26 protein-coding genes (1 of these 26 running past the window's edge) are annotated in these 49132 nt (G+C 43.8%); 15 read left to right on the top strand and 11 right to left on the bottom strand.

Annotation, left to right across the window (positions count from 1 at the left end):
* Positions 1 to 456 (top strand): cellulose binding domain-containing protein (locus tag ACM0OZ_RS07520; protein WP_414582169.1); only part of this gene is annotated, 456 nt, incomplete at its 5' end.
* Positions 457 to 778: 322 nt separating this feature from the next.
* Positions 779 to 6439, top strand: a complete 5661-nt coding sequence (locus ACM0OZ_RS07515) for an AAA family ATPase (protein WP_414582168.1) — start codon at positions 779 to 781, stop codon at positions 6437 to 6439.
* Between the two features lie 29 nt (positions 6440 to 6468).
* On the opposite strand, the gene ACM0OZ_RS07510 is transcribed toward ACM0OZ_RS07515, so the two are convergent.
* Entirely contained in the window at positions 6469 to 7863 is a 1395-nt protein-coding gene (locus ACM0OZ_RS07510; RefSeq protein WP_414582167.1) for an RNA-guided endonuclease InsQ/TnpB family protein, read from the bottom strand.
* Positions 7864 to 7926: 63 nt separating this feature from the next.
* On the opposite strand from ACM0OZ_RS07510, the gene ACM0OZ_RS07505 reads away from it, so the two are divergent.
* Positions 7927 to 8085 carry a hypothetical protein gene (locus ACM0OZ_RS07505; protein WP_414582166.1) on the top strand — a complete coding sequence of 53 codons (159 nt, stop codon included), beginning with the start codon at positions 7927 to 7929 and terminating at the stop codon, positions 8083 to 8085.
* A gap of 110 nt (positions 8086 to 8195) precedes the next feature.
* Here ACM0OZ_RS07505 and ACM0OZ_RS07500 read toward each other — a convergent pair whose 3' ends face one another.
* The 8 genes from ACM0OZ_RS07500 to ACM0OZ_RS07465 form a co-directional block, all read right to left on the bottom strand.
* Complete coding sequence (locus ACM0OZ_RS07500) at positions 8196 to 9011, bottom strand: class I SAM-dependent methyltransferase (protein WP_414582165.1); 816 nt, start codon at positions 9009 to 9011, stop codon at positions 8196 to 8198.
* A 584-nt stretch (positions 9012 to 9595) separates the two neighbouring features.
* On the bottom strand, positions 9596 to 10339 hold the full coding sequence (locus ACM0OZ_RS07495; RefSeq protein WP_414582164.1) for a hypothetical protein: 744 nt from the start codon (positions 10337 to 10339) through the stop codon (positions 9596 to 9598).
* A 932-nt stretch (positions 10340 to 11271) separates the two neighbouring features.
* Complete coding sequence (locus tag ACM0OZ_RS07490; protein WP_414582163.1) at positions 11272 to 15351, bottom strand: DNA-directed RNA polymerase subunit beta''; 4080 nt, start codon at positions 15349 to 15351, stop codon at positions 11272 to 11274.
* A 98-nt stretch (positions 15352 to 15449) separates the two neighbouring features.
* Positions 15450 to 17327, bottom strand: coding sequence for a DNA-directed RNA polymerase subunit gamma (locus ACM0OZ_RS07485; protein WP_414582162.1), 1878 nt, complete (start codon positions 17325 to 17327; stop codon positions 15450 to 15452).
* Between the two features lie 198 nt (positions 17328 to 17525).
* Positions 17526 to 20825, bottom strand: coding sequence for a DNA-directed RNA polymerase subunit beta (gene rpoB, locus ACM0OZ_RS07480; protein WP_414582161.1), 3300 nt, complete (start codon positions 20823 to 20825; stop codon positions 17526 to 17528).
* A 718-nt stretch (positions 20826 to 21543) separates the two neighbouring features.
* Positions 21544 to 22329: a TatD family hydrolase gene (locus ACM0OZ_RS07475; protein ID WP_414582160.1), complete on the bottom strand. Its 786-nt coding sequence runs from the start codon at positions 22327 to 22329 to the stop codon at positions 21544 to 21546.
* Between the two features lie 79 nt (positions 22330 to 22408).
* On the bottom strand, positions 22409 to 22714 hold the full coding sequence (gene rpsT / locus ACM0OZ_RS07470) for a 30S ribosomal protein S20 (protein ID WP_414582159.1): 306 nt from the start codon (positions 22712 to 22714) through the stop codon (positions 22409 to 22411).
* 1261 nt (positions 22715 to 23975) lie between these two features.
* On the bottom strand, positions 23976 to 24722 hold the full coding sequence (locus tag ACM0OZ_RS07465) for a hypothetical protein (protein WP_414582158.1): 747 nt from the start codon (positions 24720 to 24722) through the stop codon (positions 23976 to 23978).
* A 225-nt stretch (positions 24723 to 24947) separates the two neighbouring features.
* On the opposite strand from ACM0OZ_RS07465, the gene ACM0OZ_RS07460 reads away from it, so the two are divergent.
* From ACM0OZ_RS07460 to bcsA, 5 genes are all read left to right on the top strand, one after another.
* Positions 24948 to 27068, top strand: a complete 2121-nt coding sequence (locus ACM0OZ_RS07460; RefSeq protein ID WP_414582157.1) for a carbohydrate porin — start codon at positions 24948 to 24950, stop codon at positions 27066 to 27068.
* The gene (locus ACM0OZ_RS07455; protein ID WP_414582156.1) at positions 27065 to 29446 is read left to right on the top strand and encodes a tetratricopeptide repeat protein; all 2382 of its coding nucleotides are present in this window, start codon (positions 27065 to 27067) and stop codon (positions 29444 to 29446) included. The genes ACM0OZ_RS07460 and ACM0OZ_RS07455 overlap by 4 nt, the downstream gene beginning before the upstream one ends.
* A 192-nt stretch (positions 29447 to 29638) precedes the next feature.
* Positions 29639 to 30877: a glycosyl hydrolase family 8 gene (locus tag ACM0OZ_RS07450; RefSeq protein WP_414582155.1), complete on the top strand. Its 1239-nt coding sequence runs from the start codon at positions 29639 to 29641 to the stop codon at positions 30875 to 30877.
* A 140-nt stretch (positions 30878 to 31017) separates the two neighbouring features.
* Positions 31018 to 33396 carry a cellulose biosynthesis cyclic di-GMP-binding regulatory protein BcsB gene (locus tag ACM0OZ_RS07445; protein ID WP_414582154.1) on the top strand — a complete coding sequence of 793 codons (2379 nt, stop codon included), beginning with the start codon at positions 31018 to 31020 and terminating at the stop codon, positions 33394 to 33396.
* A gap of 105 nt (positions 33397 to 33501) precedes the next feature.
* Positions 33502 to 36099 carry a UDP-forming cellulose synthase catalytic subunit gene (gene bcsA / locus ACM0OZ_RS07440; protein WP_414582153.1) on the top strand — a complete coding sequence of 866 codons (2598 nt, stop codon included), beginning with the start codon at positions 33502 to 33504 and terminating at the stop codon, positions 36097 to 36099.
* A 433-nt stretch (positions 36100 to 36532) separates the two neighbouring features.
* Here bcsA and ACM0OZ_RS07435 read toward each other — a convergent pair whose 3' ends face one another.
* The gene (locus ACM0OZ_RS07435) at positions 36533 to 37627 is read right to left on the bottom strand and encodes a threonine aldolase family protein (protein WP_414582152.1); all 1095 of its coding nucleotides are present in this window, start codon (positions 37625 to 37627) and stop codon (positions 36533 to 36535) included.
* An 18-nt stretch (positions 37628 to 37645) separates the two neighbouring features.
* Complete coding sequence (locus ACM0OZ_RS07430; protein ID WP_414582151.1) at positions 37646 to 37795, bottom strand: hypothetical protein; 150 nt, start codon at positions 37793 to 37795, stop codon at positions 37646 to 37648.
* A 328-nt stretch (positions 37796 to 38123) separates the two neighbouring features.
* Here ACM0OZ_RS07430 and ACM0OZ_RS07425 point away from each other — a divergent pair, with 328 nt between their 5' ends.
* From ACM0OZ_RS07425 to ACM0OZ_RS07395, 7 genes are all read left to right on the top strand, one after another.
* Entirely contained in the window at positions 38124 to 38453 is a 330-nt protein-coding gene (locus ACM0OZ_RS07425) for a hypothetical protein (RefSeq protein ID WP_414582150.1), read from the top strand.
* 82 nt (positions 38454 to 38535) lie between these two features.
* Complete coding sequence (locus tag ACM0OZ_RS07420) at positions 38536 to 39081, top strand: GIY-YIG nuclease family protein (RefSeq protein ID WP_414582149.1); 546 nt, start codon at positions 38536 to 38538, stop codon at positions 39079 to 39081.
* Between the two features lie 390 nt (positions 39082 to 39471).
* Positions 39472 to 39885, top strand: coding sequence for a hypothetical protein (locus tag ACM0OZ_RS07415; protein ID WP_414582148.1), 414 nt, complete (start codon positions 39472 to 39474; stop codon positions 39883 to 39885).
* Between the two features lie 755 nt (positions 39886 to 40640).
* On the top strand, positions 40641 to 40829 hold the full coding sequence (locus ACM0OZ_RS07410) for a hypothetical protein (protein ID WP_414582147.1): 189 nt from the start codon (positions 40641 to 40643) through the stop codon (positions 40827 to 40829).
* 65 nt (positions 40830 to 40894) lie between these two features.
* The gene (locus tag ACM0OZ_RS07405) at positions 40895 to 43378 is read left to right on the top strand and encodes a GH116 family glycosyl hydrolase (protein ID WP_414582171.1); all 2484 of its coding nucleotides are present in this window, start codon (positions 40895 to 40897) and stop codon (positions 43376 to 43378) included.
* Positions 43379 to 43729: 351 nt separating this feature from the next.
* A complete protein-coding gene (locus ACM0OZ_RS07400) occupies positions 43730 to 46957 on the top strand; it encodes a cysteine peptidase family C39 domain-containing protein (protein ID WP_414582146.1) in 3228 nt (1075 codons plus the stop codon).
* Between the two features lie 1751 nt (positions 46958 to 48708).
* A protein-coding gene (locus ACM0OZ_RS07395) for a hypothetical protein (RefSeq protein ID WP_414582145.1) crosses the window boundary here: on the top strand, positions 48709 to 49132 show its 5' portion. It continues 476 nt past the right edge of the window; the window shows 424 of its 900 coding nt (coding positions 1–424); it begins with the start codon at positions 48709 to 48711; its stop codon lies off the right edge, out of view.

Below are 49132 nucleotides of genomic sequence, written 5' to 3'. Positions count from 1 at the left end.
TCCCCCTCATCCCCCTCATCCCCCTCATCTCCCTCACTCCCTCACTCCCTCACTCCCTCATCCCCCTCATCTCCCTCACTCCCTCACTCCCTCACTCCCTCATCCCCCTCATCCCCCTCATCTGCTCCCCGTATCTCTTCCTCTTCTTCCCAACTGACAGTCACTTCTGATATTTATACAAATTGGCAAACGGGATTTTGTGTCAGCTTCAAAATTATGAATCAGAGCAATGCTAAGGTTAAGGATTGGCTGCTGACATTTAATATGAAACAAGCTGCTATTAATAACTCTTGGAACGGTAACTTTAAACCACAGGGAGCGACGCAGTATGTTGTCACGCCTTTAGACTGGGGAAGGGTGGTTGAGCCAAATCAAGTACGCGACTTTGGTTTTTGTGCCAATAAACTTGGTTCAGACTACCAGCCGACCGAAGTAAGAGTCAACACTCAAAGGTAAAAAGAGTGAAGTAGCCGCAACCAAGCCTATTATGTGCGATTGGGCAAAGCGAGCGTGCCTTCGGCGATCGCTCAAATCTCCCATTTAATTTTAACCTCTGATAATTAATGCAACAGACCACTAATTTAGCGTCTCGGAACTGCGTAATGGCAACTTCAACCTATGACTGTTGCAGATGCTGCGGAAGTTAGCTTTACCTGATCACCAACTACAGAACTCTTATTTAACTACTGACATACCTTATGTGTGCGTGTTATCACTTACAATCGGCGAAGAATAACCTTAAATAAAGTTATCAATGACGTAGGGATATGAAGCAGCAATGCTGAAACTGACTGGTTATCAAATTATTGGGCAAATTTATGCAAGCGAGAAAACTTTGGTATATCGAGGAATAAAAGAACAAGACGAAAAACCAGTTGTCATTAAAGTCCTACGGCGTAGGTCTCCTAGCTTTCAAGAACTGTCAAAACTCCGCAATCAATATACGATTGCGGAAAAGCTCAACTTACAAGGTATCATCAAACCTTATAGTTTGGAACCGTACCAAAACAGTTATGCCTTAATTATGGAGGATTTTCCCGGGATCTCTCTTAAAGATTACATCAATCATATACAGTCGGCAAAATGCTTGCCTCTACAACAATTTTTCCACATCGCTGTTCAAATCGCCTCTATCTTACATGAGTTGTATCGTAACCGTGTCATTCACAAAGACATCAAACCTGCGAACATCCTAATTAATCCCACAACTCTTGAAATCAAACTTATTGACTTCGGTATTGCCTCTGTTCTGCCCAAAGAAGTTCAAATTCTTACTAATCCCAACGTTTTAGAAGGTACGCTGGCTTACATTTCTCCTGAACAAACAGGAAGAATGAACCGAGGTATCGACTACCGCACTGACTTTTATTCTCTTGGTGTCACATTCTTTGAACTTCTCACTGGACAGTTGCCTTTTACCACAACTGACCCAATGGAGTTAGTTTACTGCCATATTGCTAAACAACCACCAAATGTAAGCAGTATCAATCAGGGCGTTCCTTCAGTTGTGTCTGACATGATCAACTTACTCATGGCAAAAAACGCTGAAGATCGTTATCAGAGTGCTCAAGGACTAAAGTATGACTTAGAAGTGTGCTTGCAACAGTGGCAAGAAATAGGAAAAATCTTACCCTTCGAGTTAAAAAAACAGGATATTTGCGACCGTTTCTTAATTTCTCAAAAACTCTATGGTCGCAAATATGAAGTTGAAACCCTACTTGCTGCTTTTGAGAGAGTGATAAGCACGGGCATAACTGAAATGATACTAGTATCTGGTGTCCCTGGTGTGGGCAAGACAGCAGTGGTTAACGAAGTCCACAAAGCGATGGCACGGAGTGCCCGCTCCGCGAACGCCCAACAGCATAGTTACTTTATCCAAGGGAAATTTGACCAGTTGCAACGCGACATTCCCTTATCGGCATTGGTGCAAGCTTTTGAGGACTTAATCGGGCAACTCCTCAATGAAACTGATGCCGAAATGCAACAGTGGAAAGCCAAGATTTTATCAGCATTAGGTGAACAAGCTCAAGTCATTATTGATGTTATTCCCAAACTTGAACTTATTATTGGCAAACAACCAAACGTTGCTGAACTCTCTGGCACCGCTGCCCAAAATCGTTTCAATTTTTTATTCAAAAGATTTATCAAAATATTCACAACTGTTGAGCATCCCTTGGTTATCTTTCTGGATGACTTGCAATGGGCAGATGCAGCTTCTTTAAATTTTATTCAATTATTAATAACTCAGAACAATGTTAGTAACCAAAATATTACATTATCTTCTCACGATTTTGAAGAAACGAAAAGGGATGGCAAAACTAATGACGCTTTACTACTGATTGGTGCTTATCGAAATAACGAGGTTTCAAGAACACATCCGCTATATCTGACACTAAATGAGATTGAAAAAACAAAAGCAACGATAAATACTATTAACATAGAAGCTTTAAATCAGGCTGATTCAAACCGTCTCATTGCTGATACTTTCCGTTGCCCAGAAGCCGCGGCTATTCCTCTTAACCAAATGGTATTTGCCAAAACTAAAGGGAATCCCTTCTTTATTCATCAATTTCTTAAGTTTTTGGATGATGAAGAACTCATAAGTTTTAACCTTTATGTTGGTCATTTGCAGTGTGATATTGCTAAGGTAAAGGCATTAGCTTTAACGGATGATGTAGTCAACTTCATGGCTATTCAAATAGAGAAGTTGCCAAAACAGACTCAAGAAGTATTAAAAATTGCTGCCTGCATAGGAAACTCATTTGATTTACAAACTCTGAGTATTGTGCACCAAAAGTCTGTGGTAGATACAGCAGCTAACTTGTGGACTGCGTTAGTTGAAGGGCTAGTTTTACAAGAAATTGATAATTACAATTTATTTTTAAATAAGAAGAGTTCATTAAGAGTTATTTATAGTCAAGAACCTAAAAAAAATCAAAATCCTAATTTTAAATTACCCCAATACAAATTTGTACATGATCGAGTACAGCAAGCGGCTTATTCTCTGATTCCTGAATCTCAAAAACAATCAATCCACCTAAAAATTGGACGACTGCTGTTGAGTAAAATTCCAGTTGAAGAACGGGAAGAAAAGATTTTTGATTTGGTTAATCAGTTCAACATGGCGGTGGAATTAATCACCGAGCAAAGCGAGCGCGATGAGCTGGCAACGATGAATTTGATGGCTGGACGTAGAGCTTTGGCATCAACAGCGTATGCAACGGCAGCTAAATATTTAACAACTGGCATTCAATTTCTGTTTGGTGATAGTTGGGAGACGAACTATAACCTAACTTTAGCTTTGTATGAAAAAGCAGCAGAAGTGGCATACTTAGCTGGCAACTTTGAGCAGGCAGAGCAATTAACAAAGGTGGTATTGGCAACAGCGAAAACACTGCTGGAAAAAGTGAAAGTTTATGAAGTCAGGATTGAAACTTATAAAGCACAAAGTCGGGGTGCGGAAGCGATTACAACAGGGTTACAGGTGCTTAAATTACTTGGGATAGAATTTCCCGAACAACCAAACCAAAAAGATATTGAGATGGCGTTGCTAGAAACACACAGAAATTTGGCAGGAAGACAAATTGAGGACTTACTCGATTTGCCAAATATGACCGAGCCAACAAAACTGGCAGCAATGAAGCTCTTAGTGCGGCTCTTATCTATTACATATGTGAGTCATCCTCTACTTTTTATTTTAGTTGTGTTGAAACAGGTCAATACATCTCTTAATTATGGAAATTGTCCTGCTTCTGCTTTGTCTTATGCGACTTACGCAATTATTATTTGTAAGATTTCGGGAGATATTAGTTACAGCTATTGCTTGGGTCAACTGGCATTAAAATTGTTAGCATTATTCAATACGAAAGAGTTGAAACCAATTGTATTTTATGCAGTTAATAATTTTACAATACATTGGAAATTACATATACGAGAAAGTTTAAAAAACTTTTTAGAAGCTTATTCTATAGGTTTAGAAATTGGAGATTTGGAGCAAGCTGCCTACTCAGTAGCTGTATACTCGGAACATTTATTCTGGGGAGGAAAGGAGATAGCAGGGCTGGAATTGGAGATAGCAAGCTATCAGAAGGAAATTGCTAAACTCAACCAAGAAATACCACTTCAGACTAATGCAATCAACTGGCAGACAGTCTTAAATTTGCTAGGACGTTGTGAAAAGCCATGCAGTTTAAGTGGTGAAGCATACGAAGAAAAGATTATGCTCCCACTGCTTCAGCAGGTCAATAACAAAATCGCCATTTTCTACCTCCATCTAAACAAATTATTTCTCTGTTATTTGTTTCAGGATTACCAGCAAGCATGGCAATATGCGAGATTAGCGGAAGATGATTTAGATGTAGTTGCAGCCAAGTTTGTTTTTGCTATCTTCTATTTTTATAGTTCTCTAACAATGTTAGCTGTCTATCCTGAGGCTATTCAATGTGAACAAAAAGAAATTTTAGAGAAGGTATCAGCAAATCAAGAAAGGATGAAACAATGGGCAGAGCACGCCCCAATGAATTTTTTACATAAATATTACTTGGTAGAAGCAGAGCGACATCGAGTTCTAGCTAACAATTTAGAGGCAATGGAATTGTACGATCGCGCCATTGCCCTAGCCAAAGAACACGAGTACATTAATGAAGAAGCTCTTGCTAACGACCTTGCTGCTAAGTTCTACCTAGAATGGGGCAAACAGAAGATTGCTCAAACCTACCTTACTGATGCCTACACTGGCTACGTTCGCTGGGGAGCATCAGCCAAAGTTGACGACTTGGAAAAACGCTATCCCCAATTACTTGCCCCGATTCTCCAGCAAGAACAACCTACCCCTCATCCTAGAGAGAATAGCACGCCTGACAATACCACATCTCCATCTATTAATAGTACTAACGAAACTGTCATTGGCTGTAGTACGAGCATTTCAGACTCTCTGGATTTGGCATCTGCAATCAAAGTTTCTCAAGCATTGTCTGGGGAAATTGAGCTTGAGGAACTGCTTTCCACCTTAATGCAAGTCGTGATGGAAAACGCCGGTGCTTCTAAGTGCGCTGTGATTTTGAGCGATGGTGATCATTTACGCTTAAGCGTCACCGCAGTCAGTTCCAGTTCAGATAATGCTCGCACTTGCACGGCATTGCGATCAATTCCTCTAGAGTCAAGCGAAGATGTTCCGATAACTTTGATTAACTACGTCAAGCGCACGCAGGAAATCTTGGTCATTGATGATGCAACGGCTGTTACTTCTTTCGCAAGTGATGGGTATATTATCCGCGAGCAACCCAAGAGTCTCTTGTGTATCCCAATTATCAATAGGGGCAAATTCCTTGGCATTCTTTACTTAGAAAATAATTTAGCGACGGCAGCATTTACAGGCGATCGCCTCGAACTCCTCAAACTGATTACCACCCAAGCGGCAATTTCTCTAGAAAATGCAATACTTTACCAAAATTTGGCACAAGCAAATGAACGTTTGGAAGAATACAGCCGTACTCTGGAGGCGAAAGTTAACCAAAGAACGCAGGAATTTAACGAAAAAAATCAATGCTTGAAGCAAGCCCTAGAAGAGTTACAAAACGCCCAAATTCAATTGATTCAAACTGAAAAAATGTCGAGTTTGGGGCAAATGGTAGCGGGAATTGCTCATGAAATCAATAACCCTATTAACTTTATTCATGGCAATGTCATTTATGCTTATGAATATGTAAAGGGCTTGCTAGATTTGATTGCTATTTATCAGCAGGAATACCCCAATCCTTCTCCTCAAGTACAGAAAAAAGCTTTTGAAATTGACCTAGATTTCCTAGTAGAAGACTTGCCAAAGCTTTTGGATTCTATGAATGTTGGTACCACACGGATCCGCAATATTATTCTGGGCTTACGTAACTTCTCTCATTTGGATCAAGCAGAAATGAAATCTGTAGATATTCATGAGGGAATTGAGAATACCTTAATGATTTTGCAGCACCGACTCAAAAGCAAGGACGAGTATCCTGAGATTGAAATCATCAAAAAATACGGACAACTGCCTAAAATCACTTGTTACCCAGGTCAGCTTAATCAAGTGTTTATGAATATTCTAAGTAATGCAATTGATGCGCTGCAATTAAGGATTACGGACTGGGAACTAGGGACTGGGAATACCCAATCCCCAATCCCTACGATTTGCATTCGCACTGAAGTAGCAGATTGCAATACTGTGAGGATTCGGATTGCTGATAACGGTTCTGGGATGACTCAGGAAGTGCGGCAAAAAATATTTGACCCATTTTTTACCACTAAGCCGATAGGAAGTGGCATGGGATTGGGGTTGTCTATTAGCTACCAGATTGTGGTGGACAAACACAAGGGACAGCTCATTTGTGATTCTATTCCAGGACAGGGGACGGAGTTTATTATCCAGATACCTAATGTAGCAGCGATGAGAGTTGATTTTTGACACTCCCCGGTCTAAAGACGCGGGGATTCTTAAGACATCACTATCTTAATATCCTGATTACTCAGGTTCCCAGGCTCAACACGTTTGCCACGAGGGCGTGCTGATGTCTCCTTACGATTTTTCGGGCGTCTCAGTTCCGAGGAGTCCCCCCGTACTATAGAAAATGCTCTATCTCTAATAGTTTTAGCAGCGCCAATATCCGCATGAGTCATGTATCCACATTGAGAGCAAATGAATTTCTCACCGTCACGATTAGACTGATCAATATGTCCACAATTACGGCATTTTTGGCTAGAGTACTTAGGATTAACTTTAATTACAACTTTTCCTTGCTTTGCAGCCAGATACTCAATCTTTAAAATCAATTCACTCCAACTTGCATCAGAGATAGAACGGTTTAAACCTTTCTTTCTTGATTGTCCATTTTTTAGGAATCTTCCAGTCTTCTCATCCACCTTTGGCTTACATCGACACTTCATTCCAGAAACATTAAGGTTTTCCACCGCAATAGCATCAACGTTTCTAGAAACAATTTTATTAGCTGTTCTCCATTGGTAGCAGTAGCGCTTATCAGCGATTTTTTTGTGCAACAATCCTACTTTCTTAGCAGTTTTCTTGCGATTCTTGCTACCTTTCACCTTTTTACTAACACGTCTTTGTCTGATTTTTAAAGTACGTTTAGCCTTTTTATTGCTTGCAAACTTAGGATTTTCAATCTGGTAGTTGTCAGAAAGATGAACTAATTTTGTTATGCCTAAGTCACAACCAATTATTTTGTTAACGTTGGTTAAAGGTTTAACAACGTTATCTGGTACTGCTTTGTCTTCAATTCTAATAGAAACATACCAACCATCTTGACGCTCGCGAATGGTAGCAGCTTTAATCGTGAAGCCGCTAGGTATTGGGCGGGAATCGTAAAAACGCATCCATCCCAACTTTGGTAAATAGATTTTGCTACTTTGAACCTTCACACCCATTGCATACGTGAAAGATGTGAAGTTAGAACGACATTTGAATTTAGGGAATCCATGCCCGTCAAAAAAGTTTTTGTACGCAACATCAAGACGTTTTACGTTTTGCTGTAACACTGTAGAATCTATTTCAGCATACCAGGGTCTAGCTTTCTTCAATTCTGGTAGTGCTGTAATTTGGATATCGCCAGCGCCACGTCTAGGATTATTCTGCTTAGAATCTTTCCAAGGTTCGCCCGTTGCCCCATTCTTGCTAACAAAACACGTTAATGGACTGCGATACGCTTTAGTTCTGATATCACAATACTCACCCTGAATGTATTGTTGTGCGTATTGAGTTAACCTGTCATTTAAGCACCAGTTGTAATGACTTCTAAGCATATCAACCCAACCAGCCATTTTAGATTGTTGAGTAATATTAGGACGCAACTTGTACACATAGTTTGTTAGCAAGACTTTATCACCCCCTTTATTTATGTCGTGTACAATACGACTATAACACAAAAAGAGGTTGTGATGCCTAGAAAAAAGATTTATGGAGAAAAGAAAACTAAGTTAACCTTAACTTTAACTCAAACAGCTAAGGACTGGCTTGAAAGCAAGCAAACTGAATTAAAAGCTAATAGCTTATCAGATACCATTGAGAGAATGGCAAGAGAAAATATCACGCGTTAGCAAAGCCTACGTTGTGGCTTTCATCTCCGGTAAGACAGCACGGAATACAGCGCTGTGCGCCTGTTCCTCCGGAGTTTTCAGCCTACCCTTTATAAAAGTGCGATAAAAGGTCAAGGCTTGCGTCCGCTTACAATAAAAGCAGTCAGAGCGCTAAAGAAACGCCCAGCTCGGTCAGATGCCTCTAGGTCGCCCAACCACCTAACTGACTCTGCTTTTGATACTATGCCAGCCTCTTGCGCTAGTGCTACGGCTTGGGAAAAATGAAAGATTTCATTGGCTAAAGAATATTTTGTGAGTGTAAAGGTGTCAATATTGATCGCAATATCTATTAGCCCTAACTCGTTAAACAGAGCAGGTAATTGGCGTCCAATCCAGCCACTGTTAAGGGTATCGCACCAGAAGTTTAGAATTTTGCGGGTCAAGCTTCGGTCAGGTGCATCTAGTAATAGTGTTTCCCAATCAGGTTCTTGGACTACAATTCGCCCTCCCGGTCGAGTTACACGGATCATTTCAGCTAGTGCCTTTCGAGGATATGCTAAGTATTGAAAAATTCGTTCTGCTCGGCAAGCGTCGAAGGTATTGTTTGAGAAGCTAAGGTTATGAGCATCACCTAGAAGATATTCTACCGATAGATTCAATCCCTTAGTTCGATTGACAGCCTCAGCAATCATGGTCTGACTACTATCCACGCCCACAGCCTGACCTGTGTTCCCGACCACTTGCGCCAGTGTCCGGATATCATCACCAGTTCCACAGCCGACATCCAAAATGCGATCGCCTGGTTGTAATTCTAGACGAGCAAAGGCTCGGCTTTTGTAAGCCTTAATCCATTCCATCTCGTTGAGAGTGTCTAGATAACTTACAAAGTATGTTGGCTTGTTGCTGCGATCAACTTGAGTAAAATCAATCAGGCTTTGCTTGACCATATTATTCACACACTAATAATCTATTCCAAATAATTTTCTTTTGCAGCTTTGGGAAGAAGAAAATTTCAATTGACTGCACTCTAGGAAAGGCGCATAATTTCTCATTAGAACTCTTGCACTCATTCTGGTTGAAAGATATTTGGAACCACTCATGGAACACAGATGCACACAGATCAATCATCTGTAGTTTTTTTCATAAGAGGATGTCTGAGAAGTCAAAAATGTCATGCTGTCGCTGCGTGCCTCCTCGCTCTGCGAGGCACGCAGCGCCAGCGCAGTGAACGCACTCGCGTTCAGAATGACAAAATATACCTTCCTTAAAGTTTTCAGACATCCTCTAAACATTGACCTTTTTTGAATTCAAAGTTCACGCGTTCACGCGTTCAATCCGGAAGAATAATTTTGAATTGATTAATTCTGGGTACAAGCCCCCACCATGCGGATGCAGATTTGGTGGTCAATAAGACAGTGGCGGTACACCCGCTCCCACTAATTAAATTTTGAACGCGTGAATTTTGAATTTTGAATGTTTGAGAAGCGAGTGACGAGTGCACTCTTGTTTATTGAAATTTTCAATGGATTGGCTATGCAAAGACTCTTGGTCGCTCAACCCTGCTCATTTCTATAAATAATTGCTCCTTCAAGAGCTTTTTGGAGATTACCAGGAGTTCGTTCATCCCTTCTGTGAAAGCTTCAAAAACTTTTTCAACTATCTCAAAAGCTTGCTCTCTAAGTTCCTCTGTCAGTTGTATACTCTCAATGAATTGCTTTATATCATCTGTTCCTACAGGATGACCTGTTTCTACAGCAAAATGAAATTTTCCAAAGTAACGGTATTCTTGCTTCGTACTCTGTTGGAGTTCTTCAGCGACTTTTGCAGTCACAGATAAAGCAACATTTCCTGTGGCTTCAATTGCCTCAATTGCTGCTAAAACCACCACAGGTTCTGCTTTAAATATACATTGAGAGATTGTATGACATATCTGTCTTACTTTCAGGTTCTCTTTACTCCAAAGAAAACTCAAAGCATCGTTATATTTTAAGTATTTATTCAAATTAAGTTTTTCCATGTCTTCCAAAAACCACTCACAGTGACGATCATCTTCATAGGTATGCCTATTAATGATTTCTTGAATTTTGTCAGTGGCTGGTTCTTTTCTGAGACTATATTGGTTAAGTTCAGCAAAATTCATTGCAAAAGGCGCAAAAAAAGGAGCCCAAACTAGCCTTTTTTGCGGAGGCATACTTTTGTCTTGTAGAAACTGAAAGAACGGTAACTGGGCAAATTCTTGCTTCCTTTTTTCAATCAATGCAAGGACTTCTTTCATTTTCGGGAACCCACATTTAAGAATTGAACTCGTGACAAAATTGAGCTGTTAGAGCACGCTTAACAAACTGACACAATCAAACCTAGTGATGTAGTTTTGAAATTAACTACACAGTTTTGAAATAAGATTTCAAGTCAGTATTTGTGGTGTAGAACACAATTTTATTTGCTCACGTTTTATTATTAGTGATGATTATTGCCTCTTGTAATCAAAAAACGTATGCGTAAATATCTGGATTTATAAATATTGACTAAAAGAAAAAAGACATAGTTACTTTCACTACTAAACAATGCAGAGAGAGTAGGACAAGCTTTAGCCCGTTTATTGGTGATATCTGAGTAATTGACAGTATAAAACAGAGGAACAGCTTATTAGTTTGATCTACTCAGCCTTACATCAAATTTCTAAGGCTTTACATACCAATGATAGTAATGAAAGATATAACTGTTAAGTTTTGATAAAGTTATTGTAAAAATATTGTTAAATTTCTCAATATATTTAAGTATTTACTAAAACTTTAATTTTCAATATATTTACTTAAATGTTATGGTTTTCTGACATTCTTGACATCATAGAATATCTTCCTTGCCTCGTTTGGGACAAATCACCCAGTACCTAACCGCATTTTCCCTTGAAAAGGAAATGCAAGTTTTGGCACAAATCTTAGCTAAAAAAGAAAATAGTTAAAAAATACTGAAATATGTATTTAATCACAGATGACTTTATGGAGGATGAAGAGTAAAAGTCTGATGCTGATAGCGAATTCCACCCAACTATGCTCTTTCTCAGGAAAAACTAGAGCTTTTCAAGGTTTTCAAGAAATTATCCAAGGTAAAAAAAAACCTCACCCCGCTTAAGGTATCCCTCTCCTGTATTCGGGAGAGGGGTAGGGGGTGAGGGAACTGATTATAGGTAATTCAGTGGACTAGATATTACTCATCGTCTTCGTCGTAATCGTCGTCTTCCTCGTATTCGTCTTCTACGAGGTCATCGATGTCACTGTCACCAGAAGGAAGAATAAAATCATCCTCATCCAAAATCGATTTATCTGGACTACGTCTGGTACCAAATCCATCGCCGCCAAGCGTGGGAGTATCTAATTGGTAACTCCGGGCTGTGCGGTCATCCAGCACCATATCGAGTGGATCGTCAACTTCATCCAAGACACTGCTACTGACATCAACAGCATAGTCATCGATGGGACCAGTTTCTTCATAAGCATTAAACCCAGTGCCGGCAGGAATTAGTCGTCCAATAATCACGTTTTCCTTCAAGCCGCGCAACCAGTCGGATTTACCTTCAATTGCAGCCTCAGTCAAGACGCGTGTTGTTTCTTGGAAAGATGCAGCGGAAATAAAGCTATCGGTGTTCAGCGATGCTTTGGTAATACCCAACAGGACTGGGGTGTACTGCGCCCGCGCACCACCAGTGATTGCCATTGCTTCGTTCACCTGTTCGACTTGGCGTAACTCTACCAATTCTCCAGGGAGCATGGTGGTGTCACCACCATCATCTATCCGGACTTTATTGGTCATCTGACGGACAATCACTTCGATGTGTTTATCAGCAATATCAATACCTTGGGACTGATACACCGATTGCACTTCGTTCACCAAGAACGTTTGTACTTTTTGCAAGGCATGGCTAGCACAGGCATAAACTCCTTCTTCAGAACCTAGGTTGAAGAAGATTTCCAAAATTTCATGGGGATTAGAAGGACCATCAGTTAATGTTTGTCCTGCTGTGATTTGCGATCCATCTGGGACGATCAAGTTTTGTCCTGGTCCAAGAGGATAGTCTGTGACTACGCCATTGGACTCGATGATTTTGATTGCGATCGCTTCATCGCCATCACCGTAAACAACCTTGACTTCACCACTACGACGTGCTAAAATACACGCTTCTTTTGGCTTACGAGCCTCAAGGAGTTCCTCAATCCTGGGCAAACCTTGAATGATGTCTCCAGTCTTGGCGCGTTCAAATACTAGCAACACCAAGTTATCACCACGCTGTACCAAATCGCCATCGTCTACCTGCAACACAGCGCCTCCACTGACGCGATAGGGACGACCAACGCGGAGTGTGACCGAGTAATTCACAGTAGTGAGTGCTGATTCCTCAGAAGGCGGAACTTCTCCTTGTGCCTTCTCCACTTTTCCTTCGCCTTTCTGCACTGCCACGATTTGCCCAGATTCTTCGGCAAAGACTCCAGGGGCAATTTCTACACCCTCTACGATCAAGTCACCGACTTTAACCTTGGGTGGAGCGCTTAGATCCATCTTAACGACATCATTATGGCGCAACACTAAGCAGCGCCGAACTGCCTCAGTTCCTTTTTGGACGCCCCGCACGATACCCCCTTCTTTACACAAGATTTGGGTACGTGCGATTACGGCACCGGGTGCAATTGTTTGTCCATCTTCTACTTCCAGGCTTGTTTGGGTACTGCCTTGGGTAGCATCAGCGGATATATCCCGACGCAGCACTAACGATTCCAAAATGACCAGCTGCAAGCGCTGAATTTCTGGGTCATCGGCATCCGGTACCAATTCAATATCCGCTGCCAAAGGGGAAGCATTGTGGTCTTGTTCGCCTTCCTGCTCAATTTCCAACACCAGTTGGGTTCGTAGCAGTTCCACACCTTCAACAGTCTTAACGCGTTCTGAGTCTTTGTAAGGCAGACGCTGCACTGCCCGCAGTTGAATCGAACGACCTGTTTGTTGACTCACTGATGTGGTTGATGGCACATCAGGATTGTTAGGTACAGCAAACTCAACGACCGGACGGGTCAACAGTGCTGGACCTTCTGGTGATTCCACATACTCGATGTAGCGCAACTCTGTGGCGACTTGCCCTAACAATTCCTCACCAGGTTGAATAAAGGTGCCATCTTTGCCCATCACTGCTTCTGGATCGTCCACCATCAGCAGTTCCCCTGGCTTAATCACCACTTCGCGCAGAATGTCGTTTTTCTGGGTGACTTCTATGACGCCGCTGTTTTGGCAGAAGATATCCTTGACGACTTCGGTGCCAGCTTCGACAAACTGACCGTCTTCTACCATTAGCAGGGAGATATCTTTATTCACTTCGTGGGTTTCTTCAGGAATCCACAGCAGGGTACCTCCCTGTACCACCTCGTAACCCTGCTTTGCCTTGCCTTTTTTCTGGACTTCCACAGCAGCGTATTTCAGCAATCCACCGGTGGTTGTGCGATAGCGGTCATCAATCAACTCGGCTACCACTTGACCATTTTGCACTTTTGTGCCTGGAGTGGCTCTGAGGTTGAAGACTTGGTTGTTTCCAGTAGTGACTAAGTAGTTGTTGCGACCTTGAGCGGTTTGCGCGGTCACTGTTGCTTGGTCTAGAACCACAGAAGCAGTGATAATCTCAATTTCCCGCGTTCCTTTGCCTGGGGTAGCTTCGGGTAAGCGGACAACACCACCGTGCAAAGTCGTTAACTTGGTTTCTGCTAAAACACCGTTGGAATCTATGGTGTCACCATTGTTGACCACCAATTCTGCTCCTGGGGGTAAGTTATAAACTTCCCCTGACAGAATCCAAATCAATCCACCCCGGGCTGCTGTTGTCGTGGTGTTACCTTGACGGTCAGTTTTTTGTTCTGGTACGACATCCGCAAACCTGACTTCTCCTGCTAAGTCAGAGGCGACATCTTTAACCGCTTTTTCTGTATTGACACGAGTTGTTCGTCCACCGATCGCCACCTCAGCAAACAGCTGACCCTTCTTAATCTTTTGCCCATCAACAACGTATAGTGTTGAACCTTGGGTAACAGGAATTTCTTGAGTCGTTGACGAGCCAGCGTTGTCTGCTATTTCTAAAGTAATGCTGCCATTGGCTTCTACATACAAAGCGTCTTCCCCGTGGCGGGTGCGGTAAGCCCTTGTCCGCAATTTACGTGGCAAGCGAACGGTACCATCGGATTCAGCGCGTACTTGTCTTGCAACTTCACCAGAGAAGACACCACCTGTGTGGAAGGTACGCATTGTCAGCTGGGTACCCGGTTCACCGATACTTTGTGCCGCGATGATCCCCACAGCTTCGCCGAGATCGACCATTTTGGCGTGTGCCAAACTCCAGCCATAGCAGTGTTGGCAGACAGATCGTGCGGCTTCACAAGTGAGGGGCGATCGCACGACAACTTCTTGGACTCCCGACTTTTCAATTTCCTTTGCCAGATCATCGGAAACCGGGCTATTGCGTGGTGCGATAACTTCTTTTGTCTTGGGATGCACCACATCCTCTGCAATAACTCGTCCCAGCAACCTTGTGCCCAGCTTAATCAAGGTTTTCTCACCTTCTGTCATTGCCTGCAAGGGAATTCCCCTAGTGGTACCGCAGTCAAATTCCCGAATAATCACATCCTGCGATACGTCCACCAAGCGGCGGGTGAGATAACCAGAGTCAGCCGTCCGCAAGGCTGTGTCTACGAGACCTTTTCTCGCACCGTAAGAAGAAATAATGTATTCTGTTACGGTGAGTCCTTCGCGGAAGTTTGTTTTGATCGGCTGGTCAATAATTTCCCCTTGGGGATCTGCCATCAGTCCCCGCATTCCCACCAATTGGCGCACCTGGGAGATGTTACCCCTTGCTCCAGAGAATGCCATCATGTATACAGAGTTGAGGGGGTTAGTCTTCTTGAAGTGGCTAACTACCTCATCTTTCAGGGCTTCAGAAGTTCCGTTCCAAGTATCAATCACTTTCTGGAATCGCTCAACTTCGGTAATTTCTCCGCGTTGGTAGCGTTCTTCAGTGGCACGAATTTCTGCTTCCGCAGCTTCTAGCAATGCTCGTTTGGAAGGAGGAACCATCAAATCATCCACACTGATGGAAACCCCTGCTTTGGTAGCGTAGCGGAATCCCAACTCTTTTAATTTGTCGGCCATCACTGCGGTTCGCGCCGTGCCATAATGCGTGAACGACCAAGATATTAGGTTCCTCAGTTGACCTTTGTCAACAATGCGGTTCCTAAAAATCATTTTTTCATTAGTCATTAGTCAACAGTCCTTAGTCAATAGGGGAAGAACAAAGAGTGAAGAATGAAGAAAGAAGATTTTTATTTCTTCTTTCTTGTTTCTTTTTTCTTCTCTCTTTAACTGGCGATCGCTTCTTGAATCGCGTTATTGTAAATTACGCGACCGGGAGTTGTACGTACATACTGAGACATCATGTTTCCCTGAGCATCTTCTCTGACTCGGCGGAACTTATACAGCAAAGTCCGGGTACCATCGTCATTTGGTATCACTTCAACCGGTTCTGTATCTGGTTCAGGTGACTCTACTTCGCCGTCGTAACGCACGTAGATATACGCATGTAGGTCGACTTGCTGCTGCTCATAAGCCATAATCACATCATTAAGAGAAGCAAAGTAGCGCCCTGCGCCTTTTGTCGCATTGGGATTTTCTGCGGTTAAGTAATACGCCCCTAACACCATGTCTTGGCTAGGTGTAATGATTGGTCTACCAGTCGCTGGTGACAAAATGTTGTTAGACGCCAGCATCAGTAACCGCGCTTCTGCTTGAGATTCCAAAGATAACGGTACGTGTACCGCCATTTGGTCGCCGTCAAAGTCAGCGTTAAATGCTGGACAAACGAGTGGGTGCAGTTGAATTGCTCTACCTTCCACCAAAATTGGCTCAAAAGATTGAATACCCAAACGGTGTAGTGTCGGCGCACGGTTGAGTAAAACTGGGTGTCCTTCAATCACTTCTTCCAGAACATCCCAGACACTCGGATCAGAGCGAGATATCAGCTTTTTCGCGGCTTTGATATTATTCACCATGCCGCTGCGAATCAGTCGGTTGATGACAAACGGTTGAAATAGCTCAATTGCCATTTCTCGTGGCAAACCGCACTGGTGGATGTTCAGTTTTGGTCCCACCACAATTACGGAACGTCCGGAGTAGTCAACCCGTTTACCGAGCAAGTTTTGCCGGAAACGTCCTTGTTTCCCTTCAATAATGTCTGACAAAGACTTCAGCGGTCGGTTGTTTGCCCCAACTACGGTTCGTCCTCGACGACCGTTGTCAATTAAAGCATCCACTGCTTCTTGCAGCATCCGCTTTTCGTTACGAACAATAATCTCGGGAGCCAAAATTTCTTGCAGGCGAGCAAGACGGTTGTTGCGGTTTATCACCCGGCGATACAAATCGTTCAAATCGCTTGTGGCAAATCGTCCACCGTCTAACTGCACCATCGGGCGCAAGTCTGGAGGAATCACGGGGATCACGGTCATCACCATCCATTCTGGTTTAGAACCTGTGGCGACGAAGTTGTCAATCACCCGCAGCCGCTTAATCAGCTTCGCCCGCTTTTGACCTTTGGCGGTTGTAATTTCTTCACGCAAAGATTCGGCTTCTTGCTCTAAGTTGATATCAGCCAGCAAGCGCAACAAGGCTTCTGCACCAATACCGACTTCTACCCCTTGAAGCGTAGAATCTTCGCTATAAATTTGGTCTTCAATTTCCAGCCACTGGTCTTCACTCAGCAACTGTTTGTAAGTTAAGGTTTCAGCATTGCCAGGACTAAGAACAACATAGGAATTGAAATAAACAATTTGCTCCACATCCCGCAAAGGCATATCCAACAGGATGGAGATATAGCTGGGAATGCCCTTGAGATACCAAACGTGAGCGACTGGTGCGGCGAGTTTGATGTAGCCCATGCGGTGGCGGCGTACTCGCGATTCCGTGACTTCCACACCACAGCGTTCGCAGACAATACCTCTGTGACGTACTCTTTTATACTTGCCACAATGGCATTCCCAATCTTTAGCTGGTCCAAAGATGCGCTCGCAGAACAAGCCATCCATCTCTGGTTTTAAAGTACGATAATTTATCGTCTCTGGCTTTGTGACTTCACCGACTACCTGACCGTTAGGTAAAGTTCTCTCACCCCAGATGCGAATGCGTTCTGGTGATGCCAAGCCGATTTTAACGTAGTCAAACTGATTATTCTGGGCTGATCTCATCTTTGCCTATACTGTGTTCTAGGTTATAACTTCTAAGGAACACGGGCTATAAAGACCGTGTTGGTGTGAGGAGTATTCAGTTTTCGTTCTTTGAGTAAAAAGAGGTATTGGCATGAAGGGAGATGAGGGGAGATAAATCAATTCAAAATTCAAAATAAGAACTATCTCCCTCATCTTCCTCATCTTCCTCATCTTTTCCTACTCTTCCTCATCAAGTGACTCACGGGACAAGGATTCATAGGTGGGACGTGGAGGCGTACGACGGTTTCCTTGGTCTGCCATCAAATCGACTTCGACATCTAAAGAACTTCCGTCTGCCTGTGTCTCTACCTTGTGTACAGCAATATCTAAGCCTAGAGATTGCAGTTCTCGCATCAACACTTTGAAGGATTCTGGTGTTCCAGGTCTAGGAATTGCCTTACCTTTGACGATCGCATTGAGGGCTTCATTTCGTCCTTGCATATCGTCTGATTTGACGGTGAGCAACTCCTGCAAGGTGTAAGCAGCACCAAAGGCTTCCAATGCCCACACCTCCATTTCACCGAACCGCTGACCACCTTGCTGTGCTTTACCACCCAAGGGCTGCTGGGTAACAAGTGAGTATGGACCTGTAGAACGGGCGTGGATCTTGTCGTCCACCAAGTGAACCAGCTTCAGCATATAAGCCACACCTACAGTGACTGGTCGGTCAAAGGGTTCGCCGGTACGACCGTCGTACACCATGATTTTGCCAGAGTCATCCGGGTTATAGACCCAGTCTTTGCCTGTTTCGTCTCGTGCTTCTTGCAACTTACCATGCACTATGCTTCGAGATGACTCTTCGCCGTACATTTCGTCAAATGGAGTCAGTTTAAACCGGACTCCCAGGGTATGAGCAGCCCAACCCAACAGACACTCAAACACTTGTCCAACGTTCATCCGGCTAGGTACGCCCAACGGGTTAAGGACGATGTCCACTGGTGAACCATCTGGCAAGTACGGCATATCTTCCATTGGTAAGATTTTGGAAATAATTCCTTTATTTCCGTGGCGTCCTGCCATTTTGTCGCCGACTTGGATTTTGCGCTTTTGCGCTACGTACACCCGGACAACCATATTTGCCCCTGGTGGGAGTTCATCGCCTTGTTCGCGGGTGAACAAGCGCACATCGACAACGCGTCCTTTTTCTCCGTTCGGGACTCGCAGCGAGTTGTCTCGCACATCTCGTGCTTTTTCACCGAAAATTGCCCGCAACAGTTTTTCTTCTGGTGGCTGGTCAGATTCACCTTTGGGTGTTACTTTACCTACCAAGATATCCCCGGATTCTACCCATGCCCCAATGCGAATGATCCCCTGTTCATCCAATTGGCGCAAGGCGTCTTCCCCGACGTTGGGAATTTCTCTGGTGATTTCTTCTGGTCCGAGCTTGGTTTGTCTTGCCTCAATTTCATATTTCTCAATGTGAATTGAGGTATAAATATCATCCTGTACCAACCGTTCGGAAATCAAAATTGCGTCTTCGTAGTTATAGCCTTCCCAAGGCATATAAGCGACGACGATGTTTTGTCCCAGTGCCAATTCACCGCCTTCGGTGGAGGAGCCATCCGCCAGCACTTGACCTGCTACAACACGTTCGCCCATATACACCAAAGGTTTTTGGTTGAGACAGGTGTCTTGGTTCGAGCGATGGTACTTGGAAATGCTGTACCTAATTTCTGGAGCGTTGGGTTTGGGACGTACGCGAATTTCTGTTGCGTCTAGATAAGTGACTTCCCCGTCGGTGCGTGATACGATCACCATCCCGGAGTCCCTTGCCGCCTGAGCTTCCAAGCCTGTTCCTACCAAAGGACGCTCTGGTTTCAGCAGGGGAACTGCTTGCCGTTGCATGTTCGATCCCATCAGTGCCCGGTTAGCGTCGTCATGCTCCAAGAAAGGAATCATACTGGTAGCAACAGACACTATCTGCACCGGAGAAACTGCTACGTAGTCCACTTGCTCTGGCGTGGTTGAAGAGAATTCCTGGCGATAGCGTACTGTCACTTGCGGTCCGAGGATGTTACCATTCTCATCAATCGGCAAGTCGCCAGCCGCTACCCGCAGGTCATCTTCTTCATCTGCGGTCATGTACACTGGTGGCAAATCAAACCGCACCCGTCCATTTTCTACGGGTCGATACGGGGTTTCTAGGAAGCCGTACAGGTTCACACGGGCATGAGTTGCCAAGGAACCAATCAAACCAGCGTTCGGACCTTCTGGAGTTTCTACTGGGCAAATGCGTCCGTAGTGGGATGGGTGAATATCTCGTACCGCAAAACCTGCACGTTCGCGGGTTAGACCTCCAGGACCAAGTGCTGACAAACGACGTTTGTGGGTCAGTTCCGCCAGAGGATTGGTCTGATCCATGAACTGCGACAATTGGCTTGACCCAAAGAATTCTTTAATGGCTGCTACCAAGGGTTTAGGGTTCACCAAGGAAGCAGGGGTCAGCACTTCGGCATCGGATACGGTCATCCTTTCCCGAATGATACGCTCCAAGCGGTTTAAACCGACTCGTACCTGGTTTTGCAGCAATTCGCCGACGCTTCTGACGCGGCGGTTGCCTAAGTGGTCGATGTCGTCGGTGTTACCAATGTCAAACTCAAGGTTGATCAGGTAATCCACCGCTGCCAAAATGTCTTGGGGAGTCAAGACGCGCATTGTTTCTGGCACTTGCAAGCGCAGTTTCTTGTTGAGTTTGTAACGTCCCACACGACCGAGGTCGTAGCGTTTGGGGTCAAAGAAACGCGAGTCTAGGAGCTGTTGTCCTCCCAACACTGTCGGGGGTTCACCAGGACGCAGTTTACGATACAACTCCATCAGGGCTTCTTCTTCAGAAAACTGCCCTTCTTTTTCAATGGTTTTTTGGAAGTATTCTGGGTGGCGCAAGGCGTCAAAAATTTCGTTGTCTGACAACCCCAAAGCTTTGAGGAGGACTTGTGCCGACAGTTTGCGGGTTTTGTCAATACGTACCCACACTAAGTCGTTACGGTCTGTTTCAAATTTCAGCCATGCTCCCCGGTTGGGAATTAAGCTCGCTGAATAGGTACGCCGCCCGTTTTTGTCGATTTCTGATTTGTAGTAAACTCCTGGCGATCGCACGATCTGGTTGACAATCACTCGCTCGGCACCGTTAATAATAAACGTGCCCCGGTCAGTCATCAGAGGCAGATCCCCAATAAAGACTTCTTGTTCTTTGATTTCTCCGGTTTCTTTGTTAATCAGACGAGTGGGGACATACATTTGTACCGCGTACGTACTGTCCCGGCGTTTTGCTTCGTCTACATTATACTTTGGCTCTTTGAGCTTGTAGTTGTGTCCCAAAAAGTGTAGCTCTAGTTTGCCAGTGTAATCTGTGATCGGACTAAACGAGTTCAGCTCTTCTATCAGCCCTTCTTCCAGAAACCAGCGGAAGCTAGAACGCTGGATTTCTATTAAGTCGGGCAACAAAAAGGCGGGTTCCATAATTGATTCGTTTGTCATGCCTCTACCTTTGTCAACCTAATTTTTTCGTAAATTGTGTGTGGGAACTTCTCCTGACACCGCCGATCATTGAGCAGCTTCCGCAACGCCGGAGTCATTCAAGACGGTGCAGACTGATTTTGGCAAGAGCGTGGTTAACCCGAGTGGAGTCAAGAACTGCCATTTTCCACATTCACTTGACTTCATGAACCAAATCAAATAGTGTAACTTTTTGTTAATCTGTTTTGCTTTTCTCACTTTCCCCTCCAAAAAGCGCGTTACTTCACCTATGCAGCTTTACACTGTTGTGGCTCGTACGGAACTATCTGTTTTTACCGACCGAGGGATAATATCCTTATGCTCAGAGGAGAATAATCCCCTGAGCCTACTCTGTCTATGGATGGCTTGTTTTGGTGGGTGGTGGTCACAAGGTAATTTCTTTAACAATTCTCTATAGGGAAAATATGAAACCGTTTCTTAGAGATTCTTAGAGAATAGGTCTAGACGACCCTTAGGAGAAAGTCATAATCATCATGGAATAAGAGCATCCGGTTGTAGAGATACGAGGATGGTCAATTGACAAGCGTTACTCAAGTGTAAAATTCAATAGTTGCTTCCTTAACCATTATGGCTTATACAAACCTGTTTTGGAGGAAATAATAATACCATATTTTCCCCTCCTAAAGTTTGATAAGTTTGATTTTTTCATTTTCTGATTTTCCCCCTTTGGGGGGATGTATTATACTGTTAAACCAAATAAGTCACAGGCATTTTGGGTGGTCACGTCGGCGATCGCCGACAAAGATTCACTGCGCAGTTTCGCCACCTGTTCAGCTACATAGCGAACGTACGCGGGTTCATTGCGCCGTTCGCCTCGTTTGGGAACGGGTGCCAAAAAAGGGCAATCTGTTTCAATCAACAGGCGATCGCTCGGAACACAAGCTGCTGATTCTTGGATTTGTTTGGCACTTTTAAATGTCACTGTTCCGCTAAAGCTGATGTAGAAGTCCAACTCCACAAACCATTGGGTTTCTTCCGGGTTTCCACCCCAGCAGTGCATGACACCCCGCACACTTTCTCCTTTGCGTTCCTTCCATTTTTGCAGTACTTCTCTCACCTCTCTTGCTGCATTGCGACAGTGGATGATCACGGGTAGGTTGAGATCAGATGCGAGCGCTAACTGTGTCTCAAATGCGTGGCGCTGTTGCTCTTTGTTATCTGCTTTATAAAAATCCAGCCCTGTTTCCCCTATAGCGACGACTTTAGAGTCACAACCAGCTAAAGATACGATTTCCTCTGCTGTCTCGTGCTTCCATTTTTCGGCATCTAAAGGATGTAATCCTACCGCAAAGCTCATTTCGGGAAAACGATTAGCTAGAGATTGAATGCTTTTAAACTCCGATGGCTCGACACAAGAGTGTACCAAACGTACGACTCCTGCTTCTTGCCAGCGCGATCGCACTGCTTCTATATCTGGTTGGAAAACGTCAAAGTTAACGTGAACGTGAGTGTCTATCAGCTGCATCGCTTTTCCTTTGTCGTTTGTCCTTTGCCCTTAGTCTTTTGTCTTGTGAGCACAAGGACTAAGGACTAAAGTCGATTGACTACTGTGCAGTTGCTGCTGCTGGTTGTTGAGCTTTTAGCCTTTGAGCCAATTTTGACTTTTTTCTGGCTCCATTGTTAGGATGAAGTACACCCCTTTTTACCGCTCGATCAATTTTGCTGTACGCTTCAGACATCCTAGCCTGAACTTCTTGTTTTGATTCTGGGGTTGGGTTCGCTGCATATGTTTCTACAGCAGCAAAGTATTTCTTCATCAGTGTTTTTACTGCCGATTTGTATGCTTTGTTACGCAGTCGGTTGCGTTCTGCGATTTCGGCGCGCTTGAGAGCAGACTTTGTATTCGCCACAGTCAGTTCCAAAAAGACTATTAATATATAAACACACTACTAGATTTAGTAGTATAGCATCTTTTTTGCAAATATTAAGAAGCTAGAAAAAAAATTCACCAACTACAGGTGTAGGGATGGAAAGGGCAGCGTTCAAGGGGCAAGCGGGCAGAAAGTAAGAAATATTTTTAATTTTGATTTTGATTCTTCCTATGTTGGTTATTTTTCCCTACAGTCCTACACCTTTTTGCTAGAAAATTTCTATATCTATTGTGGATCTATTGTGGAAAAATTTTGGAAAATTTTTATTGTGATCTTACGAATCAATTAGGGGGATTTTTCTACAGTCACCTATCCCTAATAGTAACTTAATTTTCATAATTAATTTTCTTTTTTCATTGTAATTACAAGATAGGTTTAAGTACCAGTTAGTTGAAGTAGTCTTTGTGACATAAAGGTTGCCTAGCTTGAAAGAAGAAAACGTCATTCGTGAATTTACTGAGAGAATTATTTAGATTTTATGAAAAATACTTGTCAAGCAAGTATAAAGCTCAACATTTCTGAAGAAAAAAAGTTTTTTAATTTACCAAAACTTTAATAATTTTACTTAGGGTTGCCAGGCGTATACATTGAGAATATTTGGTTTAGGTAATAAATTTAGATTTTAAACTAAACAACAAAATCACTGAGCTAAGCGATAAAAAAAACATTATACTGAGTATCGTGCGACTTATGTTCCAATCAATAATTGCTGAAAAAAAAGCGCCAGATAGATTTAAGATATACTATGACTCTCAAAACACTGATGAACTCAAGTCAGGGACTCCTAGTTGAGTGCAAACCCCACGAATAAATTCGTTGGCTCTGCGGTTAACGCAACCTGACCAACTTAAGTCCTTTACTGGACTACGAAAGCGAGGAAGTGCTAAAAGTCCCACCTACAAATGCTTGCCAGTTTGTAGCTCTGGAACCAAGCGATTAAACAAGTTTAAGGGAGTTAAGCTAGTGTTGCTTGGAGTCAGCCGCCTCTAAACATTGGTGTTAGCGAAGCGGAACCTTTTAGGTTCGGCTAACTTTACCCAGAAATGGGGTATCTCGGAAACGAGAATTAGGGATGAAGCTCAACTCTGAATAAATTCAGAGTTGAGCTTCATCCCCATAAATAGAATTTATTTGCTCTCCGCTCTTTGATTTTCGGTGACTGTAAAAGTCAGGCGCTCTTTTTCAGCATGCAAGTTTAGAAGGTTTCAAGGGTGCGTTGGTCTGTCCTTTGTGTTGTCGGTTAGCGTAAAAATTCAGAAGGTTTCAAGGGTGCGTTAGTTTGTCTGAATTTAGCTGACCGCAGGAAGGAAGTGTTTGAAGTCAAAATTGGCGCTTGGATTTGAGGTTGGTTTGCCTTCTTATTCAAATCTTCTGCTTGTGGAACAGGAGGTGTTGTTTTCCCTAGAGGTAGGGATATGGGCATGGTTTCACCTGCTTGTAGGTAAATTTCACCTTTGTTAGTAAAGCGAAGCTGTTTACCTTCAAGCTGCAAGTTTGATTTCTTTAACTGACCGGCAGGTTCAAAAGTGGCAATGAACGTGACGTTGCTATCTGGACGCAGTTTCATTTGTGGATAAGCTTGCCAAGCTTCCTGAAAACGACCATCGGGTGCTACTTGCCAAAGGTTTAGATCTGCCTGCCATTGTCCCTGTTTAACTTCAACAATTTGGCGAGCCAAAATTGAGCGGTTATTGCTCACTTGATCATTCAAAACTCCTGCTTGTTGTTCGCCTGTTGGAAGCAAGTAGCGAACTGCTGCTACTGCAATTTGGCTGGAGTCGGGTAGGTTTGTACTACCTACGATGTTGTATATACCATTACTTCCTGTTGGTTGCACGCTTGTTATTTCTAGCTGCACTTGTTCTTGTGCTTTTTTATCACAGCCATAATTAACAGTGAGCAGTAGTAAGAAAATACTTGCCAAGCTAACAGTTCGAGAGTTTGTTGTCAATTTTCGGCAAAAAAACGGGAAATTTGGAGTAATCATAAAAAAAGTGGGTATTTTGTCGAATCAGGAACCACGCAAGCTATATTTTTACCTATTCTCTAATATTTAGACCAGAAAAAATAAATTCACTAGTTCTTAACCAAGATAATTGACAATCAGAGAATTTACAGATATTTTGCAGATATTCATTAAAAATACTCACACTTTTTGATAAAGTGGCGACATCTAAGACCGCAAAAATTTAGTTGTTTCTCAGCTAGACTAATGAAGCCCACAGTATTAGATTGTCATAAATTTACTCTGCCAAAACAGTGGAATAGGGCTTATTTCCTGCTTCATACTGCCTCAATCTCAATTTTTTGGATACTGGCAGTGAATGACGTATGTTTAGCTCAACAAAACCCACACAATCAACAGTCGAGCGACTTGCAGTTTGGGGAATTACTACAAGTACCCAAATCACCCTTACCCAGCAAGCGGTCCCAAACAGTACCTCCACCACCTGGGACATCAGGGCAAGCAAGTGGTGTAGCAGTCGCACCGAAAGCAAAACCTTCATCCCAAAGCGTACAGAACGCACCAGCAGATGATATTAAGCAGTTGGAGAGTGGCTTCGTCCAGCAGCAAATGCCTGGAAAAGCCCCGAAAGCTCCACCGCGTTCGATTTCACCGCGTCCTACTGTCACAGGACAACAGGCTGAGGAACAAATTCGTCAAATTTCTGGCTTGAATGTGGAACAACCGAACATCCAAGCAGCCCCACCACCACCTCTAAGTACAACAGTCGCGCAAGAATTCACTGCACCATCTGCACCTACGTTTAATCAATTCCTCAACTCTCAACCACAACAAGCTCCTTTACCACCACTTCCAGGAACTCCCACACCGCCGTTCAATCAACTCATCAACTCTCAAGGAACGACACAGCCATCAGTTCCTAACAGCACACCACCGTTCAATCAACTCATCAACACCCAATCAACAACGCAGTCATCAGTTCCCAACACTTCTACATCAACCACCAACCAACTGCTAAACTGCCAAGTTGTACCGTCGCAACCAGTTCCAGGCACTTCTGCACCAACCTTCAATCAAGTCCTAAACTGCCAAGCGGCAACACAGTCATCAGTTGCGAATACTCCAGCATCAATCACCAATCAACTCTTCAACTGTCAAGTCGTACCGTCGCCATCTGCTTTTGGAACTGCCACATCACCCTCCAACCAACTCCTAAACTGTCAAGTTGTATCCTCACAACCAGTTGCCCAAACAGCACCAACGGCACAAACTCAAGAACCGACAACTCCCACAACTCCAACTCCAGCGCCACCATCAGCAACACCATTCAATACTCCACAACCACTAGATAGAAATCGCTCTCCCCTTAGAAGCACAGCTTTACGGGAACCCTCTTTACAAGTTCAAGGAGTTTACATAACCCAAGGAGATGATTCTGCAGCACGGGCGCGACTTTCTGGAGTGTATCCGCTGACTCCCCAGCTCTTGTTTGGGGCAACTTTGGATTTGGTGACTGGAGAAAATCTCCTTGTTGATTCCCGTGGAGAAGGTTTGAACATCAACGAGCTTTTTCTCGCAACTTCTGTGGGAGGATTGCCTAATCTGCGTTTCGTCTTGGGTCAGTTAGATTTAACATCTTATTTCGATCGCAACAGCTTTGCTAAAGACGGGGCAAGTCAATTCTTTAATCCTGTTTTCCAGACAAATCCAGCGTTATCAGCAACGGGAATTGCTTCCCGCACCGGTTTCCTTGTGAACTGGAGTGTGACGGATAATATCGAAGCGAAAGCGGCGGTTTTTTCGTCGTCGGATAAGATCAGCGACTTTGCTTTGGATGGATTTGCCGGAGAACTTGCCATCCGTTACGGGAATGCGATTATTCGCGGGACTTATGCTACTGATCGCGATGCTGGGATTCGCGATACTTTCCCTGAAAGCTTTGGAATTGCGAGGAACACACAACGCACAGTCTTTGGACCCGAAAAAGATGACCGCGAAGAAGCATACGGTGTGAATGCTGAAGTTTTTATTCCTAATTTGAAATTAGGTCTTTTCGGACGTTACGGGCGCTACGAGAACCGCGATTTGGGCAGAGGGGCAGATACCTACTCGTTTGGACTCAGCTTTTTGGATTTGTTTACCCCAGATGATCGCTTAGGTTTAGCTTACGGACGTGCTTTATCAAACGAGAGCTTGCGTCGTGGAGACACGCCAGATGTATTAGAACTTTTCTACGATTTTCAATTTCTTCCCAATCTACGGTTCGGTTTTACGGTTCAAGGACGAGATGGTTTTGAGGAAACAGTTTTTGGTATTCGGGTACGTTCAGAGTTTGATGTGACTCCAAGAGGGAGAAGATCTCAATGAGTCAAAACTACAAAGACAAAATTAATCCCTGCTTAAATGTGAGAACCAGTGCAGAAGGTAAGATAACGAAGAGTTTTTCTAGTCTTTTTCTGATTAGTGCTTCATTTTGCCTTTTGACTCACCTAGTCAATGTCCCGTTGTTAACTAATATTGCTCCCGCCCAAGCGCAGAAATCTTCGTCAGCGGTGCAACGCGGTTACAATCTCCTAAAAAAAGGGTGGGTTAATGATGCCATCAAAGCCTTTGGGCAAGCTATCAAGCAAAATCCGCAATCTTTACAAGCCAAGATCGGGTTAGCAATCTCCTATAACCGCGCTGGACGTATTAACGAGGCTTGGAATACTTATCAACAGGTGCTAGCGCAAGACCCGAACAACCAAAGTGCGCTCAAAATTGTCGGGATAATGGGTACTTACCGCCCAGAGTGGCAAGTACGGGGAATTGAAGCACTCAATACTTTATTAAAATCAAATCCCAACGATATACAAGCCCGTTCTTACCGCGCATTACTGTACACCTACCAAGGAAAGGTAAGCGAGTCGCTAGCAGACTATGAGATAGTTTTGCAAAACAATCCTACCTCAGAAATTACCCTTGGTGCTGCTCAAGCTTATAGTTATAGCCGCAATTACCAAAAAGCCTTGGAGTTGTTCAACCGCTATCGAACAACTGGCAAACCGATCACCGGGTTTGCTGCGGTAGCCTACGCTAGCACCCTACGAGAAACGGGCAACCCAACAGCAGCAGTACAGGTTTTACAAGGACAATTGCAGCGTTCCAAGACTCTCGATCGCTTAGCTATTGAGACGCGTGCCGAACTTGCTAAGGCATATGTTGCCAACCAACAGTTAGATCAAGCTTTGGCAATCTTAGAGCCAGTACAAAATAGACCAGAGGCAATTTTACCTTTAGCTCGTTCTCTCAATGAAATTCGGACTTCAACTAATAACCCTGCCTTAGCACAGCAAGTTGCAACTCTCTACCGTCAAGCACTAGCCAACACTCCCAGCCCCTCGCCTACTTTGTTGCGAGAAGCCGGTGATGTTTTCACTGGCTTACCCCAAGGAGAGCAAACAGCACTGCAACTTTATCGCCAAGCAGCTTCACAGTTACCCAATGATAAAAGTTTGGTGGTACGCCAGTTAGCCCTCGAAAATAAACTAGGGCTGCTTGCCAAAAGTGACTTACAAAAGCGATTGGTTGCGGAACTTGAACCTTTACCTTCAGATTCGGTGCAATTGCAACAGATAGCTCTTGCCTTAGCAGACATTGATGCTCCTGATCCTCAATTGCTGTCTGTGTATCAAACTCTTTCACCAAAGGTAAACGTACCATTTTTAAATTTCCGTGTAGCTCAGATTTATCTTCAACTAAATGATACAAATGGCGCAAGACAAGCCTTGGCAGCTTATACAGCAACACCAGAAGGAGCCAAAAGCCTTGCACCTCAGTTGCTAGCAGCAGAAATTGAACGACGCGAGGGCAACTTAGAAGCCAGCGCCCAACGTTTTCAGGCTGTATTGGCAACAAAGTCAGGAACTGATGACGTTACGGATGGTGCTTTGCGGGGACTGGCGGGTGTGCGCATACAACAAAGGCGGTTTGATGAAGCTTTGGCAGCTTATGACCAATTGATAGCCCGTCAACCCCAGAATTTGACAATTCAGTTAGGGCGTACAAGTATCGCCTATCAAGCAAAGAAGATTTCTGAGCAAGAGGCGCAAGCAGTTCTCAACAATTGGTTAACTACGCAACCTGCCACTAATGCACCTCCGGAACTCTTTAGTTTAGTGGGAGTGTTGCCTGCCGAACCACAGCGCGAAGCTCTGTACAATTACTTACTTCAAGTTGATCCTAGTTACCTACCACTGCAACTGCGTTTGGTGCAAGTTATCGCAAAACGCAATCCTCAAGAAGCGCAAGCACGGGTGAAACAATTGATTGCTCGCCTACCAAACAATGCGAATACGTATCAGTTGCAAGGAGAGTTGGCACGAGCAGTAGGTGATTTAGATTTGGCTGGTAAGGCTTACGAAAATATCTTGGCACAGCAACCAGATAATATAGATGCTCTTGCGGCTTTAGGAGGAATTCGTTTTGAACAGCGACGCTTTGAGTCAGCACAGCAAATTTATTCGCAAGTTGTAGCCCAAAAACCGCAAGATAAAGACGCACGCCGCGCTCTTGCTGGTTTAAGTGCTATTGCTGACCAACCGCTAACAGCGCTCACACAGCTTGAGCAACTGGAACTCGAACAAATTTCCCAAGGCGCAACTGATACAGAAGCCTCTCGTCAGAGGCAGCAAATACAAGAAGACTTTTTGCAACGGCGTGGCTTTCAGCCGTCTTGGGAGAATTATGAGCGGAGGGGGAGATGAGGGAGTGAGGGAGTGAGGGAGATGAGGGAGATGAGGGAGATGAGGGGGATGAGGGAGATGAGGGAGATGAGGGAGATGAGGGGGATGAGGGGGATGAGGGAGATGAGGGGGAATAACTATTTTTCTGTTGCTTCCGCTAGTTTCCTTTGTCTTCTTGTAAGAATGCAGTACCTACCAAGATTGGCAGTGATTATGAGTATGATTTTTCTGATTGCTTGTCATTCAGGTTACTCAGTAAAATATCGAGAAACATCAGATGATAGTACTCCGGTGACAAAAGCTATGCCTATAGATGGTAGCGAAAGTGTATCAGTATTTGTTGCTGCTTTACCGAAATCCACGCCTAACCGGGAGTTACTCGCTCAAAGCTGGGAAACTTACCGTCGGAGATTTATCCAAGGTGATGGTAGAGTGATTGATTATGAAGCGGGCGATCGCTCTACTAGTGAAGGTCAAGCATATGCGATGCTGCGGGCAGTCCTGATCGATGACGCTGCAACTTTTGCCCTAACCTTGAACTGGGGAGAAAATAACCTCCAACGACAAACGAACGGCAAACGCACAGACAAGCTGTGGGCATGGCAATGGGGACGAAATGCAGATGGAAAGTGGGGTGCGATCGATAGCAACTTTGCCAGCGATGGCGATATTGATACGATTACTGCCTTGATTCTTGCCTCAAGGCGTTGGAATCGTCCTGAATACCTAGACCTGGCGAAGGCTAAACTGCAAGATTTATGGAATCTTTCGATTATAGTTGGACACGGAGGTAAGCTTTATTTGCTGCCTGGTCCGGCGGCTGCTTTTGTTGGGAATGCCTCAACCGTTTACCTCAACCCTTCTTATTTCGCTCCTTATGCTTTTCGGCTATTTGCCCAAGTCGATCCACAACATGATTGGTTGAGTTTGGTCAATACCAGCTACGAAGTTCTGGAAAAATCAGCGCCACTTTCTGCCGTAGGTTTACCGAGTGATTGGGTAGCACAAGATACTAAAACAGGAAAATATCAACCCTTGCCGCAGACAAGCCAACTTCAAACTTTGTATGGCTTTGATGCTTATCGGGTTTGGTGGCGCTTGTCGCTGGATGTGGCATGGTTCAATTCACCCCAAGCGCGACGTTATCTCCAAACATACAGTAGATATTTGCAAAAGGTGTGGCGCGAGCGATCGCGTTTACCAGCACGCATCGACCTACAAGGCAAAGAATTGGTGGGTTATGAGGCGACAGCACAATACGCTATGCTTTACGCCGCTTGGGAGTTGGTAGAACCACGACTAGCGAAGGAGTTGCTTGAGAAAAAATTACTACCTCAATACAAACAGGGTATTTGGGATGATAAATCTGCTTATTATACACAGAATTTGGCTTGGTTAGGTATGTTGCCTCCTTCAGTAGTTCCTCAGCAACTCCTAAAAGTAAAGCCGTGAAGGATTCTTATTAATGATTTATAAAATGAGAAAAATTATGTTCGGTTTTGAGCTATAAAAAATAACAAACTTACTCTTGGTAAATATAGCTAGCAAAAACCACAAAAATTCCACCATATACCTAATAATCACACTGTCATATGAAGTCGTTGTTTCTCTTTTCCCCAAACAGTACAAAAGCAATTATTTTTACTTTTTGTTTCTTACTGTTTCCTGGTTCATTGCTGAGCGCTCAAGCTCAAAGTGAAGAAGATCTGCAACACTATGATGCCCAAAATTCTAGGTATCCAGGGCAACAGCAAACTCTCTTGTTAGCTCAAGCAACTAAACCCAAAGCTAACACCGAAGACAAAGAAGACGAAGAAGAGGCTGCTGATGCAAAGAACCTGATAACGTACAACCTGGAATTTAATCGCAGTCCGATTGTCGGTAACCGTATGCGCTTACAAGGAATTAATGCGGAAGGTCGCCTTGGCTTTAACCGTCCTCGTGATTGGAAAATCGCAAAGGTTCAAGCTTTAATTCGGTTCCAGCACTCACCATCTCTTCTTGCCAAACGTTCTTACCTGACGGTACTTGTCAATGACACTGCTGTAGGCAGCATATCGCTCAACCGTAAACAGTCCCAACTGGGTGAGGTGTTACTGAATATCAATCCTAAGCTGCTTCAGGACTATAACGAAATCAAGCTTGTAGCGCAGCACAATAGCTTACAAGAATGTACCGACCCTCATGACCCGAGTTTGTGGACGGAGATTCTGCCAGATTCTAAATTAATTTTCAGTTTTCAACGTCAGCCAATCTCCCCCAACTTTAGCCGCTATCCCTATCCCTTCTTCGATCAACTCGGCTTAGAAACGAACCGGATTGTTTACCTCCAACCAACTCAAGCGAGCCAATATTGGCTGACAGCAGCAGCTCGCTTGCAGGCGGCATTTGGCAGACTTGCAGATTTTCGCCCAATAGAGACAAGCTTGGTATCTAATATAAAGGGTGTGAAGCCTGAGCAACGGCTGGTGATTATTGGTACTCCCAGTGAGCAGCCGATTTTATCATCCTTAAAATTGCCCCTTTCTGTTGCTGGTAATGAAATTTTTGATATCAATCAAAGGCTCGTACCAGAAGAGACAGGAGTATTAATTGCGACAAGAACTCAAAAAGAAGGTGGTACTCCCGTTTTAATCGCGACTGGTAATGGACCAAAAGGTGTGGCTAAGGCAGTACAGTTTTTGGTACAACCAGACTTGCGAAAAATGGGCACAGGTTCAGTCGTTTTTGTCAATCAAGTTAGGGAAGTGACACCACCTGGACCTCGACAATGGCCTCGTTATATTCCAGAGGAAAATACTTTTAGACTGACTGAGCTGAAAAGCTCGCTCAATGGTGAGCCATTTGGTGATATGACTGTACGTGGTTCAGCAGCACCGCCAATTGAAATTGATTTACACGCCTTACCTGACGACAGATTTGTGCGTGGCAGTTCTATGAACTTAGTTTACAGCTATGCTGCGCAGATGAACCCGAGAACTTCTGCTCTGGAAGTGTTACTCGACGGCAGATATATCGGTGGCGCACGTTTCACCTCAGATTCTGGAGAAACTCGCCAAACCTTGAGAGTTGATTTACCACCGCACTTGATTCGCCCCAACTCTCAACTCCAGGTATACTTCCGGATGAATTCCAAAGAACCATTTGACAAGCAAAAGTGTATTAGCGCAGCAGACGAACAATTAATAGGTACACTTCATGCTGACACGAGCTTCGATTTAAAACGGGAAACTTCGGTACAACTCCCAGATTTGAATTTGTTGCAATTTGGTTTTCCGTTTGCTGCACCTCAAGACTTATCTAAAACGGCGATCACCTTACCACAAAACCCATCTAACACAGATATACTCACTTTACTTGCGTTTAGCGAACGCTTAGGACGGCTGAGTCAAGCAGATTCCGTCAAACTCCAGGTTTATACGCCAGAATCAATTCCTGATTCAGTTCGTAAGAATGAGCATCTTGTAGGAATTGGTACGCGAGACAAGTTTCCTTTCCCAGAAGTCTTTAAATCTGCTGGCTTTAATTTAAGCCAAGCATTCTCCCGCGTATCAGCTCAAGGTAGAATTCAAACTCCACAAGATTCACAAGGTTTGATTAAGCAAATTATCTCTCCTTGGAGCAACGAACGCACCATTCTGGCTTTAACAGCTCAGACACAAATAGGTTTAGAGCGAGTGCGACAAGTGCTAAATCGAGACCCATTGTTCTTCCAATTGAAACAGGATACAGTCCTGATTGGCAGTGATCAGAACAATCCAGTTGCCTACGAACCAGACGCTTATCAACTAGAGTTTTTCCGCACTGGTGCTAGGAATCGTGTGGAAAATACCAACTTATTGAGTAAGACAACGCGCTTCCTACAAGAAAACTGGCTACTGCTACCTATCGGTATTTTAGGTGTCTCACTTTTACTTTATGGTATTGTCCAGTTGTATCTCAAGCGCCTTGGTGTTGCTGATAGGAATTAATTGTTACTAAATTGCTAAGCAAACACACGGTAGCATAACAGATGATTATCTGCGTTTCTCTGCGGTTAAAATCCCAATTCTAAAATCTAAAATCCCAAATCAAAAATGTCTTCTTCATTAAATTCTCCTCCAAGAGGGCGTTTCAGCTTAAGTAGATGGCTCACTGATACCACGCCCCGATTTTTTGACCGTACTTTACAAAATCTGGGTCTGAAACAGTTTAAGTGGCTTGTCTTGCTACTGCTGCTGCTGTCAGTTCCACTGATCATTACCCCGTTACGAATATGGCAGCAAGCAGTCATTGCCTTGCTTCTAGTGATAATCGGTCAATACATTATGGAAGCCGAGGAGCAAGAGTCTTCTACTGAAATCAGCCAGTATTATCACTTGTTTATGGTGTGGCTAAGTTTAGTAACAACACTGCGGTATTTATACTACCGCACAAGCTACACTCTTAACTTTGATGGCTTGATCAACAGCATTGCTTGCTTACTGCTGTATGGTGCCGAGCTGTACGCTGTTCTCACCTTGGCACTGGCATACTTTCAAACCCTAAGAATCAAAGAGCGTCAGCCAGTTGATCTTGCGACAATTCCTCAAGAAGAATGGTTTAATGTTGATATTTATATCCCCACCTTTAACGAAGACGTTGAAATTGTTCGTAAGACGGCGTTAGCAGCAGTAGCTTGCGATTATGCTCGTGGGAAAAAAACGGTTTATGTTTTAGATGATGGTCGTCCAGAAAGGTATAAAGAAAACGACCCGCGCCGAGAAAGTTTCCGAAGAAGACGCGAACAGATACGGCAAATGTGTGAGGAAATTGGCTGCATCCACATGACGCGGGACAACAATAACCATGCTAAAGCGGGTAATATCAACAACGCCTTTCACAAAACTGACGGCGACTTGGTTTTGATTTTGGACTGCGACCACATCCCATCGCGCCAATTTCTATTAGATACAGTGGGCTTTTTCTTTGACCCAAAGGTATCGTTTGTCCAAACCCCCCACTGGTTCTATAACCCCGACCCCTTCGAGCGCAATTTGCTCACAGCCGGTAGAATTCCTGCGGGTAATGAACTATTTTATAAAGTGCTGCAAAAAGGCAATGATTTTTGGAATGCTGCCTTTTTCTGTGGTTCAGCGGCTATCATTCGCAAATCCCACGCTTTGGAAGTTGGGGGAATTGCGGTCGAAACTGTAACAGAGGATTGCCACACAGCACTACGGTTGCACTCTCGCGGTTACAAGTCGGTTTATTACGACAAAATCATGGTGGCTGGTTTAGCGCCAGACACGTTTTCTTCCTATATGGGTCAACAAGTCCGTTGGGCAAGGGGTATGGCGCAGATTTTGCGACTGGAAAACCCCCTGCTTAATCCTAGGCTGAAACTGACGATTCCTCAACGGATTTGTTATTTCAGTGCGACTTCACACTTCTTGTATGGATATCCTCGACTGATTTATGCAATTGTTCCGACTCTGTTCTTATTGTTTGGTATTAACCCCATCCGAGGCTTAGGTTTGGAAACTCTGGCTTACGCCGTACCTCACATTCTCCTCGCCCTATTTACCAACCACCTGATTTACAAGAACGTCCGTTTTTCTTTTTGGAACGAAATTTTTGAATTTGTGATGGCTTTCCAAGCGGGATGGGTGACGATGTTGGCGCTGATTAACCCCAGACTTGGTTCGTTTAACGTCACTGATAAAGGAGTAAACATTGCTAAACGTACTTTTGACTGGCGGTCAATGCGTGGTCTTATAGTCGTGGCGGCATTCGTTTTCACTTCCTTATTTGCCGTCCCCTACTGGTTGCTGCTTCGTCCAGAAGATTGGCAAGCGGTGTTGGTTAACACCTTATGGTCAGGTTTTAATTTGATTCTGCTGATAGCGGCATTATTAGTGGGGTTTGAGCAGCCACAGGTGCGTGCCGCCCACCGTTTGCAGCGACACCTCAGAGTCGTTGTTTCTACTACCAATCAGACATTCCAGGGCACAACAGTCAACATTTCAGAAACTGGGGCGTTGGTTTCTTTGGAATCTTTCCCCAATTTACCAGATGAGATCGATGTTGAGATTATGGGAGATTCTACTGCTCGCGTCTCTCTAACAGCGCGGGTTGTGAGACTCTCGTCTGTAAGTGATACGAAAACGCTTTTGGCAATTGACTTTGTCAATCCCAGCCGCTCGCAAATGGATAACTTAATCCTGGTTTCGTATTCTGATGTGCGAGAATGGTATTCCCAAAAGCGGCAAAACGCAGATCAACCATTCGCTTCGCTTGGGTTCCTTGCCACGAGTCTGACTCGCTCTTTTCGAGACATCAAACCCACTGCCCGTAAACAGGTACGCAAGCAGGTGAGCGCTGTGGGTGAACTTTACTGGGATGGTCATTTCTTCTCTGGAATTGCGACAGAACTAGGGGTAACAGGTTTACAGCTGGAAATATCGCGCAAAAAAGCTAAATCAGGTGAGAGAGTACTTGGACAGGAGGACTTGCACAAGATGCGCAGTCTTAAACCACTGGTTGGTTTGCTCTTGAGTCGAGAGGAGGGAAACCCATCACCGAGTAAGTTGCTTGCTGAAATTTCTGGGGCGAAAGAAGAGACAAATGGCAAGATTGTTATTGATTTGAATTTTCCAACACAATTCAAGCAACGCCAAAGTTCCAAAATCAAGCAGCTTTTGCAGGTTTTGTAAATTAATTTACATTTTATTGTCCAAGGCAATTGATTTCTGTGCCGTTTGATATCATGTCCGGTTGAATAATTATCATTAAATGTCGCGCAAAGACGAGCCAGCGCTGCAGGAGGAGCCAGCACTGCAGGCGGGTCTCCCGCCGTAGGTGACTGGCGTTGGCTTCCCGACAGCAGGCGACTGGCGTCGCTAAGGCGCAAAGAAAGACGCAAAATTTTTTGATAACTAATTAGCCGGACATGATATGAACGGTAAGAAGCTGCAAAAGATATTTGGAACCACAGATGCACACAGATGAATTATTTGTGTGCATCTGTGTTTATCGGTGGTTAATTATAGCGCTTCTCGTTTGGATGAAGTAATTATTTATCCGTGTCCCATGAGTGTGCTTGTTTCAAGCCCCCAACTTCGGTTATGGGGATTCTTAATTTTGAATTTATAATTTTGAATTTTGAATTCCCCGTTCGCGCAGCGTCTCCGATAGGAGAAGGGGTTGACGAGTACAATGTGCTTGAGCAGCTTCTAAAAACGCTGTCACATTTTCCTCTTGAGTGTTGAAGGCAGTAACTAACCGCACTGTTGCGGAATCTTCTCCATCCCAGCGGTAGAATTTAAAGCCATCACTTAAAAGACCTACAATCACTTGTTGAGGCATTTTAATAAATATCTCGTTTGCCTCAACTGGATTGCAAAGCGTCACTCCTGGAAGCATTATCAACTTTTGAGCTAACTGCTTTGCCATTTTGTTGGCATGAGTAGCATTCTTTAGCCACAAATCGTTTTTGATGTAGGCTTCTAGCTGCACGGACAAAAACTGCATTTTTGAGAACAGATGCCCACTACGTTTTAGGCGATATCGGAATGTCTGAGCTAAATCTCGATTGAAAAAGATCACTGCCTCTGCAGCCATAGCACCGTTCTTAGTGGCTCCAAAAGACAGCACATCCACTCCAGCACGCCAGGTGATGTCAGCAGGAGAGCATCCCAAGCTAACTACAGCGTTAGCAAAACGCGCACCATCCATGTGCAGGTTCAGTCTGTGAGCGTGAGTCACCTCAGCGATTTGGGAAACTTCATCAATGCTATAAACAGTTCCAGATTCAGTTGCCTGAGATAAACTGACAGCAGCAGGTTGAACATGATGTACAACACCTGCACCAGCGCGAGCGAGTGCTGCGGCTAAATCAATTGCGTCAGTTTTTCCATGCTCTCCTGGTAGCGTCACTAGTTTTGCTCCCCCTGTAAAAAATTCTGGGGCACCGCACTCATCAGTATGTATATGGGATTGGTGATGGCAGTAAATTGCCCCGAAAGGAGGCGTCATCACTGACAGAGCAAGGGCGTTGGCAGCAGTACCCGTAGCTACAGGAAACACTAAAACATCTTTTTCAAATAATTCTGAGAACAGGGAATTTAAGCGCTGGGTACAATCATCATTTCCATAGGGCATCACAACCCCATGACTTATTGCCAAAAGCGCTGCCATGATTTCTGGGGATACACCCACAACGTTGTCGCTACAGAAGTTCATTACTTTGATTACAGAAAGTTACGAGAGAAATCCTCGCAAAACTAGATACTCCACATGGTAGCTAACTTCACACAAAGTGGCAGGCTGATCATTCGACTTCTCAATTGCAAGCGATCGCCCAAAGGGCAGTGCGCTCCGCGCAATCGCACCGGCGTAAGTCTTGCCCATAGGCTACGCTACTAAGAAGGCGATTGCCCTTTGGGCACTGCACTCCGTGCCATCGCCCAAGGAACAACCCAAAGGGGCATCGCTCCGGAATCAGTTGCAGAGATAGTGGTTCGAGTCGGTTAAAACTGGGTAAAACTATTCATCAACATAGTTTTTGACCCTCAAAATAGGACTTAGGATATGAGACAGGGGCTTGATTTCCTAAGTATTAGGCTGTCTGAGCAACTTTGTTTGTCTGCTCGTGGCTTTTTATTGAAGGCTAACGACGTATTAAAATGTCTCCAATGCCCTATCATCTTTCAGATCTTAACAAATCATTGCAAGTCAAATGGCTTTAAAAATCGTTGAAAATTTCGATGCGAGTTTTACTCTGGAACCACAAGCGAAAGAAACATTATTCAAACTATTGACAGGTGTTGCTTTCTTAAACCAACTTTGTCAACACTTGAAGTGTGAAAAGCTTGAATTGACAGAATTACTTTTTCAACCTGTTCCTTACAGTACGGAAACTCCTAAAGGTATGCCACCTGAATTTGAAAAGTATTATGACTCTGATGAGTACGTGCTCATTAATGTTCCGCCAAATTTCATGTTCCAGGCGAAGATTTCCAAACCCAGTCGCCTTTGTGCAATTTATCGGAAAATTGTTAGTTATTAGTTAGTTAGCGTTAGCAAACATAATGACTAACTACTAACATTTCCATCAAAATTATCAAAACTCCTGCTTCTGAATTTAAGTTATGACCACAGAAACTAATATTCCTGCTTTAGCAAGTTTGGAATACATTCCATTCATTGACGATAACGGTCAATTACCCGAACAATTACAGGGAAAAATTGGGGTATACGCGATTTTTGACCAAGACAAACTCCTGCAATTTGTAGGATATTCCCGTGATGTTTATCTCAGCATAAAGCAGCATTTAGTACGTCAACCACAATACTGCTATTGGGTGAAAGCTCAAACAATTGAACGTCCCAATCGCACGGTTTTAGAAAACATCGAGCATGCTTGGATTGCTGAAAATGGCAGTGTGCCTGAGGGAAATGCAGATAGCAAAGACAGATGGACACAGCCGATAGATGTCAAACTAGTCATGACGGCTGAAGAACAGGCAAATTATCACAATCCTGCAAATGATGAAATGGCGCAAATCAAAATCATTAAAAATGTAGCAAGGCGAGTCGAGGCTGAAATCATAACAGTTTTAGAAGTACGTGGTTTACAAACACAAATTCGCTTCAATCCTAAGTTGAAAGAAAACGGTTTACTGGATTTGAAATAATACCGCTGCACATTTACTGTAACCGAATTTAGAGGTATGGGGTGTAGGGGTCATTACCCACATTTTTATTTACGCCCCGTATCCCTTAATTTGGCATTTTGGCAACTCTATTCATTTTCTAAGGAGTATGTTATCTGTTAATAGGTTATTGCACCAAAAAGCACACATCACAAGGCTAAAACCTCCTCTTCCCAGCTAACGACTGGGTCTAGTACTGCACGGGCACCGTCAGAGCGCTCATCGTTATGGCTTTGTGATTTGCATCCTCCCCAGGCTTCTCACCTGGGGCTTTCTTTGAGAGCTTTAACTAGTAAGGATTTTCACTAGTACGAATGTTGGTTTTTTGATTAACTTCCTTTTTTCCTGTTCTTCTTTTTTAGGGATGTAAATGTGGTTAAGCGAATTCAGATAATCGGGGAGCATCGTGTGAGCATCAGTGATGAACGCGGCAGTGGAAGATTCTGCCCAAAGATACTGGCATTAGCTAATCAACACTTGAGCAAGAAAGCATCTATCTGGGATTGTCGTTTTGCAATTAAGGTCAGCGCTATTTCTAGCAAAGAGCAAACATCATCCCCTCGACTGGAAAATCAGCAAATTTCCACGCCACATGATTTGCACTCAAAGCAAGCGGGACTAGTATTGTCTGCTTGGCAAAGCGCCAAACAAAATCTAGCAGCTATCCTCGGCACCTTTACAGGTCATTCAAGTGCTTCGGCATTGGTTGTGGAATTTTTGCAGATACAAATGTGGGTTGAAACCCCTCTCTCTTGTACAAACAATTTGGGTCTACAATCAATTTAAGAAGTTCATCGGAGCGTTTGTGTTTGCAAGTGGTTACATAATCATCTGTTGTATATTGCCCTAAGCCTCAGTAGCTTTCTGGTTGGTTTAAGGTTCCATTTAGTTTGATGCAGACATCTAAGCAGAGCGGTTTGCTATGAAGCGTCGCTTTGATAGTGGCTCGTAAAAAATTCCCTTAACATTTACAATCTAAAGCTCAAGTAGTTTTAGTAAGCGTTTTCAGGGAAATTTTTCGCTCACGAGCAAACATAGTTGAATGATCAAAGTGTGGAGACTTTCTTCTTAGTTTCCCAATCACCGACAATATGAAAACTTGGATGAAACTGACGACTCAACTATCTATGAGTGACATCAAGGCTTTTCTCTCAAAGTTTTCGCTGGTGATTTGAGTTAATTGTTCATAGATATATTAACACGGAAGTGTTCACATTATGTGTTCACAAACAAAATTATTAACACTTCTTCGTGTGAGTTGAAAGATCATCGTAAGGCAGGCATTACCAGCTAACGCCTCTCATAGATATTTGCCTTAGAGCCATATCCTAACCGCTTGCGTCACGCAACTATGAAGTGCGCGAGCAGAGTGAAGCTTTGGGAAATGCGCTGCGTCTTGTTACCGCAGAATGCAGAGATTGAGCTGATGTTTAGTCATAAGCATCTGCTGACTATTATCTATCCAAAAAAGAAACAGACATCAATCTATTGATTGCAATGTCAACTGCTGTGGTGGTCATAAAAGCGAGGTTTTCTGATTGATGCGACAAACTAAAACATATCGTACTGCACTTGCACCTTGGGCTGTTGTGCGCTGGTTTTCACCGACTGAGCGAACTGTGATCAGTCGATTTCGCAGTCGCAGCGATGCGGATGGTCATCTTGCGATATTACGGCGATTGATGCCAGAAGCTGATTTACAAGTCATTGTTGACATGGATCAAGAGTAATCTAGAAATTTGAGTATCAGTTACGAATGTAGGAACGGATACACTGAACCTTGTATAATTAAATGATGACAAAACTGCCATCTTCCGTCATTCCCTTTTGCACTTGGAGTCGTCCCATCGGTTTAGGCTGGGACAAACCCTACACAGTCCGCTATCCCAGCAATATTGATGATGGTCCTTGGCACGGAATGCCTTTAGGCGGCTTTGGTGCAGGTTGTATTGGTCGTTCCTCGCGGGGAGACTTTAATTTGTGGCACATTGATGGCGGTGAACATATTTTCCAAAACATCCCCGCCTGTCAATTCAGTGTGTTTGAATCATTTGGCTCATCCTCGCAAGCATATGCTTTGTGTACTCAACCTCCTGAAGATGGCAGCCTGACATCATGGCAGTGGTATCCAGCAAGTGGATCTGGGCAGAAAAACCTCACTTCATCATCCCAATTTTTGACGGGAACTTATCACGCCCTGTACCCTCGCAGCTGGTTTGTTTATGAAGGAGTCTTTCAAGCAAACTTAACCTGCGAGCAGTTCTCTCCTATTTGGGCGGGAAATTATCAAGAAACGAGCTACCCAGTAGCAGTTTTTGTATGGACTGCACACAACCCTACTGATGCACCGATCGCTCTTAGCATCATGCTCACCTGGGAAAATATGGTGGGCTGGTTTACCAATGCTTTGAAGTCTCCTGAGGTTCGCTTGCGCGATGATGGTAGTCCAGTTTATGAATACCAACCACGCTTAGGCGAAAGTAAAGGTAATTTTAACTTGATAGTTGAAAATACTGAATTTATTGGCTTTGAGTTGGCTCGGGTTGGTGTCACTGAACCAGTGCAGGAAGGAGAGGGACAGTGGTGTATTGCCACGCCCAAACATCCCAAAGTGGAGTTCTTTTACCATACCCGGTGGAACCCTATAGGTACGGGTGATGATGTGTGGCAAAGCTTTGCTCAAGATGGCTCTTTGCCCAATTACGTGGATGATACTCCTTGTTCAGAGGGTGAACAGCTAGGGGTGGCTCTTGCTCTGCGTTTCACTCTCCAACCAGGCGAAACTCTCGAAATCCCCTTTGCGCTTGCTTGGGATTTTCCTGTTACAGAATTTGCATCCCAGATTACATATTACCGCAGATATACCGACTTTTTTGGTCGAAGTGGTAAGAATGCTTGGGCGATCGCATCCTCTGCTTTAGCTCAATACCAAACTTGGCAACAGCAGATTCAATCTTGGCAACAGCCAATTCTTGATCGCCAAGACTTACCCAACTGGTTCAAAATGGCTTTGTTCAATGAGCTTTATGACCTCACCAGTGGTGGAACTCTCTGGAGTGCGGCAACAAAGCGTGACCCAGTTGGTCAGTTCGCCGTGCTAGAGTGCTTAGATTACCGCTGGTATGAAAGTTTGGATGTGCGCCTTTACGGTTCTTTTGCCCTGCTGATGCTGTTTCCAGAACTAGAAAAGGCGGTGATTCGTGCCTTTGCACGGGCAATACCTAAGAGTGACGAAACGCCTCGTGTTATTGGCTACTATTACACAATAGGTGCGGAAAGCCCGATGGCAGTCCGTAAAGCAGCAGGCGCAACGCCTCACGACTTAGGCGCACCCAACGAACACGTTTGGGAAAAAACAAATTATACAAGTTATCAAGATTGCAACCTGTGGAAAGATTTAGGTTGTGATTTTGTGTTGCAAGTATACCGAGACTTTCTACTGACAGGTGCTGATGATGTGGAATTCCTTGCAGAGTGTTGGAATGCTATTGTGCAAACTCTAGATTACCTCAAGAGGTTTGATAAAGATGGGGATGGCATTCCGGAAAATTCTGGTGCGCCTGACCAAACTTTTGACGACTGGCGCTTGCTGGGAGTCAGTGCATATTGTGGTGGGTTGTGGTTAGCGGCGTTGGAGGCGGCGATCGCGATTTGTGATGTTTTATTGAACCGCACAAGTGCCCAGAACACACAGGAGTTGGTGCAGCAAAGGTTTATCTATGAAACTTGGCTTGCACAATCTCGCCCTATTTACCAAGAAAAACTTTGGAATGGGCAATACTATCGACTCGATAGTGAGAGTGGATCTGATGTGGTGATGGCAGACCAATTATGTGGGCAATTTTATGCTCGTCTGTTGGCGTTGCCAGATATTGTACCTGTTGAGCACAGCCTCTCTGCCTTAAAAACAATTTACGATGCTTGCTTCCTCAAGTTTTACAATGGCAAGTTTGGTGCGGCTAACGGTGTTCGTCCTGACGGTTCACCCGAAAACCCCAAGGCAACTCATCCTTTGGAAATTTGGACAGGGATAAATTTTGGCTTAGCTGCAATTCTAGTGCAAATGGGAATGAAAGATGAGGCTTTTAGAATGGCAGATGCTGTAGTGCACCAAGTTTATGATAATGGGCTACAATTCCGCACACCTGAAGCCATCACTGCTGTGGGAACTTTCCGCGCCAGTACTTACCTCCGGGCTATGGCAATTTGGGCAATTTATTTGGTGATGAGTCATGAGTCATCTTCCGCTACTGCCCCACTGTCAACACGGTTGGGATAATCGGTAAACTCCAAACGCAACCTACAACTGTTCGTTATCTGTTATGTAAAATTAAGATTCTGCACCTAATAGCTCAAGTCGTTTTTATCTGTCATATAATATTTCTTTCGTCTATTTTCCGGACTTGAGCGACTAACTACAGAAATAATATTTGAGACTAATCATAGAATATATCGAATAACCCTGAGTTTTATAAACTCAGGGTAAGGAATTTTTTGTTGAACAATCTAAATACTGCTAGTTTTAAACACACAAATAACTAGTAATCCAAGGAAAAGAAATGTTCACTATTGACAATTCAAGAAATCAGTTTATTTCAATTCAAAACTTTTGTAAACCCACTGATAAACGATGAACTCTTTTTCGTCGTTAAGAGCTCAGGCAGAGCAGAATTCCATCAGTAAACAGGAGTGTCCCACAGCAAGCCCTAGTATCCTCAACTTTTTGAGGCTAGTTGTCGAGGATACGACTCTAGTATCAGATTTTAGTGAAGTTTGGGTTGTGCGTGAGTTTCAGCTAGGTGACGATTTAACTACCTACAATCCGGGTAGAAAAACCCAAGACACGAAGAATGCTCTTTACTTAGTTTGCCAAGGTCGAGTGCGACTGCTTGGGTTTGATGCAACCGTTGGAAAAGAAGTATCAACTCAGTTGCTTTTAGCTCAGCAAACTTTTGGAGCAGACCATTTATTCTGCAATCAACCTTTACCATATCGGGCAATTGCAGCTAGTGATGGTTGTGTGGCGCAAGTTAGCATTTCTAACCTCGTGTCTTGGCTAGAGCGAATACCTAATTTGCAAAACCATTTACAGCAAGTCGTTTTTGAGCGTCAAGCGTTAATTTTCTTTAAAACTTGCACTGAGTTATGCTGGCAAAAAAGTTATGCTCTGCGGCAATTCCTACCTTATTTAGTACAAAAAAAGATAGATGCTGGCTCATCTTTGAGCGAAGTGACTCCCCCTAAAGAAGGGCGCTTTTGGCTGATAAGTGGAAAAATCTGTACTCAAGAAGCAGAAAAGCCACCAGGCTTAGGAAATAGCTGGGGATATCCTCAGACGCAGTTACCAGCTTGGAGCGCTGAAACGGACTTGCAAGTCTACCAGCTAAGCGTAGAACATTGGGAGTCTTTCGGGGCGATTGCCTCCGGCAGTGCGCTCCGCGCAATCGCCCCGGAATTATCTCCTAGTCAGTGCGAGGAAGAGGATAAGGGGACGGAGCAATTCAAAATTCAAAATACCCTTGAAAGAGCCGCCCAGGGGGCGTGTACAAAATTCAAAATTCAAAAATCTCTACCCACAGCCCCACCTCCCCTCAACCCAGAGTTAGAGAGTTCAAAAGCTGCTGAAACGATAGCAGATATTCACTTTTCTCAAGAAGGAATTCCTCGCCACCCCTCAATAACGCGGTTGTGGCGACGAATACCCTTCATTCAACAACAGAGTTCATCAGATTGCGGCGCGGCCTGTTTGGCGATGATTAGCCGGTACTGGGGTAAACGTTTTAGCCTGAATACGTTGCGGAATTTAGCTCAGACAGACCGTCTAGGTGCATCGCTTTCAGACTTAGCAGATGCAGCCCAAAATTTGGGATATCAAGCACTACCAGTACGGGGTTCTTTGAATGTGTTGGAGTTGCAAAATCGTCCCTGGATTGCTCACTGGCAAGGAATTCACTATGTTGTCGTTTGGCAAGTCAAAGGCGATCGCGTGTTGATTTGTGACCCAGCAACTGGCAAGCGATCGCTCACTCGCCAAGAGTTTGAAGAGAATTGGACAGAATATGCTCTTTGCTTATCGCCTACCGAACGTTTCAAGGCGTTCAAAGACGAAAAAATTTCCCTTTTGGGTTTTTGGCAGGTTTTTTGGCAACACCGTATTTTACTGGGGCAAATCATTCTTGCTTCAGCGCTAGTGCAGGTGTTTGGGTTGGCAACACCTATATATGCTCAGGTGCTTCTCGACCAAGCTATGCCACAAAAAAGCCTAGCCACTCTCAATGTCCTTGCTATTAGCTTCTTCATCTTTGGTATCTGGCGCATTGCCTTAACAGCAGTACGTCAGTACCTACTGAACTACTTTTCCAACCGCATCGACACAACATTGATGGGTAGCTTTATTAGCCACACGCTGCGATTACCGTTGCAGTTTTTTACATCCCGTCAGGTAGAGGATATTATCACCCGTGTTCAGGAAAACCGAAAAATTCAACTGTTTCTTACCTGTCAAACTGTCAGTACTGTCTTGGATGGTGCGATCGCGGTTGTCTACCTGGGATTGATGGCTTATTACAACTTGCAACTGACTCTGTTGGTGTTGGTGTTGCTTGTAGCGATCGTAGTTTTGACTTTGGGGGTCAGTCCATTTCTCAAAACAGCCTCACGGGAAACCTATAAGAAATCAGCAGCACAAAACTCTTCACTGGTTGAAATAGTAACTGGTATTTCCACAATCAAAACAGCAGCATCTGAGCAAGGATTGCGTTGGTATTGGGAGCAGCGCTTCACGGATATGCTGGAAGCGCGGTTTCACTCTCAAAAACTGGCTCATAAGTTCCAACTCGCAAAGAGCGTAATCAATCACTTTGGGAACACAGCAGTGCTGTGGTATGGAACAACGTTGGTGATTCACCAACAGATGTCGGTTGGTCAATTTGTCGCTTTTCATATGCTCATCGGTAGTGCAATCAACCCTATTTTAGGGTTGCTACGGTTGTGGGATGAGTTCCAAGAAGTGCTCATCTCTATCGAACGACTCAACGATGTCTTAACTGCCCAACCAGAAGAAAATCCTCAAAAACCACTACTGGTGTTACCCCCAATTCGCGGTGATGTTTGTATTGAAAATGTCACTTTCCGTTCTAGTCAATATGAACAACGCAACACCCTGCAAAATGTTTCCTTCAGAATCAAAGCAGGGCAAACCATTGGTATTGTCGGTTCCAGCGGTTCAGGGAAAAGCACTCTAGTGAACTTGCTTGCTGGTTTATATCGTCCCAACACCGGACGTATTTTAATTGATGGACATGATATTGCTCATGTTTCACCTCAATCATTGCGAAGTCAGTTGGGCGTGGTACCACAAGAGTGTTTTTTGTTTTCCGGAACTATTTTAGAAAACATCACGCTTTATAGCTCGGAATATACCCTAGAGCAAGTTATAGCCGCTGCCCAACTAGCAGAAGCACACACCTTTATCCAATCGCTACCTCTGGAGTACAACACCCGAGTCGGAAAAGGGGGAATAACGCTTTCGAGTGGACAGCGACAAAGAATAGCAATTGCTCGTGTCCTTCTGAGAAACCCACGAATTTTGATTTTGGATGAAGCCACCAGCCCACTAGATACAGAATCTGAGCCTCAATTTTTAGAAAACATAGCTCGGTTTAGTCGCGTCAGTGTTGCTGCTCCTAGTGAAGCTCGCACCACCTTTATCATTGCCCATCGTCTTTCTACTGTTCGCCATGCTGACTGCATTCTTGTTTTAGACCGAGGTAGCCTCGTAGAGCATGGTACTCACCAAGAATTAATGACCATTGGCGGTCTTTATAACCACTTCATTCAGCAGCAATTGCATCTATAAACTTTAGGACTTACGCAAGAACTAGTCGTGAAACTCCTATTTCTTCTCTTCTCCTGTCGGAGACGCTGCGCGTTGGTATAGCCTGTCCGCAGGACTTATACCAAGTTGCATTCATACAGGTAACTTTCTGCTTTTCCTCTCTGTGTTACGGACACTTTCTTCAACGGGACGGACAGTTTGCCCCGGAGGGAAACCCTCCTCGCAACTGTCCTCGGGAACCCCCGCACAGAAGTGTCCTCCTCTGCGTCCTCTGCGGTTAATTCCAAAAATTCTCTCTTTGAACGCAACTTGGTATTACGAGACGCTACTTTGAACCTGCCCTAGCCTACAGCACGCCAAGGGCGTTACAAAGCTCCTCTTTCAGAGGCACGGGTATTTCCTATGCCTTCTCCTGACAAAGACGCACTCGCGTTCGGCACCCCACTTCGTATCTACGCGGTTGGTTTCTTCATCATTTTGCGTAAGTCGTGACCTTATACAAAGTTGCTTTCTTTCCACAGTACTCGAGAAGACAGGGCATAAGGGTGTAGAGCTTCATACCTGACATCCTTATAGCCCTTATACCTGTACTGCTCTATGTCAGTTAGATTTGAAAATAGGCGCAAATATTTACTAAATCTAGTTAGGAACATCCTGGGCAATATTTATTTTTTTTATAAAAAAGTAAATCATTATGCACAGTTGCAACCTGCTACTTTTGCTTTGTTAAAAACCCTGAAGAAGTGTTTTGTTATATCCAAGACACCTACTTGATAAATCTTTGAAATTATACCACATAAAGGTCATGAAACAACTTAATACCAGTATTAAATGAATTGATTATTGTGCCAAATCCATAACAGATTCATTGTAAATTTGCAATCACATACGAAAAGCAAAGCCTTAATTTGCGTGCAGATTAACTCACATCACGAAAAGAAGACATTTTCCGGAAAAGGTAAAAAGGATTATTATGATTTGACTTTAGTAAAGATTGTCTAATTGCTACTTATGCTGATATATTTTTAAAGTAGTAGGATATTTACTAAGAGTAAAAAAATCCATAAGCCTTGGGAATATAAAACCTCTAGAGCAATTATGGATGAGGGGTATAACCCCCCAAGATTTAACAAGTAAGGGACAAAACGTAAACGGAATAATACTTAAGTAAATATAGAAACACTTCAGTAAAATTCCTTGAAAAAATGCAGATTAAGCAGATGACATTTACCAAAAAAAATAGTATAAATACGAATGTGGTTATTAACGATTAGGGATGAGCAATTTTTCTCTAGAACCCTAAAAAGTATGCGATTTTACTTAATGACTCCTAATTATTTGGTATAAAATTGGAATATAAATCTACCAAAAAAAAAGACATTAAATTAGGAGTAAGTGAAATTTGAATCAAACACAAAAGTATCTACTGAAAGCCAGGCGAAGAGTTTTTCATTTCAGACATATGACACAGAGAAAGTAAACTTAAGCCTGTGGCAACGCTGAGCAAAAGTTACAGTCGATTAGTCACCAGCAACTGAGCGGTATTCAAAGAAAACTCTTAAGACTCATTATCCTCACTTGTATCGTGTCCGTCTGTATACATTGCTTTTTTACAAATGAGCTGCTGCATTTCATAGCGAGATAACATCATTCCGGCTTAGCAGCAAAAAGACTTGAATAGAAAGTCAGGTTTGGGATCATCAGGACAGAGCATGAACAGTATCATCAGGTTAAATGCAATCGAAACCTCAAGCCAAGCAGAGAATTCAGCAATGAATTTTCACAACTTGTATTCCTACTCTGATTTGGTTTCTGAAAAGGCTTTCATGTACGAAAGTCATGTAGCTTCAACAAAAGCTGGTTTACCAAAAGCATCTACAGATACACATACCCCCACAGTTACAAACCCTGAAACAGCCTCTAAGAATATAGGGTATTGGTCTACATCCTTACAGGCGTTGTTCGAGCAACTACCTTTAACCCTTGCTCATCTAGTCACGCCCAAGAGCATAGCTTTTTTTACGGTTGTAGTCGTTTGGGCGTGGACAGGAAAGATTGAACAGGTCAATCAAGTTCGAGGAAAATTTGTAGGATTAAGCAAGCTTGAGAAACTTCAGCTACAACATTTGGGCAAAGTCGTTAATACTGAGGTAGAAGACGCTCAACAGTTGAAAACGAGTGAAGCCGTCGCAGAAT

It is taken from the genome of Scytonema sp. PCC 10023, from assembly GCF_963920835.1.
GTDB lineage: Bacteria > Cyanobacteriota > Cyanobacteriia > Cyanobacteriales > Nostocaceae > Kalymmatonema.
This window is presented reverse-complemented; position numbering and strand designations above follow the sequence as displayed.

What these genes read in the sequence shown, in the direction of transcription:
- ACM0OZ_RS07515 (WP_414582168.1), top strand. Translation starts at nt 779, where the DNA reads ATGCTGAAACTGACTGGTTATCAAATTATTGGGCAAATTTATGCAAGC.
- ACM0OZ_RS07505 (WP_414582166.1), top strand. Translation starts at nt 7,927, where the DNA reads ATGCCTAGAAAAAAGATTTATGGAGAAAAGAAAACTAAGTTAACCTTA.
- ACM0OZ_RS07500 (WP_414582165.1), bottom strand. Translation starts at nt 9,011, where the DNA reads ATGGTCAAGCAAAGCCTGATTGATTTTACTCAAGTTGATCGCAGCAAC.
- ACM0OZ_RS07495 (WP_414582164.1), bottom strand. Translation starts at nt 10,339, where the DNA reads ATGAAAGAAGTCCTTGCATTGATTGAAAAAAGGAAGCAAGAATTTGCC.
- ACM0OZ_RS07490 (WP_414582163.1), bottom strand. Translation starts at nt 15,351, where the DNA reads ATGACTAATGAAAAAATGATTTTTAGGAACCGCATTGTTGACAAAGGT.
- ACM0OZ_RS07485 (WP_414582162.1), bottom strand. Translation starts at nt 17,327, where the DNA reads ATGAGATCAGCCCAGAATAATCAGTTTGACTACGTTAAAATCGGCTTG.
- rpoB (WP_414582161.1), bottom strand. Translation starts at nt 20,825, where the DNA reads ATGACAAACGAATCAATTATGGAACCCGCCTTTTTGTTGCCCGACTTA.
- ACM0OZ_RS07475 (WP_414582160.1), bottom strand. Translation starts at nt 22,329, where the DNA reads ATGCAGCTGATAGACACTCACGTTCACGTTAACTTTGACGTTTTCCAA.
- ACM0OZ_RS07465 (WP_414582158.1), bottom strand. Translation starts at nt 24,722, where the DNA reads ATGATTACTCCAAATTTCCCGTTTTTTTGCCGAAAATTGACAACAAAC.
- ACM0OZ_RS07460 (WP_414582157.1), top strand. Translation starts at nt 24,948, where the DNA reads ATGAAGCCCACAGTATTAGATTGTCATAAATTTACTCTGCCAAAACAG.
- ACM0OZ_RS07455 (WP_414582156.1), top strand. Translation starts at nt 27,065, where the DNA reads ATGAGTCAAAACTACAAAGACAAAATTAATCCCTGCTTAAATGTGAGA.
- ACM0OZ_RS07450 (WP_414582155.1), top strand. Translation starts at nt 29,639, where the DNA reads ATGAGTATGATTTTTCTGATTGCTTGTCATTCAGGTTACTCAGTAAAA.
- ACM0OZ_RS07445 (WP_414582154.1), top strand. Translation starts at nt 31,018, where the DNA reads ATGAAGTCGTTGTTTCTCTTTTCCCCAAACAGTACAAAAGCAATTATT.
- bcsA (WP_414582153.1), top strand. Translation starts at nt 33,502, where the DNA reads ATGTCTTCTTCATTAAATTCTCCTCCAAGAGGGCGTTTCAGCTTAAGT.
- ACM0OZ_RS07435 (WP_414582152.1), bottom strand. Translation starts at nt 37,627, where the DNA reads ATGAACTTCTGTAGCGACAACGTTGTGGGTGTATCCCCAGAAATCATG.
- ACM0OZ_RS07430 (WP_414582151.1), bottom strand. Translation starts at nt 37,795, where the DNA reads ATGGGCAAGACTTACGCCGGTGCGATTGCGCGGAGCGCACTGCCCTTT.
- ACM0OZ_RS07425 (WP_414582150.1), top strand. Translation starts at nt 38,124, where the DNA reads ATGGCTTTAAAAATCGTTGAAAATTTCGATGCGAGTTTTACTCTGGAA.
- ACM0OZ_RS07420 (WP_414582149.1), top strand. Translation starts at nt 38,536, where the DNA reads ATGACCACAGAAACTAATATTCCTGCTTTAGCAAGTTTGGAATACATT.
- ACM0OZ_RS07410 (WP_414582147.1), top strand. Translation starts at nt 40,641, where the DNA reads ATGCGACAAACTAAAACATATCGTACTGCACTTGCACCTTGGGCTGTT.
- ACM0OZ_RS07405 (WP_414582171.1), top strand. Translation starts at nt 40,895, where the DNA reads ATGACAAAACTGCCATCTTCCGTCATTCCCTTTTGCACTTGGAGTCGT.
- ACM0OZ_RS07400 (WP_414582146.1), top strand. Translation starts at nt 43,730, where the DNA reads ATGAACTCTTTTTCGTCGTTAAGAGCTCAGGCAGAGCAGAATTCCATC.